We start from the raw sequence: 55,847 nt of genomic DNA on the forward strand, positions 1-55,847 counted from the left end.
GTCAACCCCATTTTGGGTGGCTATTGCGGTGGGGTCCCACCTCTTCCCATTCCGAACAGAGAAGTTAAGCCCACTTGCGCCGATGGTACTGCAATGCAATGCGGGAGAGTAGGAGGCCGCCCTCTTTTAATACAAGAGCCCTTGAAGACAGAAATGTTTTCAAGGGCTATTTTTTTGTACGTTTACATAAAGACAGCAATGTCTTCAAGGGCTCTTTTTGATATATAATATTTGGCAGTTCTCTTCGTTATCTTAATACTATGCAATGATTATTTCTTATGCTTACAATGTTTTCTTCACTACATAAGTTCGTGGTAAAACTTTTACGCATCCCTCGTACGAGGGGCTTTGGTGTGCAGTCGCCTTTTGCTTATAGATTTCTTCGTGATGTGATAACTGAGCGATGGCCCTATTATGCTTACGATGATCTCAAATCATTGTCTAAAGGTGAAGAAGATAGAAAGATAGGACATCTGATGTTTCGCTTATCCAATTATTTTGGATCGCATCAGTGGTACTTCGGTAGCGTAGATCTCTTACAAAGGTACAAAGCTTATGTTCTGGCCGGTTGTCATCATGCAAGTTGCGTGTCTACGTTGCCGTGTACTGTAGAGATTGCTTTGTTATCCTCTGATGCCGCTATTGAAGAGACATTGCAGCATATATCTGATGACTCAGTTGTTATTCTTCAAGATTTTCGTTCTGGTTCTCTTTCATATACAGATATCATGAGTATGTTTGATGTTGCAGGAGCTACAGTAATTTTTGATTTATACGATATGGGAATTTTCTTTTTTAATTCAAAGTTGCACCGTCATATTTATAAGGTTTACTATTAAAGAGTCGTTAATAAGCTCTCTCTTTGTATAAAAAACTATTATAATAAGGGCATGTGGCTAAAAAAGTTAGTGAATAATTTGGTTTTTCGAATAATTTGCTTATTTTTGCGCCACAAAATAAATAACTAACGCTTAAGACTATGTATTGGACACTAGATTTGGCTTCCAAGTTGGAGGATGCTCCATGGCCAGCCACAAAGGATGAGTTAATTGACTATGCTGTACGTTCTGGCGCTCCAGATGAAGTGATTCAGAATCTTCAAGAGATTGAGGATGAAGGAGATGTCTACGACAGTATAGAAGATTTATGGCCTGATTACCCAACAAAAGATGACTTTTTGTGGAATGAGGATGAATACTAACGGGCAAAAAGACTTATGCCTCGCTTTTTGAAGCCGTTCCTTTTTGGGACGGCTTTTTTATGATAGGTCAAAGAAAACAATAAAGAGTGTTTTGACGCGTTATTTTTTTGTGAGAAAGAAGTTATATATCCTATTTGTTATGCTGTGGGGATGCGTCTGTATCTCCAGGGCTCAGTATGACCCATCTTTCAGTCATTATTTTGATATGGAGGCTTCCTTCAATCCTGCAGCCATTGGTAAGCAGAGCAAGGTCAACGTCGTTGCAGCCTATGCACTGGATCTTGCAGGTTTTGAGCATAATCCCCAGACAGCCTATCTCTCAGCTGACATGCCTTTCTATGCGTTGAAGACCTATCATGGCGTTGGTGTCCAGTTTCAAAATGATAAGCTTGGACTTTTCACTCATCAGAAGTTGGGCTTACAGTATGCTTTACGTACTCAACTCTTTGGCGGGCAGTTAGGGATCGGTGCTCAATTATCTTTTTTAAATGAAAGTTTCGATGCCTCCAAATTGGATGTGGAGGATGCCAATGATCCGGCTTTTGCTACAGCATCGGGAAATGGCATAGACCTGTCTGCTGGATTGTATTATCAACATCACAACTGGTATACCGGCCTTTCTGTGCAGCACGCAACAGCCCCTTTAATCACGATGGGTGACCGTCAGGAATTGCAGATCGACCGTACCTATTATTTAACCGGCGGATACAATATTCAATTCCGATCTCCGTTTTTATCATTGCGGACTTCTATGCTCGCCCGTACGGACGGTACGGCATATCGTGCAGATGTCACTGGTCGGTTGTTTTATCAAAACAATGGCAGAGTGCTCTATGGCGGTGTTGGCTACAGTCCTACGAATTCTGTGACGGTGCTGCTTGGTGGCTCCTTCCACGGCATCGTAGTGGGTTACAGCTATGAGGTCTATACGTCATCGATCAGCATAGGCAATGGCAGCCATGAACTGTTTATAGGCTATCAGCATGATCTCAACCTGACGAAGAAGGGACGCAACCTCCATAAGAGCGTGAGGATCCTCTGATGTCGCAGTCATCCGAAAATATGAAATCAAGATGAATATGAGAAGATATATCTTTATATTAGCAAGTGTCCTGACCTGCTCCCTGTTCTTGACAGGATGCTTCAGTGCCAAGTCAGCTTCATCGTCCGGTCGCGGTGGTGAAGTTGTCGGTGTTGGCGGTAAGGTCATGAACGAGCCTACGCCTTATGGTATGGTGCGTGTCAACCGTGGCTTCCTGAAGATGGGACTGAGCAAGCAGGACAGTCTTTGGGGCAAGTCCACGCCTACCAAGGATATCTCTGTGGATGGTTTTTGGATGGATCAGACCGAAATCACCAATTCACAGTATAAGCAGTTCCTTTATTGGGTACGTGACAGTATTCTGCGTACCCGTCTGGCTGATCCCTCTTATGGCGGTGACGAGTCCTATATGATCACAGAGGACAAGAACGGTGATCCCGTGACACCGCATCTCAACTGGAACAAGCGTTTGCCGCGTAAGCCCAACGAAGACGAGCAGCGGGCTATAGAGAGCCTTTATGTCACCAATCCCGTGACGGGTGAGAAACTGCTCGACTGGAAGCAGATGAACTACAAGTATGAAGTCTACGACTACGTTACTGCCGCTTTGCGCCGCAACCGACTGAATCCGGCAGACCGTAATCTCAACACTGACGTCACTGTGGATCCGAACGAGGAGGTCATGATCAGTAAGGATACAGCCTATGTTGACGATGACGGAAATATCGTGCGGCAGACGATCAACCGTCCGCTGTCCGGACCTTGGGACTTCCTGAATACCTACATCGTGAATATCTATCCCGACACGACCTGTTGGGTGAATGATTTCCAGAACTCAGACAACGAGGTCTACCTTCGCAATTATTTCTCCAATCCGGCCTACAACGATTATCCAGTAGTCGGTGTGACCTGGGAGCAGGCCAATGCCTTCTGTGCCTGGCGTACCGATTACCTGCTCAAAGGCTTAGGCCCCGAGGCACGCTATGTTCAGCGTTACCGTCTGCCGACCGAGGCCGAATGGGAGTATGCGGCGCGTGGCAAGGACCAGAACGAATTCCCATGGGAAAACCAGGATGTGGTGAATGGCAACGGATGCTTCTATGCCAATTTCAAACCCGACCGTGGAAACTACACCAAGGACGGCAATCTGATCACAGCCAAGGTGGGCAGTTATTCCGCCAATTCCAATGGACTTTACGACATGGCAGGCAACGTTGCCGAATGGACCAGTACCGTCTACACCGAGGCTGGCGTGGACGCAATGAATGATCTCAATCCACAGTTGCGCTATAATGCCGCAAAGGAAGATCCATATAAGTTGAAGAAGAAGAGTGTACGTGGCGGTTCATGGAAAGATCCCGAGAGCTTCATCCGTTCGGCATGGCGCTCGTGGGAATATGAAAACCAGCCGCGCTCGTATATAGGTTTCCGTTGTGTCAGATCGTTGGCCAACTCCGTGACAGGTAAACAGAAAAGATAAGCATTATGACAAAACATAGCAAATACAATTTGGTGTACCGCCTTCAGAAATGGATGGACACCGTAGATGGTCAGACCTTCCTTAACTATACTTATAGTTGGGGAGCTTCCATTGTCATTTTAGGTGCCCTTTTCAAGCTTACGCATTTACCGGGAGCCAACATCATGTTGTTTGTCGGTATGGGTACAGAGGTCTTTGTGTTCTTTATCTCAGCTTTCGACCGTCCTTTCGACAAGACAGCCGACGGCCGCGACATCCCTACGCACATGACCGAGGAGTATCTTGCCAGTGGACAGTTCTCTTATACCAAAGAGGAACAGAAGTCAGCTGTTGCGGAGGCTGATGCCCCCGTCCAAACCCCAAAGGCTGCCCAAAGTCAATCTGCCGTCTCTGTCCCTCCACAGTCATCTCCTTTGTATACTGCCTCATCTCAGTCAATGATACAACCTCAGGCGACAGTCAGAGCGCAGGTGGAACCCCAGCCACAGACAGAGGCACAATCCCAGGCTCCCACAACGAAATCAAAGCCCCAGGAAGTGCCGGTCCAGCCTTTGTCTTCTCAGCCGCAGCCACACTTTGTGCCGCAGATGAGTGAGGAAGAAGCTAAGGCTTTGAATGAAGCTCAGGGCAACTATGTCGAGGAGCTTAAGGCACTGGTTGAGACGCTGAAGAAAGTCAATGAGCAAAGCGAGCGGCTGACGCGCGACAGTGAGGAGATGGAGAACCTCAACCGCACGCTGACAGGCATCAGCAAAGTCTATGAGATGCAGCTCAAAGGTGCCAGCCAGCAGATTGGCACTATCGACCAGATCAATGATCAGACACGCAAGATGGCACAGCAGATCGAGCAGCTCAATCAAATCTATGCTCGCATGATCCAGGCTATGACAGTGAATATGAAGGCCGCCGCTCCTTTGCAGCAAGAACAACAATAAACTATGGCAATCAAGAAAAGACCGGTTTCTCCCCGTCAGAAGATGATCAACTTGATGTATATCGTCTTGTTGGCCATGCTTGCCTTGAACATCTCTACCGAGGTGCTCAACGGCTTTTCCGTTGTCGAGGAGAGTCTCAACCGCACTACTGCCAACGCCTCTTCGGAGAACGAAGCCATCTATGGCGACTTCCGCCATCAGATGGAAGCCAATCCCGAAAAGGTTCGCGAATGGTTTGAGAAAGCCACTCATGTGAAAAACATGAGTGACTCGCTCTATAACTTCGCGCAGCAGCTCAAGGAAGAAATCGTGCGCAAAGCCGATGGAGCTGACGGCAACGTCCACAATATCAAGAACGACGACAATATCGATGCCGCAGGCGAGGTGATGTTGGCTCCTATCACCGGCAAGGGCAAAAAGCTCTTTCAAGCCATCAATGCCTATCGCGAGAACATTCTGCAATATGTCACCGATCCGCGTCAGCGCAAAATCATATCCAGCAACCTTTCCACCAAAGTGCCGCGCAAGCCCAACACCCTTGGCAAGAACTGGCAGGAATACATGTTTGAGAACATGCCGGTGGCAGCCGCTGTGACGCTACTCTCCAAATTACAGAACGATGTGCGCTATGCCGAAGGCGAGGTACTCCATACACTTGTGTCAAATATCGACATGAAGGATATCCGTGTCAACAAGCTCAGTGCTTTCGTAGTGCCGGAGAAGACCACGCTCTATCCCGGTGAGCGCTTCTCTGCCAACATAGTCATGGCGGCGGTCGACACGACCCAGCAGCCCGAGATCTATGTCAACGGTTCCCGGGTGAATACGCGCAACGGACAATACAGCTTCACAGCAGGAGGTGTCGGCGAGCATCAGTTCAGCGGTTACATTCTCATGCACAACACCAAGGGCGACGTGCTGCGGCGTAACTTCCTGCAAAAGTACACGGTCATTCCCGTGCCGGGAGGCGCTACGATTGCTGCCGACTTGATGAATGTGCTCTATGCAGGCTATAAAAATCCGATGAGCGTCAGTGTACCGGGCGTACCTCAAAATGCCGTTTCTTTGAGCATGACGGGTGGCAGCCTGTCAATGGTTGGGCCAGGCCGCTATGTCGCCGTGCCGTCAGCTGTGGGGCATGATGTCACCTTCCATGTCTCTGCGCGCGACGGCAAGCAGGTGCGTTCCTTCCCTCCCTTCACGTTTCATGTTCGCAAGTTGCCCGATCCAACGGCCTATCTCTCTGTTGGCACAGACCGTTTTAAAGGTGGTTGGCTGATGAAGGGCAGCCTGATGGGTGCCCATCAGCTCAATGCCGCCATTGATGATGGCATCCTGGACATACAGTTCCGGGTGGTAAGCTTCTCTACTGTGTTCTATGACAACATGGGCAATGCCGTGCAGATGACCACTTCCGGAGCCTCGTTCAGCGACCGCATGCGCGAGCAGTTCCGTCATCTGTCACATGGCCGCCGCTTTTATATCACGGAGATCAAGGCCGTCGGTCCTGACGGCATCACGCGCAGTCTGCCCGGTGCCATGGAGGTGAAGGTGAGATAAACATATTTCAGACAGTATACAAAGACAGATAGATCCAATGAAAGAGTTGATGAAAAAGATATTCTTCCTGATGCTCGTTGTCCTCTTTTCGCAGGGGATGGCAGCACAGCCTAAGGCGCGCCGCGCTGAGCAACAAGCAGCCACGGCACAGAAGTCCAATGCCAACAACATGACGGTGCGGGCGCAGATTTCCTTTCCCACCGAGCAGAAGATGAACGAGGACGTGGTATGGCGCCGTGATGTCTACCGCGAGATCAAGTTGGAGGACGAGGCCAACTCGGGTCTCTATTATCCCACGGAGCCTTTAGGCACGCAGATGAATCTCTTCACCTATATCTTTAAACTCGTCATGGCAGGTCCGCGTCATGGCGGTATTGCCGCCTACGCTTACGATGTCAATACGGGCAACGAGCGCTTCGACGAAAGTGTGCGTATCCAGCCGTTGAAGTTTCTCGACGACTACCACATCTTCTATGAGCGTACAGACCGTGGTGTGCATATCGACGACAGCGACATTCCCTCGGCTCAGGTCAAAAGCTATTATATTAAGGAGAGCTCCTATTACGACCAGAACACAGCCACTTTCCATACCAAGGTCCTGGCACTCTGTCCGGTGATGTACCGTGAGGACGACTTCGGCGATGGCGCTACCAAATACCCGCTGTTTTGGATACGTTATGACGACCTTGCCCCCTATTTGGCCAAGCAGACGATCATGACGAGCAACCTCAACAATGCGGCCACGATGAGCCTTGAGGATTATTTTGCCACCAACAGCTATCGTGGCAAGATCTATAAGACTACCAACATGCTTGGCAAGACCCTGGCGCAGATTGCCGGTGGCGACTCGGTGAAACTTACCAAGGAGCAGTTGCGCATCGACAAAGAGATAGAGGCTTTTGAAACGCATATCTGGGGTGATCCGGCCAAGCGCGATTCGCTGGACAGCATTGCCAAACTCTCAGGGAAAGGAAAGATCAAAGTTAAGAGCACAAAGCCTCGTAGCCGTCGCTCTTCCGTTCGTACAAAGCCGCTTCCCTCCAGTTCTGCCACACCTGGCGGTCAGGCTCGTGTGACAGTTCGTCGTCAGCGTCATTAAATCATTGGATAACATTATAGCACTATAAAGATGAAAAAAGTAATAACAATGTTCGTGCTTGCTGCCGGCATGTTGCTCACCGCTACATCGGCTCAGGCAAAAATCGATTTTGGTGTGAAGGGTGGCTTGAATGTCACCAACATGTCTTTGTCAAGCGACGTCTTGGATGCTTCCAACCGTGCAGGTTTCTTCTTTGGTCCTACCGTGAAGTTCACCCTGCCTATCGTTGGTTTGGGAGTAGATGCCAGCGCGCTTTATGACCAGCGCTCTGCCAAGGTGGAGAATGCGGGTGAAGAGGACAAGACGATCAAGCAGCAGCAGATCGCCATCCCCGTCAACCTCCGCTATGGTTTTGGTCTGGGCGACCTGGCCAGTCTCTACTTCTTTGGCGGTCCGCAGTGGGGCATCAATGTTGGCGACAAGAACTTCAGTTGGTCCAAAGCGTCTAACTATGAGTTCCGCAAGTCCAATTTCAGCGTCAACCTTGGTGCCGGTCTGATGCTTGCCTCCCATCTGCAGTTGTCAGCCAACTACAACATTGCTTGTGGCAAGACTGCCGATGTGTCGTGGTCCTCTGCTGTTTCGACAGTGTCGGACCAGGTTGTCAGCAAGTCCAAAAGCCGCAACAACAGCTGGCAGGTCAGTCTGGCTTATTATTTCTAAGAGAGGCCAGCCTGTTCCCAGATTATCGATCATACGATAAAACCATAAGAGGCGATAGCAAAACTGCTGTCGCCTTTTTTATAGCCTTGTAATTCCACTTTCTCTGATGTGGAATGATTGTGAACTCAAAACTGTCGTGTTGCTCTCTATACATGGCCCTGTGTTGAGTTCCTTTTTGTCTGTTGGGAGTAAATTGCTTGTCAAGACAGGAGCGGCAAAACTGCTCAGTCCATGTGGAACAGCTCTTCTATAGGAATGGTGACGGGAGAGTTGTCTGGGTTGACCTCCATGATGTCGGCCATCATGTCCCACCATTTCTGTGTGATGGGATCTACGTCGGTGGTGTCCTGACTGTTGGTGTCCTTGCTGCATTCCTGGTAAGCGAAGAGAAAGTTGGTCTCCTTGTCCCAGAAGATGCTGTAGTTGCTCACACCGGCTTCCTTGATCATCTGTTTCAGTTCCGGCCAGATGGCGGCATGACGTTTGGCGTACTCTTTTTCACAACCGGGTTTCAGGTACATCTTAAATGCGAATCTTTTCATAATGGTTTTGTTTTTGTTATCTTGCAACCGCCGGGTTGACATTATCATCGGCTGAGTTGATGTGCATACTGCTTTCCAAGTGCATTCCTCATTTGTCAATGATGAAGTCTGCCATTTCGTTGTTTTGTTGGCTTACTGCAAAAATAGCAATTCTATGATAATTGGCCACTGGGTAATCGTCCGCTTTTTCGGTAATCGCGTACAAAAGAATCTTTGTGGTCTTGTCTGAGCAAGAAAAATGAAGTGTAAACTAAGTTAGGAATAACAAACGAAACTGTCAACCAAAATCAGTACACAACACTTTTTTAATTTTCAAGCTTGGAAAAGCTCATTTCCTACGTAGGAAAAGAGCTTTCTCTGCGTAGGAAATGATCTTTTTCTATAGGATTACAACATTGAAACCACCATGACGGGGACATCATAACGCCATGAAGGGGACATCATAACAACGTGCTTGTACCATGAAAGCAGTATTGTCTCACCACGAAACAACACGAATGCTTCTGCCCCTTATTCCTTATTTCCTAACCTTATTTGTTTTTTGCCTATGGTTCCTTGCGGTTGTGTGCTTGTGTTTGGCATAATCTTTGTAACTTTGTAAGCGATAACACATATACGCAAACAACCCCTGAGATTTAGAAGTTTATGGATAGAATACACGATTTGAGTTTCGGTGGTGAGCGTCCGTTGTTCGGTGCTCACGACACTGTACTGGAGAATATAACCATCACCGACGGTGAGTCGGGCATCAAGTGCTGCCACGATCTGGAGTGTCACGACAGCAAGTTCTATGGCAAGTATCCCTGGTGGCATGTCGACCGCAGTCTCATCACCAGTTGCTACTTCGCGCCAGAGAGCCGCTCTGCCATCTGGTACAGCAACGACATGACGATGAAGGACTGCGTCATCGACGGCCCGAAGTTCTTCCGCGAGATGCACAACCTGGAACTGGAGAATGTCACCATCAACGATGCCGACGAGACATTCTGGCGCGTGGACGGGCTGAAGGTCAAGAACGTCACCCTGCATCAGGGCACCTATCCTTTCATGTTCTGCAAGAATGTCTATGTCGACGGTCTGACTTCCGACGCTAAGTACGTCTTCCAGTATTGCGAGAACGTGGAGGTGCACAATGCCAAGATCACCACGAAGGATAGCTTCTGGGAGTGCAACAATGTCACGGTCTACGACTCGGAGCTCGACGGCGAGTACCTGGCCTGGCACAGCAAGAACATCAAGTTGGTGCGGTGCCATATCAGTGGCGAGCAACCGCTGTGCTATATGGATCATGTCACCTTGGTGGACTGCACCTTCGACAAGGCCTGCGACCGTGCCTTTGAGGACTGCTCCAATATCGATGCCGACATCAAGGGCGCGATCACCAATGTGAAGAATCCCATCTCCGGACGCATCGTTGCTGACGATATCGGCAGCGTGACCTACAACGAGTTTGCGAAAGGACACGAGTGTGAAATCTGCAAAAGAGAGAACAAATAACACAGTATGAAATACGATTTCGACAAGGTAGTGCCGCGCCGTGGCACCAACAGCTATAAGTGGGACTTGGTGAAGCAGGACGATGTCATTCCGTTGTGGGTGGCTGACATGGACTTTGCCGTGGCACCGCCGATACAAGAAGCCCTGCGCAAACGCATGGAGCATCCTGTGTTTGGTTACACACTTGTGCCCGACAGCTATTACGAGGCAGTCATCAACTGGTTTGGCCGTCGCCACAACTGGCACATCGAGAAAGACTGGATTCTCTACACTTCCGGTGTGGTGCCGGCCGTGAGCTGTGCCATCAAGGCGTTTACGCTGCCGGGCGAGAAAGTGCTGTTGCAGACACCGGCCTACAACTGCTTCTTCTCTTCCATCCGCAACCAGGGCTGTGAGGTGCTTGAGAATGAGCTTGTGCGGGAAGGCGACACCTATCGTATCAATTTCGAAGACTTTGAGCGCAAATGTGCCGACGAGAAGACGACGGTGTTCCTGCTCTGCAATCCTCATAACCCTTGTGGCCGCGTATGGACCAAAGAAGAGCTGCAGCGCATGGCTGACATCTGCCGCAAGCATCACGTCAGGGTCATCAGTGACGAGATCCATTGCGAGATCATCATGCCGGGCTATCACTTCACACCCTTTGCTCTGGTGGACCAGGATAACAGCGTGACGCTCAACTCGCCTTCGAAGAACTTCAACATCGCGGGTTTGCAGATCGCCAATGTCATCTGCAAGAACGACGAGTGGCGGCGGCGCATCGACCGTGTCATTAATATATATGAGGTATGTGACGTCAATCCCTTTGGTGTCATTGCCCTTCAGGCTGCCTACAACGAGTGCGGCGACTGGATCGACGAGATGAACCAGTATGTGTGGGACAACTATCAGTATCTCAAGCGTTTTGTGCTGGATGAACTGCCTCAGGTACAGGTCATCCGCATGGAAGGCACTTATCTGGCATGGCTCGACATCATGTGCTATGAGCTCTCGTCCGACGAGGCTACCCAGCAGTTGTTGCACGATGGCCGTGTCTTTGTCAGCAGCGGCACGCTCTACGGCAAGAAAGCCGGTGAGGGCTATCTGCGGCTCAACTTGGCTTGTCCGCGCGAGACACTCAAGCAGGGGCTCGTGCGTCTGGGCCGTGTGTTAGGTCAGTATGCCAGCGATGACCATGAGTATGGATGTCCAATGTAAAAAGTAAACAGATACAGATATGAACGAAGTATTGCAAGCTATCAAGGAGAGAAGGAGCATCCGTCGGTTCAAGGCTGAGCAGGTCAAGGATGAGGAGCTGAACACTGTGTTGGAGGCCGGTACTTGGGCTCCAACGGGGCATGGCAGTCAGGATCCTTGGATTGTGGCCGTGCAGAATCCAGAGCAACGTGCCACACTGTCAAAGGCCAATGCCGAGATCATGGGCACGACGAGCGACCCCTTCTATGGTGCGCCCACGCAGGTCTATGTCTTTGCTTCCAGAGACAATGATAACAATGTCAAGGATGGCAGTCTGGTGTTGGGCACGATGATGCTCGCCGCCCATTCCATCGGATTGGGATCGTGCTGGATCAATCGTGTGGACAAAATGTCAGAGCGCGACGATGTGAAAGCATTGATGAAAGCGTGGGGACTGCCCGACGGACTCGTCGGTGTCGGTTCGCTGGCTCTTGGCTATCCCTCAGCGGCACCGCATCCCGGAAAGCCACGCAAGGAAGGATATAGCAGGGTGATCAAGTGATAGCTCTGTTATAAGGTCTTATCATAGAAGAAAGAAGGCAAAATGACCTTCGGAGATATAACAACAAAAAAGCCCGCTCAATCGAGTGGGCTTTTTTGTTGTATGGCGTCTCTTTTATTACTTACGAAAGAGGACAGGGGCTGGCTTCCTTTTGCGAATGCCTTTTCAACCTAAAGGACGACATGCCCTTTTTTGAGGGTCAGCATTCCTTTCTTACGGAATCCAGGATCTTGTCAGTCGCTCCGCATTGATTGTTGACATAGCTTGCCGAGCTGTTTCCGGCGCGTGCGATGTCCTCGGGATGCTCGGTAAACACTTGCATGATTCGGCAGAAGTCTCCATCGTTGTGGATCTCCAGTCCTCCTCCGCATTGCAGCAGTCCCTGCGCCTCGGCGAAATGCTTGTTGTTGGGACCGAAGATGACGGGCACTCCCCACACGCCGGCTTCCAGCGTGTTGTGGATGCCGACACCGAAGCCGCCGCCCACATAGGCCACGGAACCATAGCGGTAGATGCTGCTGAGCAATCCGAAGCAGTCGATGATCAGCACGTTGGCATTGGCGACATTCTCCAGTGTCGCCTCGGTGTATCGCACGACCTTGCCTTCTGTCTTGGAGATGATCTGCTTGAGATGATCCTCACCGATGACGTGTGGCGCGATGATCATCTTCCAGTCTTTGTGCTGATTGAAGTATGGGATAAAGATGTCCTCGTCGGGTGGCCATGACGAGCCGGCGACGAAGACCATCGGCAACTGCCCTGAAGTGTCATCCTCTTTCTGCCATTCCAGCGAAGGCACGCCATGAACAAACGCCTCCACGATGGGCAACTCCTTGGCAGCCTCCTTGATCTCCAGCACGCGGTCGAAGCGGGTGTCGCCCACCACCTCCACGTCGGTGATGCCGATGTTGGCGAGCAGACGCTTACTCTCCTCGTTTTGGACAAAGAAGCGGGTGAAGCATTTCAGCACGTTGGCATAGTTGCGGCCATACCAGCGGAAGAAGATCTGGTCGGGGCGGAAGATGCTCGACACACTGTAGGTCGGCACGCCGCGGTGGCGGAGTATGTGGAGATAGTTATACCAGAACTCATACTTGATGAAGAACGCCATCACCGGTCTCACCGTGCGCAGAAAGCGCCGTGCGTTGCGGATCGTGTCAAGCGGGAGATAGCAAATGATGTCGGCTCCTTGATAGTTTTTGCGCACCTCGTAGCCTGAAGGCGAGAAGAAGGTGAGCAGGATCTTGTACTCGGGATGCTCCTTGCGGATGCGCTCCATCAGCGGGCGTCCCTGCTCGAACTCTCCAAGAGAGGCGGCATGAACCCAAATGTATTTGGCATTGGGATCTACCTGCTTGCGGAGGATGTCGAGGGCTTGGTTCTCCCCCCGCCACATCTTTCTCACCTTTTTGTTGAAGAGACTGGCGATGACCACTCCCAAGAGGTAGACATAAATAGCAAACTGATACATAAATGGTGGTTTGACGCGTTCGTCTGGGACGCTAACTTATTTCTGGTATTCGGGTGAAAGCGTGGCAATGGCTTTCCGCAGCCGCTTGATGGTCTCCTCTTTGCCGAGGAATGCCGAGATGTCGAACATGCCGGGACCTTTGCCGATACCTACGAGAGCCAGACGGAAAGCGTTCATCACGTCGCCCATCTTGTAACCTTTGTCTGCAATCCATTTCTCTACGACGGGCTCCTGGCCTTCGACCGAGAAGTCGTCGATGCCCTCAAGAACGTCGATGAGCTCACTCATCTGCTGGGCAGAGAATTCTTTCCAGCGTTTGCGTACTGTCTTCTCGTCGTATTCCGTCGGAGCGATGAAGAAGAATGAGCACAGAGGCCACAGTTCCTTGACGAAGCTCACACGGTCCTTCATCATGTGCACGACGAGTCTGATCCGTTCAAAACTCTCATCCACGCCATTGTTGGCAACGATCGGCGCAAAGAGACGCGCGATCTCATCGTCGCTCTTGCGCAGGATATACTCATGGTTGAACCAAATACCTTTCTGATAGTCGAATTTGGCACCGCTCTTTGAGCATTTCGTGATGTCGAAAGCCTTTACAAGCTCGTCGAGAGAGAAGATCTCCTGGTCTGTTCCCGGGTTCCATCCCAGCAGAGCTAAGAAATTGACCACAGCTTCGGGGAAGTAACCGCTTTCACGATAGCCCGAGCTGACCTCTCCCGTCTTGGGATCGTGCCATTCCAGCGGGAAGACGGGGAAGCCGAGACGGTCGCCGTCGCGCTTGCTGAGCTTGCCTTTGCCCTCCGGCTTCAGCAACAGGGGCAGATGGGCGAAGCGGGGCATTGTGTCCTCCCAGCCAAAAGCCTTATAGAGCAGCACATGGAGCGGTGCGCTCGGCAACCATTCCTCACCACGGATGACGTGGGTGATCTCCATCAGGTGGTCATCGACGATGTTGGCCAAATGATAGGTAGGCAGCTCGTCGGCACTCTTGTAGAGCACCTTGTCGTCGAGGATGTCGCTCTTGACACACACGTCGCCGCGGATCATGTCGTTGACATGGATCTCCTGGCCCGGCTCCACCTTGAAGCGTACGGTATACTGCACACCGTCGTCGATGAGCTTTCGCCATTGCTCTTCGGGCAGAGTCAGCGAGTTGCGCATCTGCATGCGTGTGGTAGCGTCGTATTGGAAGTTCTTCACCTCGGCGCGCTTTGCCTCCAGCTCTTCGGGTGTGTCGAAGGCATAGTAAGCCTTGCCGGCCTCAAGCAGTTGGTCGACGTATTTCTTGTAGATGTCGCGGCGCTCGCTCTGACGGTAGGGACCGTGGCTTCCACCGAAGCTGACGCCTTCGTCAAACTTGATTCCGAGCCATCTGAACGCTTTCAGGATGTATTCCTCGGCACCGGGAACAAAACGGTGTGAATCCGTGTCCTCAATGCGGAATACCAGCTCGCCGCCATGCTGACGGGCAAAAAGATAGTTATAAAGAGCGGTGCGCACGCCGCCGATGTGTAAAGGTCCGGTTGGACTGGGTGCGAAACGCACCCTTACTTTTCTTTCAGACATGCCTATGAAATATTATTTTTTGCAAAAGTAATACTTTTTTTCGGGTTTGACGTATTTTTTTAGTATTTTCGCAGTGTGAATAGGAATATTACGTTTGCACATCAGATTATTACGAGCTTATGAGCATCATAGAACAGTTTCACCGCAACGAGGAGCATCGTTGGCGCAACGTCGGTCTGAGGTTGTTGCTGGTGTTGGCAACCACCGTGCTGATCGTGTGGTTCATGCCCCGCAATGAAGCCCAGCAGTTCCAATATGAGATTGGGGAGCCATGGCATTATGGCACGATCATCGCAAAATACGATTTCCCTATCTATAAGACGGATGAGGCTTTGCAACAGGAACGTGACTCCCTGCTGAGCATGTTCCAGCCTTATTTCGACTACGACGACCAGGTAGAGAGCCAGGCGGTTGGCAAGTTCCGTTCCGACTTTGCCAAGGGCATGCCAGATCTGCCCGCCAACTTTGAACGTATCATCGTCGACCGTCTCCACCGTCTCTATCAGGCGGGCATCATGAGCACGCCCGACTACAACGCCCTGCATGGCGACACGACGCGGCTCATCCGGGTCATTTTCGGCAAGAATGCCGAAAGCGTGCAGACGGGATGCATCTATTCCACCAAGTCAGCCTACGAGCAGCTGCTCAGCGATGAGGAACTGAGCAAGGAACGCCCGGCTTTGCAGCGGTTGAACCTCAACAACTATATTGAGCCTAACCTCATCTACGACCGTGCCCACTCACAGACAGCGCGCAACGATCTGCTGAGCAGCATCTCACCTGCCAGTGGCATGATGATGGCCGGACAGAAAGTCATCGGCGTGGGAGATATGGTCAATGAGTACAACTATCGGGTACTCAATTCGTTCCAGCGTGAGCTACAGCGTCGGAATGCCTCGAAGAGCCAGCTCACGCAGCACTTGGCCGGGGGCACGATCTATGTGTTCACCCTCGTGTTGCTCTTCACGATCTATTTGGCCATGTTCCGCAAGGACTATTTCGAGAAGCCCCGCAGCATAGCCATGCTCTATCTGCTGATCACCATCTTCCCCATATTTGTGTCGTTGATGATGGTACACAGCTATTTCAGTTTCAGTGTCTATGTGCTGCCGTTTGCCTTTGTGCCTATTTTTGCGCGTGTGTTTATGGACTCCCGCACGGCGTTCATTACCCATGTGACGATGGTGCTCATCTGTGCTGCCGTGCTGAGGATGCAATACGAGTTCATCGTCATCCAGACGGTGGCTGGATTGGTGGCCATCTATTCACTGCGCGAGATGACCTCGCGTGCTCAGGTGTTCAAGACCGCCGTGATGGTCTTTGTTGCTACCTGCCTCATCCACTTTGCCTTGCAGCTCATGCAGAGCGGGGCTGTCTTTGAGCCCGACACGCGCATGTATTACCACTTCTTCATCAATGGCGTACTGCTCTTGTTGGCATACCCGCTGATGTATCTCGTGGAAAAGCTCTTCGGCTTCACCTCTACCATCACGCTCATCGAGCTCAGCAACACCAACCGCGGACTGCTGCGTATGCTCAGTGAGGTGGCTCCCGGCACCTTCCAGCATTCCATCATCGTCGGTAATCTCGCTTCCGAGATAGCCAATAAGATCGGAGCCAACAGCACGCTCGTACGTACCGGTGCTCTCTATCACGATATTGGAAAGATGGCCAATCCCGCGTTCTTCACTGAAAATCAGCAAGGAGGTATCAACCCACACGACAACCTCACGGAGAAAGAGAGTGCCAAGATTATCATCGGACATGTCACAAACGGCGTGAAACTCGCCGAGGAAGCCAATCTGCCGGTGTTTATACGTGACTTCATCCTGACGCACCACGGCCGTGGACTGACGAAGTATTTCTATATCAAGTACCAAAACGAGCATCCCGACGAGATTGTCGACAAGGAGGCTTTCACCTATCCCGGACCGAATCCCTATACCCGCGAGCAGGCTATTCTGATGATGGCAGACGCCTGCGAGGCGGCCTCGCACTCGCTCAAGGAGTATACGGAAGAGAACATCAGTGAACTCGTCAACAAGATGGTGGATGGACAGGTGGCCGCCGGATTCTTCAAGGAGTGCCGTATCACGTTCTACGATATCGCCATTGCCAAGCAAGTGCTCATCGACCGTCTGAAGGCTATTTATCACACACGCATCCAATATCCCAAACTCAAGGAAGAGAAGTAAAATATTCGATTAACTTGCTCTTGTTAAAATCTTTTTCCAACGATCATTGATGACCGCTGGGGGGATCTTTATTGCCATTTGTTAGTCCTTTATATAATATGGTATTGTTGTCGTGATATGGTGCGTATTGTTAAAGAAACGCAATACAAGCTGAAATATCAACAACATTTGTAGAACTATCGAACAATATTACTACCTTTGCACCACAATTCAAAACAACTTTTAGGATAATGAAGTCTAAAATGATTCTTGCGGCCGCTTTTGCCGCAATCTCCCAGTTGGCTTTCGCCGGCGGCATCTTGACCAACACCAATCAAAACATTGCTTATAACCGAATGATGAGCCGTGAGGCTGCCATAGGTATTGATGGTGCGTATTACAACCCAGCCGGTGTGGCTTTTCTTTCACCGGGACATCATTTCTCGTTCAATTGGCAGACGGCTATTCAAAGCCGTACCATAGAGAACGATTATCCGTTGTTTGGCAACAACACTGCTGACAACAGCACACACCGCAAGTTTCGGGGCAAGGCCTTTGCGCCGGTTCTTCCTTCCGTACAATATGCTTACAACTGGCACGACTTCTCTTTCCAGTTCAATGGAGGATTGATCGGTGGTGGCGGCAAGTGCACCTTCGACGATGGTCTGGGCTCGTTTGAGAAGATTGTCAGCGAGACGGCTTTGGGTGCTGTCGGTCTGGCCGGTGCCGTGGATCAGGCTTTGGGACAGCAGATGTTCACATCTCCTCAGATGTTTGGCTCTGACGGCAAGTACAACTTCAACAGCTACATGCGTGGCAATTCCTATTATTATGGTTTCTCCGTAGGTGCCGCCTACAAGCTGCGCCCCAATATGAGTGTCTTTGCCGGTGTGCGTGCCGTCTACGCCACGGGCAGCTATTATGGCTATGTACGCAATATTCAGGTGGGCAACATGCCGCTCTATAAGGTTCTCGACCCGACGAAGACCAATTCCGGCGACATCGAGCTGAACTGTGATCAGAAGGGTCTCGGTTTCACCCCGATCATCAGTGTGGACTATCGTCTCGGCCGTTGGAACTTCGCAGCAAAGTATGAGTTCAAGACACGTATGCGACTGAAGAACCAGAGTGTCAATCAGGCACCGTCCATCGGTAACCTTCAGGACAATCTCGGTACGGCAGTGGCACAGGGTGTTGCCGCGCAGGCTATGAAGCAGGGCATGACTCAGACCGAGGCCATGGCCTATGGTCTGGAGTATGCCAAGACCAAGCTCAGCGATCCGAGAGTCGTTGGAGCCATGGGCATGATCAAACAGCAGTTCGACAGTAAGCTGACGGAGGCTACCGGTGAGTATGCCGACGGTGTGAAGGTGCCGGCAGATATTCCAGCCCTGCTCTCTGTGGGTGTGGGCTACAACCCTGTGGATCCCTTGCGTGTGAATGTTGGCTTCCACTATTTCTACGACAAGCAGGCCTCTGCCTACAACCATCGTGAGGAGAAACTGAAGCGTGGAACCATGGAGTGGACAGCCGGTGCCGAGTTCGACGCCAGCAAGCGCATCACTGTGTCGGCCGGTTGGCAGAACACCAACTACGGACTGAGCGAGGCATATATGAACGACAAGAGTTTCGTGGTCAGCTCCAACAGTGTGGCTTGTGGTGCCCGCTTCCATCTCACTAAGCGCATGGACTTGAACGTGGCTTATTTCCACTCGTTCTATCAGCATAAGAAGACTACTGAGGACGTGGCTCTGTCGTCGACACAGACGGTCACCTACAAGAGCGACTACACCCGCGACAACAACGTGTTCGGCGTAGGTGTGGACTATATCTTCTAAAAAAGAATGATAGTCTTTGTAAAAGAGGAAATACAGATTTTCTTTACGAAGATGCGATATCCTTTTCGGTAGGCTCCTACATGGGGTCTACATCGAAATAGATTTGCAAGGCCTTATAGCCTTTCTGGTTCAGCAACTGCTGCCGGAGGGCTATAAGGCTTTGCTGCGTTTGTGCTCTGGCAATGCCGTTCTCGAGTTTCAATACGATCTTGCGGATGCTGAGGCTTTGGACGCGTGCCACGCCCGGCTTGTCGGGACCGAGCACACGGTCACCGAAGCGTTGGCGCAGCTGAGCACCTAATTGCTGGGAAGCCGCCTCGACAATGCCCTCCTGTTTGTGCTTGAGGTATATATATATAAGGTGGTAGAACGGCGGGTAGTGGAACAAATGGCGCTCGGCGAGCAGGTCGTGGTAGAAGGTCTGGTAGTCGTTGCTCACCACCTGCTGCACCACGGGCAGCAGTGGGTTGCGGGTCTGCAGGACGACGAGTCCTCGTTTGCCCTTGCGTCCGGCGCGGCCGCTGACCTGACTCATCATCATGAATGCATACTCGTAGGCACGGAAGTCGGGATAGTTGAGCATGGAGTCGGCGTCGAGGATACCCACCACGGCCACACGGTCGAAGTCGAGTCCTTTGCTGATCATCTGTGTGCCGATGAGCAGATTGGTCTTGCCTGCGCCGAAGTCGTGGATGATACGCTCGTAGGCTCCCTTCGTGCGGGTGGTGTCGAGGTCCATGCGTGCTACGCGCGCTTCGGGAAACACTTCCTTTATCTGATCTTCTATCTTCTCTGTGCCATATCCTCGGCCGCTGAGATGAGGATTGCCGCAACAGGGGCAGACCATCGGCACGGGTTGGGTGTAGCCACAATAGTGACAGGTGAGCATGTTGAGACGTTTGTGGTAGGTGAGACTCACGTCGCAGTTCTTGCAGTGGGGTACCCAACCGCAGACCTTACACTCGATCATCGGCGCAAAGCCACGGCGGTTCTGGAAGAGGATGGCTTGCTTGCCTTGGCTCAGTGCCTCACGTATGGCACTGAGCAACTGGGGCGAGAAAGGACCGCTCATCATCTTGCGGTGGCGCAGGTCCTTGATGTCGACAACGTGGATGTCGGGCAGCTCGATGCCCTGGTAACGCTGCATGAGCGGCACATAACCGTATTTCCCCGTCTTGGCGTTGTAGTAGCTTTCCATGCACGGCGTGGCACTGCCTAAGAGTGTCTTTGCGCCGAGCATCTGTGCCATGACGATGGCCGCGCTGCGTGCATGGTAGCGTGGTGCGGGGTCTTGCTGTTTGTAGCTGGTCTCGTGCTCTTCGTCGATGATCACCAGTCCCAGTCGCTGAAATGGCAGAAACACGGCACTGCGTGCGCCGAGGATCACGCTGTACGGCTTGTCAGAGAGTTGCTTCTGCCAGATCTCCACGCGCTCGGCATCGCTGTATTTGCTGTGATAGATACCCAACTCACTGCCGAAGACACGCTGCAAACGTTCGGTCATCTGCACGGTAAGCGCAATCTCTGGCAAGAGATAGAGTACTTGCTTGCCCTCGGCGATGGCCTTCTCAATGAGATGGATGTAGATCTCGGTCTTGCCGCTGGAGGTTACGCCATGGAGCAGCACCACGTTTTTCTCCTTCCACTGTGCTTCTATGGCGTCCATGGCCTTGGCCTGAGCGTCGTTGAGTGTCTTCGTATTTTCGGGATGAGGCTGCCCCGCATGGTTGAGCCGTCCCACCTCACGGTCGTAGGCCTCGAGGAAGCCGTGGACAACCAACTGCCGCACAATAGCTGTGGAGCAACTGGTGGCGTTCATGAGTTCCTCGCGTGTCAGTTCCTTAATCTCGCAGGGATTCTCGAAGTAGACATCCCAGTGGGAGAGTTGCAGGAAGGCGAGAAACACTTTCTGCTGTTTGGGCATTCGTCGCAAAAGGTCGATGGCGATATGCAGTGCTTGTTCGTTGCGGTATTTGGCGGCCAGCCTCACGCAGGTCTCCGTCTTCGGGCGGTAGCCTGTCTCTGCTTTCAGTCCGGCAGGCAGGGCGGCGTTCATCACTTCGCCCATGGTGCACATATAGTATGAGGCGATCCACTGCCACAGCCGGTATTGGTGGGGCAGGATGACGGGTGCAGGATCGAGCACGTCGAGCACTTCTTTGATCTTGCTGTCGTCGAGGTCTGGCTTGTCGTCGTGGACGCGTATGCAGAGAGCCGCCACCGTCTTGCTCTTGCCCCAAGGCACGAGCAGGCGCATGCCCGCCACGATGCCGTTGGCTTTCTTGTCGTCAACGGCATAACTGAATGTGCCCTCCAAGGGCAGCGGCAATATCACGTCTACGTATCTCATGAGAATATATACGTGAGCAAAGGTAGTAAATTAATTAATAGATACCAAATTTGCCATACGTAAATTGCCATGCTCTCTATCGGCTACTCTTTTCTTTCTTCTATCTTCACATCTAACGTCTGCTCAATGACGGTGATGATGCTGTTGAGATTGGCAGTGTCAAAGTCAGCGGTGAGGCGCTTGGACATGTTGTCAGCAGTGAGGTGCACATGATAGTAGGTGCTGAGCGTGTGAAGCACATCGTCGAGGGGCGTGTCTATGAAATGGAACTCATGAGTAGCCCAAGCCGCCGAGTTGAGGTCGGCTTTTCTGTCCAGTCGTGGCGTGCTTTCTCCATCAGTGAGCATGGCCGACATGCCCGCCCTTAAGGCGACAGCCGTGCTGCCGGAACGTGTAGAACCGAAACTGGCAGCACCTTCAAGGACTGTCAGGCGTGTACCCGCTGCCGACTCCTCCACTTGCAGCTGCGTGCCGATGTCGCGGACGGCGTAGTTGTCGTCAACAATGGTGAAGGGATGATTGGCATCGTGATGGATGGCGAAGAAGGCTTTGCCCGTCATCTCCACTTTGCGGCAGTCGCCCTTGTAGGACAGTGTGGCGTGGGGAGCCAGCGTCACCATCGTGCCGTCGGGCAGACGATAGACTTGTTGTGTGGCCTCGGCGGTGAGCGTTGTCGTTGAGGGCTTCAGATACAGATAAGTGCCGAGGCTTGCGGCCACGAGTACAGAGGCGGCGATGGCTGTCCAGCGCAGGTACAGGTGCTTGGCGGTTTTGGGGCGGATGCCCGTGCGGGTCTGAATCTTATCGAGGGCTCTTTGTGTGTCAAGCTTGCCCTCTTTATAATAATGAAGAACGTAGCGCATACGTGAATGGTGAGTTATTTCCAGGTTTGTATGATCTCTTCGTATCTTGTCCACTTCGTTTTTGTCTTATGGTAGCCTGCTGCCATGCCGATGCCGCCCTTGACATTGCCGTAGGAAGGAGCGATGTTAGACAGTCCGGCTTTGGCCAGGTCGTTGTTGTCGAGGCTGCCGATGGAGTGGATGAAATGATAGAATTCCGGCGTGATGTGGTAGAGGATGACACGATAGTAAGGGCTGACCAGCTGTGAGCTCATACTACCATCCGGCAGCTTGACCGTTTCTTGGCCAGGTTCATACCACACGTTCAAGTGCAACGTATAGGTCTTGCCGTTGATGTCGTCGTCGGTGAAGACGTAGAAATGTTCGTAGTCGTTGTCGTCGTAGCCGAAGTCATAGTCGATTTGTCCGAGTCCACTGAGCAGTGGCTCACTGTCGAGGTAGATATGCCGTACTGATTCCGTAGTGTCCGTCTTGCCGGTGTCGTCAGAGGGGGCTTCGCCCTCCGCGTCGGTTCCCGTTAAGATGCCTCCTTTGTGAGTGATGATAGCACTCACCAGCTGCACGGCGTAGTAGTCTTTCGTGTCGCCGGGATCGGTGAAAGTGGCGGAGATCTGATAGAAGTCCTCAGCCTGCTCTTCGTAGTTGGAGTAGAGGTGTACCCGTTTGACCGTCGGGTTGTCGATGGTGATGGCGTCGAGGATGGTCGTTGATGCCGAGGCGACGGGCAGACTGTCGGCATAGGCGGCGATATGTATGTGGTCGCCGACCTGCTGGTGTGCCACGGCCTTGTACGTACCGTCGCCCATGTTGATGATTTCCGCTTCCTTGCCATTGACGGTGTAGTCGACATGTGCTGTGGTGACGGGCGTGATACTGCCTTTTGTATTGACCGGCAGGCTGCGTGTGAGCCGTATGACTGTGGTGTCGCCGGCTGTGGGCATACAGTAAAGGATGAGCTTGGGATTGCTCTGTATCTTATTGATGTCGAAGTCGTCCTTGCAGGAGGTCAGCGAGAGTGCGGCGAGTATATATATAAATAAGGTGTAGTGGTGTCGCATGGCATTAAAACTTATAAGTGTAACTAAATGATGGGATGATGGGGATGTAGCCTTTCGCCTTAGCCTTGAACGTGCCGGAGTAGTTGTCGTAGTTGACATCGACCCACATGGTGTTGAGATGGCAGTAGGCATTGTAGATGCTCCAGTTCCAGATGCGCTCATGTCCGTGCTTGGTGCGGTGGTGGATGTCCACGCCGATGTCGAGACGGTGGTAGGCAGGCGCACTGACGTTGTTGGGCCGTTCGAAGAGGAAGTCCTCCTCGCCGCCGTCGCCCAGGTCGGGGTAGTTGACATATTGTGTGGGCACGGTGAGGCGGTTGCCGCTGTGATAGAGCCACTCGGCGTAGAGGCTGGTGCCCTTGCCGAAGGTGTAGCGCACCGATGCGTTGATTTTATGGCGGTTGTCAAACTTGTCGTAGTACCAGTCTGGGAAATACTCCTCGAACTTGCGCTTGTTCCACGATAGTGTATAGGAAGCGTCGAGCTGCAGGCGGTGTGTGGCATAGTGTGCGTCGAACTCCAATCCGTAGAAGCGCCCGTGCCCTTCCATCACCTTCGTGTCCCAGTTGTTGGCGGGTGGCTCCAGTCCCTGCCAGTTGGTATATTGCAGCAGATGTGACGACCACTTGTAGTAGCCTTCCATCGACAGCAGCCAATGGTGGTTGGGCTGTAGATACACGCCCGCAGCCCACTGATGGCTGTGCATAGGATGCAGGCGGGCTGTCGTGGGCACCCAGTAGTCGCTCGGCAAGTCGATGTAGGCATTGGAGATCTTGTGCACAAACTGCGTCATCGTGGTGTAGCTGGCTTTGAACGAGAGGTATCGGTTGGGCTGGTATTTCACGGCGGCGCGCGGGTCGAGGTTCATAAACGTCTTACCCTGAACATGGAAGAGCGCCATGTTCATGCCGGCGTTGAGACTCCAGTGGTTGCTGAGTGTCATCTCGTCCTCGGCATAGACGTTCAGCTCCGTGGCAGCGAGATGGCTTTTTGAACTGACCTTCGTGGTGTCACCTTCCCCGTCATTGCTGAAGATGTTGATTTGATCGTTGCTCTGTGGCCGGAAGTGGTGTAGCGTGAAGTCATGACCGAAACGGATGTGGTGGCGCGGGGTGGGGCGGTAGTCGAAGGCCATGCGGTAGCCCACGTCGTTGATGGTGGAGTGGTAGCCGTGCTCGGTGAACTGCCGCGAAGACTCGTTGCCGTTAGTGTCCGTGACACGGTCATCCTCTAAAGACCGCAGCTTAGACAGACTGTAGGTGTACACGCCCGTGATGTTGGCGAAGAACTTTGGTGAGAGGATATAGGTCCAGTCCAAGGCAGCATTGAAGTTGCCCCAATTGAAATGGTTTTTTGTCAAATCCTTTTCGGTGTCATGATTGCCCGTGTCTACGCGTCTGCCGTCATTGGTGTAGTAGCTCATGGCGCCGTAACTGTAGTCATACTCGTCGCGTGTCGACAGTCTGTCCTGCCCCCAATAGGTGCTCAACGACAGTCGCGAGCGGTCGCTGAAGAGATGCGTCACCTTGGCGTTGAAATCGTGGAAGAAATATTCGAGGTTGATCTTGTCGTCGTCCTCGCCGGCGTGGTGGTTGATATATGAGAACACGGGACGTGTGATCAGGTCGAGCCATGAGCGTCGCAGGGCAATGTTGAAACTGGTCTTGCCCTTCTGTATCGGTCCCTCGAACTGCAGGCCACCGTCGAGCAGGCCGAGGCGCACCGAGCCATGGTACTGCTGCATGTCGCCGTCGGTGGTGCGCACGTCGATGACACTGGATAGTCGTCCACCGTAGCGGGCGGGGAAGCCGCTCTTGTAGAAGTCGACATTTTTCACGATGTCGGCGTTGAACGATGAGAAGAGTCCGAGCGTGTGGTTGATCTGGTAGAGCGGTGTACCGTCGAGCAGGAAGAGATTCTCGTCGTTGTTGCCGCCGTGGACATACAGTCCGCTGACGAGTTCCACGCCCTCAGCAACACCGCTGGTGCGCTGGAGCGTCTTCACCACGTCGGGCGAGGACAGCAGGGCATAGCCCGTCTTGATGTCAGCCTGCGAGATCGAGCGCTTGCCGGTCTGTGTGTTGAGCAGCGGTGAGTTGAGATCTCCCTCCACGACGACCTCCGGCAGTCGGTTGTCTTCCTTGAGAGCGACGTCTTGCCGGAGGTTGCTTTCGAGTTTGGTGCTGATCTTTTGATCAGCAAAGCCGAGGTAACTGAACTTGATATGGTGTTCGCCTCCGGGTAGGGTGAGCGAATAGAAGCCATAGGCGTTGGTGGTGGTTCCCGTGCCGGTGGTCTCGTCCCATACAGTGGCGTTGATGAGTGTCTCGCCACTGGTGTCGCGCACATAGCCGCTGAGCGTGTGTCGCCGTGGTGGCGCCAGTGAGGCTTTGTGCGGTTGTGGTTGGCTGTGTGGTGCGGCCTTTTCCTGTTTGGCTGCTTTCAGTATGATATACTTTCCATTGACCGAGTAGTTGATGCCACTGTCCTTGAAGAGTGCGCTCAGAGCTTGGGCCAGTGTCATGCCCTTGAGCGACGGTCCTCGATAGGTGTTGCCTACGGGCAGCGTGGCGTCGTAGGTGAAGTTGACTTTCTGAGTACGGTGCAACCATTCCATCTGTTGCCGGATGGTCGTCGTGTGGTCTTTGCCCCGGACGGCCAGCGGCAACAAGATGAAGAGAATGGTCGCCGCAATGATCATTCTTGCGGTTTTCACGTTACAATATATATATGTGGTTTACTGTTTTCTTAGTGGGGTCTTGTCTCCCACCCTCTTAGGGGGCGGGAATGTCTTCTTAGAATGCTTTTCCGAAGCTCACGTATGGTATGAGAAACACGTCGCCCTTGCTGTAGGCATTGTCGGATGTTGTCCAGCCGTTGGTGGTGTTGATCATTGGTGTGACACCACAGCGGAATTGGAAACCATGCGTACTGGTGTAGCGGTAGCCAACATTCATATAGAGGAAGTCTCGCACCTGCGTCTTGTTTTCGCTTTTGATGCTGATATAGCTCTCCTTGCCCATATAAGCGACGAGAAGCTTACTGCTGATGAGGCGCAGTTGGTTGCCGAGTCCTAATTCCAGTCTTGACTTGCGCTTGCCGATCAGGTAGTTCATGCCGGTGGTCAGTCCGTAGTACATTGTATGGGTATGGATGCCCATCATGTTGTCCCATTGTCCAGCCCATCCCAGACCGACTTGATAGCCCCACGGGGAGTCCTTCTTCAATCGTGCGTCCCAGTTGGCACTGATGCCCCAGCACGGGCCACCCTCCTCACCATAGATACTGTGCAGTGGCATGACAAAGGTGGAGTCTGCTGTTCTTGCCGTCATCGTCAGGCTGCATCCCATCAAAAGCAGTGCAAGAGCCAGCCCCTTGCTTTTCTTTTCATTCATATTTTCTCAATTGTTGTTTTCTTTTTTGCTATGACGCAAAGAAAGCGCAATCCCCCTATGGAAAATATAAAAAATGCGTTTTTTAGGCCAAAGGACAAAGTATGGCTTGATTCCACCTGTTAGATTTATCTCCCCTCACGAGACGTTGTTGACAGCATGTGTAATGGTGAGGCAACATGAAAATGTATTGACAAAAGTATGTTCGTCTGAACTTTCATTTTAGAGTGGACGGTAAGTGCCTTTTTTTATGAAAAGCACTCTGTCAACCTAAGAATACCGTCCTTTGACTCACAAAACGGTGGTTTCTTTCTGCGATAACGGTGGTTTTACTGGGTCAGAAAGGAAGTTTGACCGAGTCAAAGTACGTTTCTGATCGCAAATTCTCTAGAGAATTTTTGGTCAGAAAGGGTTTCTGACAATAGCGCAAAAGTGTCGATATTTGTAAGTTCTTGGAAATTAAAGGCTTGTAAAAGCGCGTAAAATTCGCTTCTTTTCGGGCAAAAGGCCTTCCGTTGGCAAAGAAGCGCAAAATAAGGGCTGTTTTTTGTCAGTATACTTAACAAAGATGGGCTAACAAGCAATGAGCACCATGCGGTAGATGTCGGCGCGGTGGCCTCTGAGTGCCTTCATGGCGTTGGAGAGAAGATGCTCAATGGTTTTCTCGCTGATGCCCATCTTTTTGGCAGCCTCGCGGTAGGACAGTCCGTCGCGTTTACAGAGCAACAGAGCCATACGCTGGCGGTGGGGTAGGGAATCAATCGCTTTCCATAGACGGGCTTCAAGAACAGAGCGGTCCTGCGCCTCTTCGTCGGTGATGGTGCCATCCAGGTCCTGAGGCTCGATCTCGTAGCAGAGCGGGACGTTGCGGCGCAGCCGGTCGATGCAGGCATTGCGCACAGTGGTATAGAGAAACGCCTTGTCATTGTTGGCCTCGTGTTGCCACAGCCGCACAAAGCAGTCCTGCACCACATCCTCGGCGGCGTCGACATCACCACAGAGATAGTGCATGGCATAGAGGCAGAGCGGACGGTAGTATTTCTGAAAAGCGGTTTCGATGGAAAGCATATATATATAAAACAAGAAGAGCCCTCCTCTAACTCCCCCCGAGGGGGGAGGACCGCAAAACCCATACCTTGGATTTGCAGTTTCCGATCTCGGAACGGGGTTGGAGGAGGACTCGCTATTCCCCTCCCTTGGGAGGGGCTAAGGGAGGGCCGTACTTGCTATTCCCCTCCCTTGGGAGGGGCTAGGGGTGGGCCGTTAGGTGGGCCGTTAGGTGGGCCCGGTCTTACCTTACTTCAAATTCGGGTTCATCTTGTTCCACTCATTGATAGGAGGAATGATGCCGAGGTCGATAACCTCCTGACGCATGTTGCAGAGGTGCTCGTAGCTCTTCTGCAGGTCAGCCATCTCTTCCTTCGTACCTGTAGGAACAGTGTAGTGGACGCCGCTCTTGTCGATGGTAGTAGGCAGAGCCATCATCACGTCCTTGAAGCCCAGCTCGGGGATGTCGGCATAGCAACCGGCAGGCAGAGTGAACTTCTCGCCGCCCATGGCAGCCTCGATCATCTTCACAGCGTTGTAGGCAGGGCTCTGGAAAGAGCTGCGGCCACGCAGCTTGATGATGTTGGAACCACCCTGTACGGTGATGTGTTTGATCTCCTGCCAACGCTCGTCGCTGAGACCCATCTCAGCCAGCGGCTTGCCGTCGACCTTCACCTGAGAAGCGAAGACTGCCATCTGCTCGCCGTGGCCACCGTAGGTGTGAGCACCGGTCACCTTGTCCTGCTGAACACCGAACTCCAGTGCCAGAGCCTGCTGCAGACGAGTAGAGTCGAGGGCAGCTAAAGAGGTGAGCTGGTTGGGCTTCAGACCAGAGTGGATCAGAGTAGTCAGAGCGGTCACGTCAGCGGGGTTGAAGATGACAACCACGTGCTCAACGTCCGGGCAGTACTTCTTGATGTTGTCACCGAAGTCAGCAGCGATCTTGCAGTTGCCCTTCAGCAGATCCTCACGTGTCATGCCAGCCTTGCGGGGAGCACCACCAGAGGAGATGATGTATTTAGCGCCAGTGAAAGCCTTCTTGGCAGCCTCGGCAACCTTCTCGGGATTGCCCATGTCCTCAACGGCAGGAGCATAGTAGGTGACGTTGGCACCAGGGAATGCGCACTGCTGGATCTCATCGAAGACACCATGAACACCCGGCTCATAGATATCATAGAGACATACGTTAGGAGTAAGGCCGAGCATCAGAACGCTCTGCACCATGTTGGAACCGATCATACCGCCTGCACCGACGATGACCAGTTTGTCATTTGTTAAATAGTTCATAACACTAATTATTTAGTTCAGAAATACTTTTCTGTGTTTTCCGACTGCAAAAAGTGTGCCCGAGGGCTTTCTTCCTTGCAGCCATGCAAAGTTACTAAAAAATCTATTCATTGCGTGATTTCTTTTCGCTTTTATTTGTTGTTTATTCTTAAAAGTATTATCTTTGTTACGTCTTTTGTTATGTCTGTTTGGCATTTCAGGGATTAGACCAAACCATTAATCGTTATATGCTATGAAAGAAGTAATCAGTCAACGGCTGCACGATCTGCGCGAGGTGATGCGCCGTGAGCATCTCGATGCGTTTATCTTTCCCAGTACCGATCCCCACAACAGCGAGTATGTGCCCGACCGGTGGAAGGGCCGCGAGTGGGTGAGTGGCTTCAACGGTTCGGCGGGCACCGCCGTGGTCACGATGCACAGTGCTGCACTGTGGACCGACAGCCGCTATTTCCTTGCGGCTGCCGATCAACTCAGCGGTACCGAGTTTCAGTTGATGAAACTCAAGGTGAAGGGCACGCCGACCATCGCGCAATGGCTCGGACAGGAACTTAAGGATGTCGACGGTGCTGTCGTCGGCATGGACGGCATGGTCAACAACTGCAGTAGCGTAGAAGCGATGATTGCAGACCTGCGAAATGAAGGTGGGATCACCGTGCGCCACAACTTCGATCCGCTGGCCACGGTATGGCGTGATCGTCCGGCGATACCTGACCATCGTGTGGAGATACAACCCTTGGAGTATGCCGGTGAGCGCGCTGCCGACAAGATTGCACGCGTCCGTAAGGCCTTGCGTGCGCTCCATGCCGACGGAATGCTCGTCTCAGCACTCGACGATGTGGCGTGGACGCTCAACCTCCGTGGTACCGACGTGCACTGCAACCCCGTCTTCGTGGCTTATCTGCTCATTGATACCACACATGCCACATTATATATAAATAAGGAGAAAGTCTCCGATGAGGTGCGTGACTATCTCACCGGTGAGGGTGTCGGCGTGGCGCCGTATGCCGATGTGGCAAAAGGCTTGAAGCAATATCCCGAGTACAACATCCTCCTCGACCCCAACGAGACCTGCTATTCGCTCTATCGTGTGGCCAGCTGCCGCCCTGTGGTCAGCCACGTGTCGCCTGTGCCTGCCATGAAAGCGATCAAAAACGAGGCTGAGATAGCGGGTTATCATCACGCCATGCTGCGTGACGGCATCGCACTGGTGAAGTTCCTCAGATGGCTGAAGCCTGCTGTGGAAGCTGGTGGCCAGACCGAGATGAGCATCGACCGCAAACTCACTGCGCTGCGTGCCGAGCAACCGCTCTTCCGTGACATCAGTTTCGATACCATTGCCGGATACGCTGCCCATGGTGCCATTGTCCACTACGAGGCCACGCCGGATACCGATATTCCGCTTGAGCCCCGTGGCTTCCTGCTTCTCGACAGTGGCGCGCAGTATCAGGACGGAACCACCGACATCACGCGTACCATTCCTCTCGGACCGCTTACCGACGAGGAACGGCATATCTATACGCTTGTGCTCAAAGGACATATCCAACTCGAACTCTGTAAGTTTTCCGAGGGTGCCAGCGGCACGCAGCTCGACATCCTTGCCCGCGAGGCCATGTGGCGTGAGGGACTGAACTATCTCCACGGTACCGGTCATGGCGTAGGCTCATACCTCAACGTGCATGAAGGTCCCCACCAGATACGTATGGAGTATATGCCCTCACCGCTTGTCGACGGTATGACAGTCACCGACGAACCCGGCCTCTACCTCGCGGGGAAGTTCGGTGTGCGCATCGAGAACACGCTGCTCATCCGTCCTTACAAGACCACGGACTTCGGCACCTTCCTCCAGTTTGAGCCGCTCACCCTGTGTCCCATCGACACCGAGCCCATCATCCTCGACGAGCTTGCGCCAGAAGAAATCGTCTGGCTCAACAGCTACCACAAATATGTCTACGAGCAGCTCGCTCCCCATCTCGATGAGGAGGAGAAAGAATGGCTGAAGGAAAAGACGAAGGAGATATAAAAGACTCTCTCTAACTCTCCCTAAAAGGGAGAGAATGAGCCCACCCTAAGCACAAGGTCATGTGATGATAAGACGATGTGCTTAGGGCGGGCTTTTTTGTTCTTAAGAATTAGAGAATTAGAGAATGTGTGGTGCTTGAAAGGAAAAAAGTTTTTGTTTCGCTATGATCAACTAACGCACACCTATTATATATATGGGGCTGTTGTGGGAGAGCAAATATGTCCTTTATGTCTTTCTGTCTTAATATAAAGGGTCTTTTGTCTTGTCTGTCCCTTCTGTCAAACAACACAACTTGCAGAAAATTAGTTAATTATTTGCGTATTTGGAAAAATAGATGTAATTTTGCAACCGCAAATTGTGGTACCATGTATTGATGGCGCCCGCTTGCGTATGTTTCACATTTAAAAATATAAACCAAAACAAAATGATTATTGTACCAGTAAAGGATGGCGAGAACATCGAAAGAGCTCTCAAGAAGTTCAAGAGAAAGTTTGAAAAGACAGGTGTGGTGAAGGAGCTTCGTGCTCGTCAGCAATTTGACAAGCCCTCTGTTAAGAAACGTCTCAAGATGGAGCACGCTATCTACGTACAGAAGCTTCGTCAGGAAGAGGAGTAAAAAAACTACTCCAAGAGTAAAAAATACTCAAAAAGTTTGGTAGTTTGAATTTTTCTTCGTACATTCGTTGCTGAAAACGCAAGTGTAGCGTTTGGAGGCTATCATGATGGAGATAAAAGACCAATTCCTGGACTATCTCAAGTACGAGCTCAACCGCTCGCCATTGACGGTAGTCAGTTATTCCGAGGACTTCAAGAAGTTCGAGGAGTATTTTCAGGCATTGGAAGGCCAGCCGACATGGGAAACCATAGACGGTGACATCATTCGTAACTGGATGGAGCAGATGGTCGATGAAGGCAATACCACCACAACGGTTGCCCGGCGGCTGTCCGCACTTAAGTCATTGTATAGGTTTGCCTTGTCGCATCATCTGATCGGGAAAGACCCGACAGTCGGCATTCGTGCACCGAAGCTGAAAAAGCCTCTGCCCTGCTTCCTACAGGAAGAACAGATGGACAGACTCTTGGACAGCGATCTTTGGGGAGACGATTATAAGAGTACGTGCGCGCGTACTGTTATTATGACTTTCTATGAGACAGGGATACGACGTGCAGAGCTGATTGGACTGCGTGATGCGGATGTGGACTTTGTCAACCGGCAACTCAAAGTGACGGGTAAAGGCAACAAGCAGCGTATCATACCTTTCGGTGAGGAACTGACTGACGCTCTGAGGCATTATCTGTCAGCAAGAGATGAGGCTGTTTCCAAGCAGGAGGATGCTTTCTTCCTGTCAGAGAAAGGTTGCAGGTTGAGCGGCGGTCAGGTGGAAGAGATGGTGAAGAGCCATCTGCGATTGGTCAGCTCCATGAAAAAGCTTTCGCCGCACGTCTTGCGCCACACCTTTGCCACAGCCATGCTCAACCATGGTGCCGGCATTGAAAGTGTGAGACGGTTGTTGGGACATGCGTCAGCCTCCACCACGGAGATCTATACGCATACGACGTTCGAGCAACTCAAGCGAGTGTATCAAGATGCCCATCCAAGGGCATGAGTTTAACCTTTAACAAAAAACGGAGGTAACTATGGAAGTAAAGATTCAGTCGATTCACTTCGACGCTACCGAGAAGCTGCAGGCGTTCATCGAGAAGAAGACCGCCAAGTTGGAAAAATCATTCGAAGACATTCAGAAAGTAGAGGTGCAATTAAAAGTTGTCAAGCCCGCTACCGCTCTCAATAAAGAAACCAGTATCACGGTGACCGTGCCCGGTGGAAGCCCGCTTTATGTGGCCAAGACCTGCGACACTTTTGAGGAGGGAGTCGACCAGTGCGTAGACTCATTGCGGGTGCAACTGGAGAAATTCAAAGAAAAAATACGCAAACATTGAAAAATTTCCCCGAAAAGTTTTGGAGATTGAAAAATAAGTAGTATCTTTGCAGCCGTTTTACAACGAGTCCTTTGAAAGTCGTGCAAGGCGGCTGCAGGATATGCCTCTTTAGCTCAGTTGGCCAGAGCACGTGATTTGTAATCTCGGGGTCGTTGGTTCGAATCCGACAAGAGGCTCCTCTTTATGAGGACAGAGATCTTTTAAACATTGATTGGGTGGTTACCAGAGTGGCCAAATGGGGCAGACTGTAAATCTGCTGGCTCTTGCCTTCGGTGGTTCGAATCCATCACCACCCACAATGCGTAAGCATGTAGCGACTCCTCTTTGGAGTGTAATGCGGAAATAGCTCAGTTGATAGAGCACTAGCCTTCCAAGCTGGGGGTCGCGGGTTTGAGCCCCGTTTTCCGCTCTCTTTTTTGCTGTAATAGCTCAGTGGTAGAGCACTTCCTTGGTAAGGAAGAGGTCCTGAGTTCAACTCTCAGTTACAGCTCCACTTTGATGCCTAAACGAAGTCTAACTAAATATCAGTTGATAAGTCAAGGTTGTCAAGAGAATCATCTATTTGATTATTTAATTAATACAATAAAAAAGTAAAGCTATGGCTAAAGAGGTTTATGTGCGTACCAAACCGCATGTTAACATTGGTACAATTGGTCACGTCGACCACGGTAAGACTACTCTGACCGCAGCTATCTCTAAGGTGCTGCACGAGCGTCTGGGTACAGGTGAGGATGTTAAGTCCTTCGATCAGATCGACAACGCTCCTGAGGAGAAAGAGCGTGGTATCACCATCAACACCGCCCACATCGAGTATGAGACTGCTAAGCGTCACTACGCTCACGTGGACTGCCCGGGACACGCCGACTATGTGAAGAACATGGTAACTGGTGCTGCTCAGATGGATGGTGCTATCCTCGTGGTTGCTGCTACCGATGGTCCTATGCCTCAGACTCGTGAGCACGTGCTGCTCGCTCGTCAGGTAAACGTGCCTCGTTTGGTTGTTTTCCTCAACAAGTGCGACGATCCTGAAGTTGACGAGGAGATGATTGACCTCGTGAAGATGGATGTCCAGGATCTTCTGACTTCTTACGGTTATGAAGAGGATACTCCTATCGTTTGTGGTTCTGCTCTGGGTGCACTGAACGGTGTTGCCAAGTGGGAAGACAAGATCATGGAGTTGATGGACACTGTTGACAACTGGATCCAGGAGCCTGTTCGTGAGGTTGATAAGCCTTTCTTGATGCCTGTTGAGGATGTCTTCTCTATCACTGGTCGTGGTACTGTTGCTACTGGTCGTATCGAGACTGGTAAGTGCAAGGTTGGTGATGAGGTTCAGCTGCTCGGTCTTGGTGAGGACAAGAAGTCTGTCATCACTGGTGTCGAGATGTTCCGTAAGACCCTGGATGAGGGTGAGGCTGGTGACAACGTCGGTCTGCTCCTCCGTGGTATCGACAAGGACGAGGTGAAGCGTGGTATGGTTGTCGTGCACCCGGGTGCTATCACTCCGCACGATCACTTCAAGGCTTCTATCTATGTGCTGAAGAAGGAAGAGGGTGGCCGTCACACTCCGTTCGGCAACCGCTATCGTCCTCAGTTCTACCTCCGCACAATGGACTGCACCGGTGAGATCACTCTCCCTGAAGGTGTAGACATGGTGATGCCTGGTGACAACGTTGAGATCGAGGTTCGCCTGATCTACAAGGTTGCTCTGAATGAGGGTCTCCGTTTCGCTATCCGCGAGGGTGGTCGTACGGTAGGTTCTGGCCAGATCACACAGATTCTGCCTGACGTAGCAGAGGAGGGATAATCAAGATTATCTGATTCCAAGATACGTAAGTCTCCGCATCTGCGGATGTGGAGACTTTCTTACGGGTTTAGCTCAGTTGGTAGAGCACTGGTCTCCAAAACCAGGTGTCGAGAGTTCGAGTCTTTCAACCCGTGCTAAATAGAAGATAATATGTTTAATAAGATAGTGAATTATTGCAAGGCTTGTTATGACGAGCTTGCACATAAAACCACTTGGCCAACACAGAAGGAGTTGACTCACAGTGCAGTGATTGTATTATCTGCTTCCCTTATCATTGCACTGATCGTCTTCGCTATGGACTTGGTGTTCAAGAACCTGATGGGTATTGTATACCCAGGCTAATCATTAAGGCAATGGCAAATACTAAGAATTGGTATGTTTTGCGTGCGTCCAGCGGCAAAGAGGCAAAACTGAAAGAGTACATCGAAGCTGAGCTGCGTCACAATCAGCGGCTGGCTGACCATGTTTATCAGGTCCTCATCCCAATGGAGAAACATGCAAGCATTAAAGATGGTAAGCGCGTGGAGAAAGAGAAAATCGCTCTCCCCGGTTACGTGTTTGTGCAGGCTGACATGATCGGTGATGTTCCTGTTGACTTAAGAAACATGCCTAACTGTTTGGGCATTCTCGGCGGTCTGGATCATCCGGCTCCCGTTCCAGAGTCTCAGATCAATCGTATGATTGGACAGGCTGAGGAAACGCATATCGACAACGATGTGGAGGTTCCTTATCTGCTTGATGAGACTGTGAAAGTCACCGATGGTCCTTTTGCTGGTTTTGAGGGTGTGATCGAAGAGATCAACACTGAGAAACGTAAGCTGAAGGTGATGGTCAAGATCTTTGGGCGCAAGACACCCTTGGAACTTGGTTTTATGCAAGTTGAAAAGGCCGCTGAGTAGTTGTTACGGGCTACTTGCGCCTTATACGTTACATTTATTTTAATTTCAATTAGAAATGGCTAAAGAAGTTGCTGGATTAATCAAATTACAGATTAAAGGTGGCGCTGCAAACCCCTCCCCTCCAGTAGGACCGGCTTTGGGTTCCAAGGGTATTAACATCATGGGCTTCTGCAAAGAGTTCAATGCTCGTACCCAGGATAAGGCTGGTAAGGTTCTGCCTGTCGTCATCACTTATTACACAGATAAGTCGTTCAGCTTCGTCATCAAGACTCCTCCTGCTGCTGTCCAGCTCAAGGAAGCTGCCAAGGTGAAGTCTGGTTCCGGCCAGCCTAACCGTAAGAAAGTGGCTAGCGTGACTTGGGATCAGGTAAAAGCGATCGCTGAGGACAAGATGGCTGACTTGAACTGCTTCACTGTTGAGAGTGCCATGAGACTGATCGCAGGTACTGCACGCAGCATGGGCATCACTGTTAAAGGTGACTTCCCTGGTAAATAATTAAACTTCAATTAAGCAAGTAAAATGAGTAAACTGACAAAAAATCAGAAATCAGTAGCTGAGAAGGTTGAAGCAGGGAAGGCATACACATTGAAAGAGGCTGCAGATCTCGTAAAAGAGATCACAACAACTAAGTTTGATGCTTCTGTAGATGTGGATGTGCGCTTGGGCGTAGATCCTCGCAAGGCTAACCAGATGGTTCGCGGCGTGGTGTCTCTGCCTAACGGAACTGGTAAGACAGTTCGCGTGCTTGCTCTGTGTACACCTGATCAGGAAGAGGCTGCTAAGGCAGCTGGTGCTGACTACGCTGGTCTCGATGAGTATATTGAGAAGATCAAAGGTGGCTGGACAGATGTCGATGTCATCATCACTATGCCTTCTTGCATGGGTAAGGTTGGTCCTTTGGGCCGTTTCCTCGGTCCCCGTGGCTTGATGCCTAACCCGAAGAGCGGTACGGTGACGATGGATGTCGCTAAGGCTGTCAAGGAAGTTAAGCAAGGTAAGATCGACTTCAAGGTTGATAAGGCTGGTATTATCCATACTTCTATCGGTAAGATCTCTATGACTGCTGATCAGATCTATGGCAATGCCAAAGAGTTTATCAACACTGTTATTCGTTTGAAACCTGCTGCTGCCAAAGGTACATACCTCAAGAGTATCTTTATTTCAAGTACAATGAGTAAGGGTATCAAGATTGATCCTAAATCAGTTGAATAACTCTAAAAGTTTGGAAAAATGAAGAAAGAAGTAAAAGATACTATCATTGTTGACCTTGGCGAGAAGCTGAAGGAATATCCTCATTTCTATCTGGTGGATGTCACCGGAATGAATGCAGAGGCTACATCTTCTCTTCGTCGCAAGTGTTTCAAGCAGGAGATCAAGATGGTCGTGGTGAAGAACAAACTTCTTCACAAGGCTTTCGAGGCTGCAGACATCGACTATTCTGAGCTTTATGGTACACTGAAGGGTAACACGGCTGTGCTGTTCACCAACACTGCTAATGTACCTGCCAAACTGCTCAAGGATAAAGACATCGCCAAGGCTGGCGTTCCTTCTTTGAAGGCTGCCTACGCTGAGGAAGGTTTCTATGTTGGTGCAGACAAGCTCGATGAGCTGGCTTCCATCAAGAGCAAGAACGAAGTTATTGCCGACATCGTTGCTCTGTTGCAGAGCCCCGCAAAGAACGTGGTTTCTGCTCTTCAGTCAGGCGCAAACACTATCCATGGTGTGCTGAAGACTTTAGGCGAGCGTCCTGAGTAATCAATTAAGTCACTACATTTTCAAGAATAAAATTTAAATAAATACAAAAATGGCAGACGTTAAAGCTATTGCAGAAGAATTAGTAAATCTTACTGTTAAAGAGGTAAATGAATTGGCAACAGTCCTGAAGGACGAGTATGGTATCGAGCCCGCTGCTGCAGCTGTTGCAGTTGCTGGTCCTGCTGCTGGCGCAGCTCCTGCAGCTGAGGAGAAGAGCTCTTTCGATGTTGTGCTGACTGATGTCGGTGCTACTAAGCTCCAGGTCGTTAAGGCTGTTAAGGAGGCTTGTGGCCTCGGTCTGAAGGACGCTAAGACTCTTGTTGAGTCTGTTCCTGCTACTCTGAAGGAAGGCCTGTCTAAGGACGAGGCTGAGAACCTGAAGAAGGCTATCGAGGAAGCTGGTGCTAAGGTTGAGCTGAAGTAATTTAGTCTCTTTTAGCCGTCAGTTCGCTTTAAAAGCGACATGACGACAGTTACATACTTTAGGGTTAGGATTTGCCCAGTCGGTGAGTCCTAACCTTTTTGTGTCTTCACCCCTTCAGATCTTTGTTTTAGATCATCTCTTTGTTTTCCTCTTTTCAGCTTCGGCTAAGACTGGTATTAGACTACAATTGATTTCTTATGTCAAACGTTATTGATAACAGAGTAAATTTTGCCAGCGTCCAGAATCCTTATCCTTTTCCGGATTTCCTCGACGTGCAACTGAAATCCTTCCGTGATTTCCTCCAACTTGACACTCCGCCAGAGGAGCGCAAGAACGATGGCTTATATAAGGTGTTCGCTGAAAACTTTCCGATCACCGATACTCGTAACAACTTCGTGCTTGAGTTCCTTGATTATTATATAGACCCGCCACGGTATACCATTGACGAATGCTTGGAGCGCGGTCTGACTTATAGTGTGCCTTTGAAGGCTAAGATGAAACTATATTGTACCGATCCTGATCACGAGGACTTTGGTACGTTCATCCAGGATGTCTTCTTGGGTACTATTCCTTACATGACAGATAACGGCACATTCGTGATCAACGGTGCCGAGCGTGTAGTCGTTGCTCAGCTCCATCGCTCTCCGGGTGTGTTCTTCGGTCAGGGCGTTCATGCTAATGGAACGGTGCTCTATAGCGCACGTGTCATTCCTTTCAAAGGCTCATGGATCGAGTTTGCTACTGACATCAACAATGTCATGTATGCATATATCGATCGTAAGAAGAAGTTGCCTGTGACAACGCTTCTGCGTGCCATCGGTTATGAGAGCGATAAAGACATACTGCAGATCTTTGACCTGGCAGAGGAGGTGAAAGTTTCCGCAAAAAACAAGTCGCAGCTTATTGGACGTAAGCTTGCTGCCCGTGTGCTGAGAACATGGACTGAAGACTTCGTTGATGAGGATACCGGTGAGGTTGTTACCGCCGAGCGTAACGAGATGGTGCTCGAGCGTGAGACAGAGATCACCGAAGACAACTTTGATACGATCATTGACAGTGGCGTCTCTACCGTTCTTGTGCATAAGGACAACGATGCTGCCTCTAAGTACGATATCATCTTCAAGACTTTGGAGAAAGATCAGAGTAACTCTGAGATTGAGGCAGTGCGCTACATTTACAAACAGTTGCGTAATGCTGAACCTGCAGATGATGCAAGTGCACGTGAAGTGTTCCAAAACCTGTTCTTCTCTGACAAGCGTTACGACTTGGGGGATGTCGGCCGTTATCGTATCAACAAGAAACTGAATCTCGATATCGAGCCTGATGTGCGTGTGCTCACGAAGGAAGATATCATCGAGATCATTAAATATCTGATCAAGCTCGTCAACTCCAATGCTACTGTTGACGATATCGACCACTTGAGCAACCGTCGTGTACGTACGGTCGGTGAGCAGCTTGCCAACCAGTTCTCTATCGGCTTGGCACGTATGAGCCGTACCATCCGTGAGCGCATGAATGTACGTGACAACGAGGTGTTCACGCCGACAGACTTGATCAACGCAAAGACTATTTCCAGCGTCATCAACTCTTTCTTCGGTACCAACCCATTGAGCCAGTTCATGGACCAGACCAACCCGTTGGCAGAGGTCACCCATAAGCGTCGTCTTTCTGCATTGGGTCCTGGCGGTCTGTCACGTGAGCGTGCCGGATTTGAGGTGCGTGACGTACACTATACCCACTACGGCCGTCTCTGTCCTATCGAGTCGCCTGAAGGTCCTAACATCGGCTTGATCTCCTCTCTCTGCGTTTATGCAACGATCAATGAGCTTGGCTTCATTGAGACACCGTACCGTGTGGTGAAAGACGGCAAAGTGGACTTGGAGAACAAGGATGTTGAGTATCTTACGGCTGAGGAAGAGGACGGACAGCTCATTGCTCAGGGTAATGCACCTCTGAATGATGATGGTTCTTTCAAGCGAGACTTCGTTCACTGTCGTTTGGCAGCCGACTTCCCTGTTGTGGAGCCGGGTGAGGTGAGTCTGATGGATGTGTCACCGCAGCAGATCGCCTCTGTGAGTGCCTGCTTGATTCCTTTCTTGGAGCATGATGACGGTCACCGTGCTCTGATGGGATGTAACATGATGCGTCAGGCAGTACCTTTGCTCCATAATGACGCACCTATTGTAGGTACGGGTTTGGAGAAGCAGGTCTGTGAGGATAGCCGTACGATGATCACTGCCGAAGGCGAGGGTGTCATCGAGTATGTCGACGCTACTACCATCCGTATCCTCTATGACCGTACGGAAGACGAGGAGTTTGTCAGTTTTGAGCCGGCACTCAAGGAGTATCGCATTCCTAAGTTCCGCCGTACCAACCAGAACATGACTATCGACCTGCGTCCTATCTGCAACAAGGGCCAGAGAGTGAAGAAGGGCGACATTCTGACTGAGGGCTATGCTACTGAGAATGGCGAGCTTGCTCTGGGTCGTAACCTCTTGGTTGCTTATATGCCTTGGAAGGGTTACAACTATGAGGATGCAGTCGTCATCTCTGAGCGTATGGTGCGCGATGACGTGCTGACATCTGTACATGTCGATGAGTATTCTCTCGACGTACGTGAGACCAAGCGCGGCATGGAGGTGTTCACCAGTGACATTCCTAATGTCAGTGAGGAAGCTACCAAGGACCTCGACGACAACGGTATCATTCGCGTTGGTGCCCGCGTAGAGCCGGGTGACATTATGATAGGTAAGATTTCACCTAAGGGTGAGAGCGATCCTTCACCTGAGGAGAAGCTGCTCCGCGCCATCTTCGGTGACAAGGCTGGTGACGTGAAGGATTCTTCACTCAAGGCCAATCCTTCTCTGAGTGGTGTTGTCATCGACAAAAAACTCTTCCAACGTGCAGAGAAGACGCGTGAGTCGAAGAAACAAGATAAGGTCAAGCTTCAGAAGATCGATGAGGAGTATGAGGCAAAGAGCGACGAGCTGAAGAACATGCTCGTTGACAAGCTGATGACGCTCACCGACGGCAAGGCTTGCCAGGGCGTGAAGGACTATACCGAGGCGGAGGTTCTCACCAAGGGCAGCAAGTTCACAGTGCCAGCACTTAAGAACCTCGAGTATGATGGCATCCAGAGCAACGGTTGGACCGATGATGAGCACATCAACGGACTCATCCAGAAGTTGATCATGAATTACATCCGCAAGGACAAGCAGCTTGCTGCAGAGCAGAACCGCCGCAAGTTTGCTATAACGATCGGCGATGAACTGCCTTCCGGTATCTTGAAGATGGCCAAAGTCTATATCGCAAAGAAGCGTAAGATCCAGGTTGGTGATAAGCTTGCCGGTCGTCACGGTAACAAGGGTATTGTCTCTAAGATTGTGCGTCAGGAGGATATGCCGTTCTTGGCTGACGGTCGCCCTGTCGACTTGGTGTTGAACCCGATGGGTGTGCCTTCTCGTATGAATCTGGGACAGATCTTCGAGGCTATTCTTGGTGCTGCAGGTAAGAAACTTGGTGTGAAGTTCGCTACTCCAATCTTCGACGGTGCTAAGCTTGAAGACCTGCGTGAGTGGACAGAGAAGGCCGGTCTGCCTAACCTCTGCTCTACGACTGTTTATGATGGTGAGACGGGTGAGCCTTTCGACCAGAAGGCTACCGTTGGTATCACCTACTTCTTGAAGCTCGGTCACATGGTTGAGGATAAGATGCATGCCCGTTCTATCGGTCCGTACTCTCTCATCACTCAGCAGCCACTTGGTGGTAAGGCTCAGTTCGGTGGACAGCGTTTTGGAGAGATGGAGGTTTGGGCTCTTGAGGGCTTCGGTGCCAGCCATGTCCTGCAAGAGATGCTCACCATCAAGAGTGACGATGTCACCGGTCGTTCCAAGGCTTACGAGGCTATCGTCAAGGGTGACCCAATGCCGACACCGGGAATCCCCGAGTCGCTCAATGTGTTGCTGCATGAGCTTCGCGGTCTGGGACTGAACATTAAGTTGGATTAAGTTTGGAATATTGAAAAGTTAGAAGTATGGCTTTCAAAAAAGATACAAAGGTAAAGAATAATTTTACCAAGATTACCATTAGCCTGGCCTCTCCTGAGACAATCAAGGAGAACTCCTATGGTGAGGTGACCAAGCCCGAGACCATCAACTACCGCACCTACAAGCCAGAGCGCGACGGCTTGTTCTGTGAGAGAATTTTCGGTCCGACGAAAGACTATGAGTGCGCCTGCGGTAAGTACAAGCGCATCCGTTACAAAGGTATCGTCTGTGACCGTTGTGGTGTTGAGGTTACGGAGAAAAAGGTACGTCGTGAGCGTGCTGGACATATCGAGCTCGTTGTTCCTGTTGCTCATATCTGGTACTTCCGCTCTCTGCCAAACAAGATCGGTTACTTGCTCGGACTGCCTACCAAAAAGCTCGATCAGGTGATCTACTACGAGAAGTATATCGTCATCCAGCCCGGTATCCTCGAAGGACAGAAGGACGCAGAGGGCGTAGAGGATCTCAATGGTTCTCATAAACTCGATCTGTTGTCAGAGGAAGAGTATCTCGACATCGTTGACAACAAGATTCCGGAGAACAACGACATGCTTGACGATGCTGATCCTTCGAAGTTCATTGCAAAGATGGGTGCCGAGGCTATCCTCGACTTGCTCAAGCAGATCGACCTTGACAAACTTAGCTATGAACTTCGCGACCGTGCCAACAGTGACTCCAGCCAGATGCGTAAGACCGAGGCCTTGAAGCGCCTGCAGGTCGTAGAGGCTTTCCGTAGTTCCAAGGATGTCAACAAACCCGAGTGGATGATCATGAAGATCATTCCGGTCATCCCGCCAGAGCTGCGTCCATTGGTGCCTTTGGATGGTGGTCGTTTTGCCACATCGGATCTCAACGACCTCTATCGTCGTGTCATTATCCGTAACAACCGTCTGAAACGACTCATCGAGATCAAGGCTCCTGAGGTGATTCTCCGTAACGAGAAGCGTATGCTCCAGGAAGCTGTCGACTCTCTCTTCGACAACAGTCGTAAGGCCAGTGCCGTGAAGAGCGAGAGCAACCGTCCGTTGAAGTCTCTCTCTGACTCTCTGAAAGGTAAGCAGGGCCGCTTCCGTCAGAACCTGCTCGGTAAACGTGTCGACTATTCAGCCCGTTCAGTGATCGTCGTCGGTCCAGAGTTGAAGATGGGTGAGTGCGGTCTGCCGAAGTTGATGGCAGCCGAGCTCTACAAGCCGTTTATCATCCGCAAGCTCATCGAGCGTGGCATCGTGAAGACGGTCAAGAGTGCCAAGAAGATCGTGGACCGCCGTGAGCCGGTGATTTGGGATATTCTTGAAAACGTGATGAAAGGTCACCCTGTGCTTCTGAACCGTGCTCCTACGCTTCACCGTCTGTCTGTGATGGCATTCCAGCCAAAGATGATCGAGGGAAAGGAAATCCAGCTCCACCCGTTGGCTTGTACACCGTTCAACGCCGACTTCGATGGTGACCAGATGGCTGTTCACTTGCCGCTGAGCAATGAGGCCGTATTGGAAGCTCAGATTCTGATGCTCCAGAGTCACAATATCCTCAACCCAGCCAATGGTGCTCCTGTCACCGTGCCGTCGCAGGATATGGTGCTTGGTCTTTACTATATCACCAAGATCCGTCCGGGTGCCAAGGGTGAGGGTCAGACCTTCTATGGTCCTGAAGAGGCTATCATTGCACTCAACGAGAAGCGTGTCGACGAGCATGCACAGGTGAAGTGCCTCGTTGACGACATCGATGAGAAGGGCAATCCTATCCGTCATATCGTGGAGACCACTGTGGGACGTATCATCGTCAACGAGATCATCCCGAAGGAGATTGGATTCTTCAACGGTATCATCTCAAAGAAGACACTGCGTAAACTTATCGCCGACGTAATCAAACACGTAGGTATGGACCGTGCTTGCACGTTCCTCGATGGTGTGAAGAACCTCGGTTATCGTATGTCTTACCTTGCCGGTCTTTCCTTCAATCTCGACGACATCATCGTGCCGGAGGAGAAAGCAGAGATCGTCAAGCGTGGTCAGGACGAGGTCGATGAGGTCAAGGCCAACTTCGATATGGGTCTGATCACAGATAAGGAGCGCTATAATGAGGTCATCAATGCCTGGACACACGTCAACAACGACCTGAAGAAGGCTGTGATGAAGCATATGACCGAGGCAGACCAGGGCTTCAACGCTGTGTTTATGATGCTGGATTCCGGAGCCCGTGGTTCTGCAGACCAGATTGCTCAGCTCGCTGGTATGCGTGGTCTGATGGCCAAGCCGCAGAAAGCCGGTGCTGAGGGTAACTCCATCATTGAGAACCCTATTCTGAACAACTTGAAGGAAGGAATGTCCGTGCAGGAATACTTCATTGCCTCACACGGTGCCCGTAAGGGTCTTGCCGACACGGCTATGAAGACGGCCGATGCCGGATACCTGACGCGTCGACTTGTCGACGTGTCGCACGATGTTATCATCACCGAGGACGACTGCGGTACGCTGCGTGGTCTGGAGTGCCGTGCCCTGAAAGAGGGCGACGAGGTCGTCTCCACGCTTGCTGAGCGTATTTTGGGACGTGTCTCCGTTCACGATGTCATCAATCCTCATACCAGTGAGATCATTGTCAAGGCCGGTGAGGAGATCACAGAGGCCAAGGCACAGGCTGTTGAGGATGCCGGTATCGAGATGGTAGAGATCCGTTCGGTGCTGACCTGTGAGAGCAAGAAGGGCGTCTGCCGCAAGTGCTACGGCCGCAACTTGGCTACTTCCAAGATGGTTCAGCTTGGTGAGGCTGTCGGCGTCATCGCCGCACAGGCTATCGGTGAGCCGGGTACACAGCTGACGCTTCGTACCTTCCACTCCGGTGGTATCGCTGAGAACGCTGCCGCCAACGCATCCATCACCTCTAAGTATGATGCTAAGCTCAAGTTTGAGGGCTTGCGTACCGTACCATTCGTTGACAAGAGCGACGAAAGCAATCCTGTCGAGTGTCAGATGGTGGTAAGCCGTTTGGCTGAGGTGCAGTTCGTTGACCCGAATACTGATATCAACATGGCAACGCTGACCGTTCCTTATGGTAGCTCGCTGTTCTTCAAGGATGGTGACTTAGTGAAGAAGGGTGACGTGGTCTGCAAGTGGGATCCGTTCAATGCCGTGATCGTCAGTGAGTATGCCGGTAAGTTGCAGTTCGACAATGTCATTGAGGGAGCTACCTTCAAGACTGAGACCGATGAGACCTCCGGTATGACCGAGCGTATCATCACTGAGTCCAAGGACCACAACGTCATTCCTACGGTACATGTCGTGGACGAGAATGGACAGGTACTCGGAACCTACAACTTCCCTGTGGGCGGACATATCGCCAACATCGAGGATGGTCAGGTTATTGAGACCGGTACCACACTGGTGCGCATCCCTCGTGCCGTGTTCAACGCCGGTGGTATCACTGGTGGTCTGCCCCGTGTCACAGAGCTCTTCGAGGCTCGTAACCCGACGAACCCTGCTGTGGTCTCTGAGATCGACGGTGAGGTGACTATGGGTAAGCTGAAGCGTGGTAACCAGGAGATCATCATCACCTCCAAGACAGGCGACCAGCGCAAATACCTCGTACCACTGTCTCGTCAGATCCTGGTACAGGAGCACGATGCTGTGCGTGCCGGTACGGCACTTTCCGACGGTGAGATCACCCCGGGCGACATTCTTGCCATCAAGGGTCCCACCGCTGTGCAGGAGTACATCGTCAATGAGGTGCAGAACGTCTACCGTCTCCAGGGTGTGAAGATCAACGACAAGCACTTCGAGATCATCGTCCGTCAGATGATGCGCAAGGTACGTATCGATGATCCGGGCGACACCACATTCCTCGAGCAGGATCTTGTCGACAAGCTTGACTTCGCTGACGAGAACGACCGCATCTGGGGTAAGAAGGTAGTCATCGACGAGGGCGACTCAGAGAATCTGCATAAGGGTCAGATCGTCACCGTACGCAAGTTGCGTGATGAGAACTCCAGCCTGAAGCGTCGTGACCTGAAGACCGTCACTGTCCGTGACGCTGTGCCTGCTACGTCTACTCAGGTGCTGCAGGGTATCACCCGCGCCGCTTTGGGTACGAAGAGCTTCATGAGTGCCGCCTCTTTCCAGGAGACCACCAAGGTGCTCAACGAGGCTGCTATCCGCGGCAAGGTCGATTACCTCGAGGGCATGAAGGAGAACGTGATCTGCGGTCACCTGATTCCTGCCGGTACCGGTATGCGTCAGTGGGATAAGATCATCGTAGGCTCAAAGGAAGAATATGAGCGCATGGAAGCTAATCGCAAGAATGTGCTCGATTATGCCGACAAGGTGACTCCAGAGAATTAATCATTCACACAGTCTATCAATAAAAAAGGCCGTGAACCCGTTGTGGGTTCACGGCCTTTTTGTTGTTTTTTTCTTGCTTGCTACTATTGTATCAGAGGCAACTGATGGTTAACCATTAGTAAACGTACACCTTGCACTCCTTGATGCTGCCGGGAGCACCTTGTTCGGCGCGCGGCAGATATTCCATCGCGGAGACGGTCTGTGCGGAGCCGAGGTCAATGACGAGCAGATGAGGAAGGTCCGTGTCTGGAATTGTTTGCCAATAAGTAGACTCTTGCAGGTCGAAAGCCTTGTCACCTGTATGGTTGCCGTTGGCGGCATCTTCTGAGTCAGCGTATTTCGTCGTCCAAGACTCTCGGCTGATACGATGACCTTGGGTATCCTGGAGATAGAGTTCAGCGATAGCCGAGAGGTCTTTGCCGCTCTGATTGCTGCTGATGAGGATGGCCATGTAGCGGCCCTGTTGCGGTTTCTCGAAGCGGATGGTCTGCCAGCCGTTGCCAGGCTGTAGTGCACCGCTGAAGGCCGGTGTGCGGCTATTCAGGTCAGGCTTGTCACCGATGTTGTTGTGCAGGTTGGTCTTCTCCAGTTGCAGTTTGTCGAGTTCCGGCTTGGCTTGTCCCCAAAGGACGGGGTTTGCGGTACCTGCCACGTCGAGCACCATGATGCTGTTCTTGCCTTTCCTCAGCCAGCAACCTGGGCAGTAGAGTGTCTGCTGAGGGCCGATGCGCCAGAAACGGCCCAAGGCATGTCCGTTGACATAAACCTGTCCTTTGCCGAAGTTCTCCATATTGATAAAGGTATCGCCCACCTTACTCAGATTGAACGAGCCAAGGAAAACGCTTGGCTCCTTGTCACCGTTGCGTACATTGAGGTGGGAGCGCAGTTCTGCATACGGCTTGCGGGATTGTGTGGCCAGTGTGTCCACATCGTCGGGAACGAGGCCGATGGTCCAGTCCTTGAGGTTGTAGGTGATGTCGTGCTGTCCGTCAGTTGTGGCGATGGTCACGTCGCCCGTGATGCCCTTGTAGTCCTTGATGGCGCGTCCGAAGTTGATACGTCCCATCGCCTCTACGAGGATGTCGAGTTTGGAACCTTTCTTCACCGGAGGCAACACGATGCTCTTCTCGTTTTTCACGCGGTCGATCTTCCCTACAAACTCCCCGTTGATGAACACCTGCGCGTAGTCGTGGGCATCGCTGATGGTGAGGCGGCTTGGTTGATTGATTTCGGGCAGGGTAGTGGAGTAGAAGGCAGATCCCCATCCCATGTCCATTTCCTCGAAGGTTTGCGTGTCGTGGCTCTTCACCGAGCGTGTGATGAACTGGCAGAGAGGGATGCGGGCAGAGAGCTTCACCTTGGGGAAGCTTACCAGCGGAGCCGCAGGCTTGGGAACAGAGGGCAGTGCTTTGCCACCGTTGTATTTCTCCATAGTGCGGCGCAGTTCGTAGAACTTCGGTGTGGCTTGCCCGTATTCGTTGATCGGTGCGTCGTAGTCGTAGGATGTCACGTCGGGTGCGAAGCCCGGGCTGTTGGCTCCAGCCCAGTGTCCGAAGCTTGTTCCTCCGTGCGTCATATATAGAGAGAAGGAGATGCCTTTGGAGAGCATCTCGTCAATACCGTCCACCATGTCTTTGGCAGGACGTGTCTCGTGTCGGGCTCCCCACTTGTCAAACCATCCGCTCCAGAACTCCGAGCACATCTTCGGCGCGTCGGGGCGCAGTTCGCCGAGTCGTTTGAACTGCTGGTCGATGTTGGCACCTGTGCCGAAGTTCATCGTCCACACCAAGTCATCGAGTCCATTCTTGGTGAAGTTGCTTGACCAGTCGCACTGGAAGAGTACAGGACCAACGCTATTGCCTTGCTTGTCCTTGGTATACCAATTGTCTTTAAGCAGATCTCGGATGGCTCGGATGTAGGGTTTGTCTTCGCCGTAGCTGCCATACTCGTTTTCAACCTGCACCATGATAATCGGCCCTCCGTGCTGTATGGTCAGTGGGGCGAGTTGTTCAGCCACCTTCTTCTCGAAGATCTTTACACGCTGCATGAAGAACGGGTCCTGCTCGCGTAGCCGTATGTCTTTCTTCTTCAACAGCCACCAGGGCAGTCCGCCCATCTCCCATTCAGCGCACACATAGGGTCCCGGGCGCACGATGACGTACATGCCGTGTTTCTGTGCCAAACGGCAGAAGGCGGCCACGTCGTTGTTGCCAGAAAAGTTGAAATGATCCTGCTGTGGCTCATGGATGTTCCAAAACACATAGAGGCAGAGCGTGTTCATGCCTAAAGCCTTGCACATCTTGATGCGTTGCTCCCAGTAGGGGCGGGGAATGCGTGGATAATGCACTTCGGCAGCTTTGACCACAAACGGCTTGTTGTTGAGGAGAAAGGTGCCTTTTCCCACTGTGAAATCACCACTGCGGTTCGCCGCCTGGCTGGATCCGGGAATCAGCATCATAGCCAGTGCGAGCATGAAAAAAAGAATCTTTTGTTGTAACTTCATAGAAGAATTGTTATTAGGATTGTCTTCCACAAAATTACAAAAAAGATCCTTTTCTGCTGTTCACTTATCATGCAATCAATCGTGCATCAGAGAGAAATATCAAAAAATGCCTTCTGATTCACGATTTGTTCCCTTCTGAATCTTAGCTATTTATTTGTTCTGACCAGTCTCAGACCATACCAGCCAGGGTTTGGTGTGGTGCCGTCGGCAGACAGTCTGACGACGAACTTGGCGGTAGCCTTTCCTTGTTTGTTACGAAGGAGGCTGGCGGGCAGAGGATATTCGACATCGAAGAAGCCATTGGTCTCGCCTTCAGTTTTTTCCGGAATGACGATGTTGGCAATCGTCACACCGTTGACGGTCAGCGTGGTCTGACGACCCTTGTCGGCTGTAGTGAAGCGACAGCGGATGGCAAGGCTGTCAGTGTTTTCAGGTGCGTTGAAGAGCGTGTACTGCACGTGTCCGCCTCTCTGGGCATCGCGATAGGTCTCGTCACGGAACGATCCGGCATGCGAGTCGGTGGAATAGTTGTATTCGTGTCCCGCCTCGTTTTGCTGTTCACCCGGAGAGACAAAGTCGATGGTGCGCTTGGCGAGAGCTTCTGCTTTGCGCTCTGTCTCTGCCATGTCGCTATGGGCATAGCCCTCGGGAGTCTGCTGATACCAGTAGCACATATAGCGGGCGTGGTGGATCGTAGCAAACGGCTGCAACATGAGACGGGTCCAGTGATAGCCCGTCACGCCCGGACGGCTCACATCCAGTGGAAAGCAAAGAGTGGACGGCTTTCCTTTGCCTACACGAGAGAGCACCTCACTGCGGTTGCCGATGAGCAGAGGCGCCGTGGTGAGCGGCAGACTCTTGCCCACAGCACCGGGTGCGTGGTCCATACGTCCTTCCCCGGCATATTCGTTTTTCAATTTTTCGTAGCTCAATCCTGTTGCGTCAGCGTCAGCCTTGTCGCAGGCTGTAGTCTTGGCGGCAAGCAAGACGGGACCATACTCAAAGGCGACATAGTCCGGGAGGTTGGGACAGGTTACCACACGCATCTGCATGGGCAGATCTACTTCCACCTTGTCGCCGGCTTTCCACTGTCGGTGTAGCTTGACGTAGGAAGCCTGCCCGACGGTTGTCTTGAGCGTTTGCGGCTCGCCATTGACGGTGATACGGAAGTCAGTAGTGGTCCACCAAGGATGTCGGATGGCCAGAGTGAATTTGCCGTCGCGGTTGATCGTCAGCGTGGTCTGCTGGCTATAAGGATAAGAAGTCGTCTGTGTCAAGTCGAAGCGGCGGTCGGAGAGATGACTTGGCGTGAAGAGATTGACGTAGAGCACAGAGTCGGCATCGTGGGTGTAGACAAACTGCCCGTACTTACTATGGTTTTCCATGCCCGTACCGACGCAGCACCACATGCCTTTGTTTACTTGGGAATAGATGCGGTATCCTTGTGGGCGCAGCGTGGTGAAATAGACATATCCGCCCGTCTTCGGGTCTTGCGTGGAGAGGATATGGTTGAGAGTGGTATATTCGTAGAAGTCGGCGTAGCGGGCGTCGTGGGTGCGGTCGGCGAGTATTTCCGAGAGTTTCAGCATGTTGTTGGAGTTGCAGCTCTCAGGCCCGTCGGCTCTGTCAATATAGCGGTTGCTGTTGGCTTTTGAGAGGAAGTGCTCTTCGACGCTGTTGCCGCCGATACATGTCGTGCGGTAATTTGCTACGTCGTCCCAGAAGTTTTGGGCTGCCTTGGCATAGCGCTTGTCGGCGGGACTCATCTCTGCAATGCGCTCGAAACCGATGTATTTCGGTACCTGCGTGTTGGCGTGCCGGTTGTCGAGAAACGTAGTGTTGAGCGTCTGCATACCGTCGACCATCTTTTGGTGTGAGAACGCCTTGGCAGCTTCGAGGTATTTTTTGTTGCCGAAGATCGTGTAGGCATCGGCGAGGACTTCATTCATACCTCCCTGCTCGGTGTTGAGTATGCTCTGCATCTGTTCGGTGCTGAGATGTCTGATGAGTGCTACGGTCCAGTCGGCCATCTTGCGGTACATCTCTTTGGCGGTCTTGTTGCCAGTGTAGAGATAGGCATCGCGCAGCCCTGCCATCACCTTATGCTCGCAGTAGAACGGCACCCATCCGCGAACGGGGTCGAAAGCTTTGGCGTTGCCCTGATAGAGTTCTCGCCACACCTCGTTGATCGGTTGCCCGCCGAGAAAGCCTTTCATACCCGTCTTGTCGTGTTGGTAGACGTCCTGACAGTCTTTTAGGACACTGAGCATATAGTCGAGTCGGGACTTGAGCAAGGCGCGTGTCTGCTTGTCCTGACAAGCAGCGTAGGCCATGGCGAGGGCAGAGAGATAGTGCCCGCCTACGTGTCCTGAGAGGTCAAAGCCGTTGCCGCCCCAGTTTTTGAAGTTGGGATGAAGTTGCAACCAATTGGTATAGCGTCCGGTGGTGAGCCCGGCTTGTCGGACGAACGGCGTGAGCAGCCGGTCGGCATCGTAGTCGAGGAGTACCCGGATGTTGAGATCCATGGCCTGTTTCATGGGACTGTCGAGCAACGTGACCTGGCTAAGATTGAAATGATGGGGATAGATTAGCTCCTGCGCCAAGCCTTTTGTAGATGTCGTCATCAGCATGGAGGCAGTAAGAGCGAACAGCAAATTGTGTTTCATGATTTGTCTTTAGTATTTTGTTTTTAGTCATGTGCAAAGATAAGTGTTTGGCTCCATATATGCAAGAATCTCTTGTTTTTTATGTTTCTGTAACATTGACAATCTCGGTTGCTGGGCTCATACAGTTAGAAAATGACGGTACTCTTATGTGTTGCAGCTTGTATAAGTATTATTAAAAACTTTACAAAATCATGTCACGATTGTTGGATGAAATAGAGCGAAACCCGAAGCTAAAATCGGCGAAAACCACAGTGAAAACCTCAAAAAACGGCTCTGTCTGTGAGAAAACAGTGCGTTGATCGGGTTAAAACGGTGGAATGACACGCACAAAACGGTGAGATGATGCGGTCATCTCGGTTGTTTGATCGAAAATTCTCTAGAGAATTTTTCGTCAAAGTACCTTTTTGACATAAAGGTAAAAATCACTAAAATCGTATGTTGTTGATTTTTAGGCGTTTGTGGAAAACGCTGAAAATCGCGAAAATCAGACGAGAGACCAGTTTGCTGGCGAGAATCGTCTTCTCGTGGCCGGTTTTTTGTCAGAATATCGAACAATAAACACCAACCGAGGGAATGACGCTCTATGAGTATGTAGAAGAAGTACCTTCATGGAGATTATTATTCACACGAATATCCACGAATTATCCACGATTTTCTCATAAATATAATAATTGATGAATAATTCGTGGTCAATTCTTGATCATTCAATGTCTTAATAGTCTTAATAGGGCAGAGTTAATGTTCATGAATAATGCAGGTTAACCAATTACAGATCTGTAACCAGAGAAAATTGCGAATATCCGGGCCGCGGGAAATAGCCAGTGCGCTTTAATTGCCCTTTGTATTTTGTTATTGGGTATTTAAAAAGTAAAGCTTAAAAGCCAAATATGATAATATCTGTAAATGATTAACCTAAAAAGATTAAAAAAGGATTGTTTATACAGCATTAATATTGCAATTTATAAATATTAATCCTATATTTGCAAAAAAATAAGTCGAATTTTATGAAATGTCTAAAAAGTTTTTTGAGGCCATTACACCTACCGGTTGAGGGTAAACGTGTGTCAATCATGTTTATTATGCTAAGTATGATGTCTGCTATTGTTGTGTTTGTAGCTTATTCTACAAAATCTTTCTTAATGGCGTTTTTGGTATGTGTTTTATTATCAATTATTGAAGTCATTATATATTGTTTACTTAATAATTAAAAAGAAGTTAGAAATGAAACGTTTAAAGAATCTTTCCCTGGTAATGCTGTTTTGCTTATCTACTGTTGTCGTCCAAAATTAGCCTATCTCAAATGATCCTGCTTTCTTTGGATGGGTTGGAACTTATGCTAAAAATAAGAAAAGGCAATATATGTTAGTGGCAGCTAATATTGCTTGTGATGGTTGTTGGACATTGGCAATTGCTGGTTCTGGAGTGTCAGCTGGAGCTTCATTTCTTGTAGGTGCGGGTTTGACAGCTTGAAGTTATCCGAAAGGACGTTGTGTAATACCTTCTTAATATGTTCTCGGTTTTTGTTCAAAATACAAAGATAAACACTATCTTTGTGGATGGCAAGGCCACATACTGATTTCATAAGCCTAAATTTTAGAGGTTTGAGCATTAATAATTTCTATTAATCAGCATACAGAAGGGTGGGCTATTAATTTTCTCGTTTTAACCGGCTTATAATTCTATAATTTTATCTATCTTTGCAACAACGTTCAGCCTAAAGGAGATTTCTCCAAGTGATGTAGACCTTCATATTACTATGTTTATGAGAAAAACCATTCTCTTCTTAATGACTCTATTTGCTATGACAAGTTGCAAGCATCAATTGACCGTAGACCAACAGGTGGATGCTCTCTATGAGAAGATGTCTCAGAAGGAGCGCATCGCACAGCTGCGCAGTACCTATATGGATGAGCTCTTCGATGCGGAGGGACATCTTGACACCAACAAGTGCCGCAAGCTGATTCCCGACGGCATTGGCCATTTCTCGCAATATGCCAGCCAGGCTCCGTTGGATCCCAATGTACTGCGTGACCGCGTTGCCGCCGTCCAGGACTGGTTGATGCACCACACGCCACATGGCATTCCCGCACTTTTTCATGAGGAAGTGCTTTCGGGAATCAATACCAAGGGCGCCACGATCTATCCCCAACAGATTGGGCAAGCCTGTTCGTTCAATCCTGAGCTTGCAGAAAAGAAAACTCTGCAGACCGGTATCGCGCTGCGCAAGATGGGCGGTGTGCTCTCCCTTTCCCCTATGGTCGACGTATGCCGTACACCGAGTTTCAACCGATTGGAAGAGTCCTATGGTGAGGACGGCTACCTTTCGGCCGTTATGGGTACAGCCTTTGTGCGTGGACTACAGCATGGCGGACTGGACAAAGGTGTCGGTGCCTGCTCGAAACACTACCTTGGTTACGGTGGTGGAGGCGACGCCGAGGAGAAAGAGCTGATGGAAGAGATACTCCTGCCTCATGAGACGATGATACGCCTGGCAGGCAGCAAAGCCCTCATGCCCGGCTATCATGCTGTCCATGGTACCAACTGCGTGGCCAATCACGAGATACTCACCGACATACTGCGGGGCTATCTCGGCTTCGACGGCATGGTGGTGAGCGACTATACAGCCATCGACCAGATACCTGGACTCGATACCCCTACAGAGAAAGCAGCGGCGGCCATCAATGCCGGCAATGATGTAGACTTCCCTTATGGTGCCAACTACCAACATCTGCAGGAAGGACTCGATCGGGGACTTGTCAAACCACAGGCTTTCGAACGAGCCGTGAAAGACGTGCTGAGGTATAAAGCGCGGGCAGGACTGCTCTCAAGTACACCTTATTTATATAGTAACGAGAAAATAGTGCTCGACAGTCCCGAAGAGCGACAGACGGCATACGACATTGCCGCACAATCTGTGGTGTTGCTGAAAAACGACGGCGTGCTTCCGCTAATCGGCAAGCAGCGGGTCTTTGTCACCGGACCTAACGCCAACAGCATGTGGGCAATGTGTGGCGATTACTCTTTCCCCTCGATGACCTATTTCTGGAAGATGAATGATAAAGATCTCGACCATCCCCACGTGATAGGTCTGTGGGAAGGTATGCAGCAACGGCATCCAGAAGGCATCGTGCTGTCGTATTCCCGCGGCTGTGACTGGACGGAGGAGATAGAAACCAAGCTCAGCCATGGCGGCGACGAGCGGGCTTGGGACTATAAAATGTTGCATCGCAAGGTAGATGCCGGTGAGAAAGCCGACAGTGCCGAGGCTCTGCGCATGGCTCGCTCGGCCGACGTCATCATCGCGGCTATGGGCGAGAATGTGATGCTCAGTGGCGAGAACCGCGACCGTCGAGGATTGAGCCTGCCGGGAAAGCAGGAACAGTATGTGGAGCAGTTGCTGGCGACGGGGAAGCCAGTGATACTCGTGCTCTTTGGAGGCCGCGCGCAGGTCATCTCGCGGCTGGCTGACCGTTGCGCCGCCATCTTGCAGGCATGGTATCCCGGAGAGGAAGGCGGACATGCTGTGGCTGACATCCTCTATGGCAAGATTTCTCCGTCGGCGAAACTCTCGGTCAGCTATCCTAAGGAGGAGCTCAGCGTGCCGATCTGTTACAACCGTTCCACAGTGCAGGACAGTAGAGTGGAGTGGCCTTTCGGCTACGGGCAGAGCTATACCAGCTTCGCTTACAGCAGTTTGGAAATGGATGACCATGTGAAGACCGACGACGAGAGCTTCACGCTACGTTTCCGTGTGACCAACACAGGGAAGCGTGACGGTGACGAGATCGCCCAACTCTATCTGTCTCCGGTAGACAGCAACCTGCCTGTTCGCCCGATACAGCTACAGGGCTTTGCAAGAGTGTCACTGAAAGCGGGTGAGACCAAAACCGTGACGATAAAGGTATATACCGAGCAACTCGGCTACTACAGTCATCAGAAACAGAGACAATGGAATATAGCCCCCGGCAACTTCATGCTCAAAGTGGGTGCGTCGTCGCAGGACATCCGTTTGCAGCATCCTCTGAAACTCATCGGCAACCCGGTTGTCAAACCGTTGAGGAATCACTATTTCTCTGAAACACATGTTCAGGGAGAGAAAGCGTAGAGACAGGCAAAGTTACATGTGATCAATAATAACAAATAGGTAAAATGAAGATTGAGACAGGTTACATGCCCTTCAAGGGCTTTAAGACTTTCTATCGTGTCGTAGGAGAGAAGACAGATCGCGCGCCTCTGGTGCTTTTGCATGGCGGACCGGGTTCCACACATAACTATTTCGAGGTGTTGGATCCTTTGGCTGAGCTGACCCATCGACAGATTGTCTTCTATGATCAGATCGGTTGTGGCGAAAGCTATGTCGAGGGACATCCCGAACTGTGGACACTCGGCACATGGATGGAGGAGCTCTCGTGCTTGCTGGATACTCTCCACATCACCGACTTTCATCTCCTTGGTCAGTCGTGGGGCGGTATGTTGGCGATTGCCTATGCCATTGAGAAGAAACCGCAAGGGCTGCGTTCGTCCTGTTTTCCACGTTAATAGCCGTTAACGGCCGTAAATCATTAAAAATCAATAAAGTGACACTTTGTATTTGGATTTTTGGGTGGCGCAAGCTATCTTTGCATCATGTTCGTACACAAGAAACGCC

General features: G+C 51.2%; 40 protein-coding genes, 5 tRNA genes and 1 rRNA gene. 34 read left to right on the top strand and 12 right to left on the bottom strand.

Annotation, left to right across the window (positions count from 1 at the left end; genetic code table 11):
- Positions 1-12 precede the first annotated feature (12 nt).
- The 9 genes from rrf to FYJ73_RS10095 all read left to right on the top strand — a co-directional run bounded on the left by rrf (position 13) and on the right by FYJ73_RS10095 (position 7,980).
- Positions 13-125: ribosomal RNA gene (gene rrf, locus FYJ73_RS10055) — 5S ribosomal RNA — on the top strand.
- A 153-nt stretch (positions 126-278) separates the two neighbouring features.
- Positions 279-839: a hypothetical protein gene (locus FYJ73_RS10060; protein WP_154534590.1), complete on the top strand. Its 561-nt coding sequence runs from the start codon at positions 279-281 to the stop codon at positions 837-839.
- 140 nt (positions 840-979) lie between these two features.
- Positions 980-1,201: a DUF2795 domain-containing protein gene (locus tag FYJ73_RS10065; protein ID WP_154534591.1), complete on the top strand. Its 222-nt coding sequence runs from the start codon at positions 980-982 to the stop codon at positions 1,199-1,201.
- A gap of 109 nt (positions 1,202-1,310) precedes the next feature.
- Positions 1,311-2,243, top strand: a complete 933-nt coding sequence (locus tag FYJ73_RS10070) for a PorP/SprF family type IX secretion system membrane protein (protein WP_336509598.1) — start codon at positions 1,311-1,313, stop codon at positions 2,241-2,243.
- Positions 2,244-2,280: 37 nt separating this feature from the next.
- Positions 2,281-3,723 carry a T9SS ring complex lipoprotein PorK/GldK gene (gene porK / locus FYJ73_RS10075; protein ID WP_154534593.1) on the top strand — a complete coding sequence of 481 codons (1,443 nt, stop codon included), beginning with the start codon at positions 2,281-2,283 and terminating at the stop codon, positions 3,721-3,723.
- A 5-nt stretch (positions 3,724-3,728) separates the two neighbouring features.
- The gene (porL, locus tag FYJ73_RS10080; protein ID WP_154534594.1) at positions 3,729-4,658 is read left to right on the top strand and encodes a type IX secretion system motor protein PorL/GldL; all 930 of its coding nucleotides are present in this window, start codon (positions 3,729-3,731) and stop codon (positions 4,656-4,658) included.
- A 3-nt stretch (positions 4,659-4,661) separates the two neighbouring features.
- Positions 4,662-6,218: a type IX secretion system motor protein PorM/GldM gene (gene porM / locus FYJ73_RS10085; protein WP_154534595.1), complete on the top strand. Its 1,557-nt coding sequence runs from the start codon at positions 4,662-4,664 to the stop codon at positions 6,216-6,218.
- A 49-nt stretch (positions 6,219-6,267) separates the two neighbouring features.
- Positions 6,268-7,317, top strand: coding sequence for a type IX secretion system ring subunit PorN/GldN (gene porN, locus FYJ73_RS10090; protein WP_154534596.1), 1,050 nt, complete (start codon positions 6,268-6,270; stop codon positions 7,315-7,317).
- Positions 7,318-7,347: 30 nt separating this feature from the next.
- On the top strand, positions 7,348-7,980 hold the full coding sequence (locus tag FYJ73_RS10095) for a porin family protein (RefSeq protein WP_154534597.1): 633 nt from the start codon (positions 7,348-7,350) through the stop codon (positions 7,978-7,980).
- A 224-nt stretch (positions 7,981-8,204) separates the two neighbouring features.
- Here the strand turns inward: FYJ73_RS10095 and rhaM are convergent, their stop codons facing one another.
- Positions 8,205-8,522 carry an L-rhamnose mutarotase gene (rhaM, locus tag FYJ73_RS10100; RefSeq protein ID WP_154534598.1) on the bottom strand — a complete coding sequence of 106 codons (318 nt, stop codon included), beginning with the start codon at positions 8,520-8,522 and terminating at the stop codon, positions 8,205-8,207.
- A gap of 645 nt (positions 8,523-9,167) precedes the next feature.
- Here rhaM and FYJ73_RS10105 point away from each other — a divergent pair.
- Genes FYJ73_RS10105 through FYJ73_RS10115 form a run of 3 tightly spaced genes read left to right on the top strand, consistent with a single transcriptional unit; the run spans position 9,168 to position 11,757 of the window.
- Entirely contained in the window at positions 9,168-10,019 is an 852-nt protein-coding gene (locus FYJ73_RS10105) for a DUF3737 family protein (RefSeq protein ID WP_154534599.1), read from the top strand.
- Between the two features lie 6 nt (positions 10,020-10,025).
- Entirely contained in the window at positions 10,026-11,216 is a 1,191-nt protein-coding gene (locus tag FYJ73_RS10110) for a MalY/PatB family protein (RefSeq protein WP_154534600.1), read from the top strand.
- Positions 11,217-11,235: 19 nt separating this feature from the next.
- Complete coding sequence (locus FYJ73_RS10115; RefSeq protein ID WP_154534601.1) at positions 11,236-11,757, top strand: nitroreductase family protein; 522 nt, start codon at positions 11,236-11,238, stop codon at positions 11,755-11,757.
- A 199-nt stretch (positions 11,758-11,956) separates the two neighbouring features.
- Here the strand turns inward: FYJ73_RS10115 and FYJ73_RS10120 are convergent, their stop codons facing one another.
- Together FYJ73_RS10120 and gltX are read right to left on the bottom strand one after the other, a co-directional pair.
- Entirely contained in the window at positions 11,957-13,228 is a 1,272-nt protein-coding gene (locus tag FYJ73_RS10120; RefSeq protein WP_154534602.1) for a 3-deoxy-D-manno-octulosonic acid transferase, read from the bottom strand.
- 36 nt (positions 13,229-13,264) lie between these two features.
- Complete coding sequence (gltX, locus tag FYJ73_RS10125) at positions 13,265-14,797, bottom strand: glutamate--tRNA ligase (protein WP_154534603.1); 1,533 nt, start codon at positions 14,795-14,797, stop codon at positions 13,265-13,267.
- 119 nt (positions 14,798-14,916) lie between these two features.
- On the opposite strand from gltX, the gene FYJ73_RS10130 reads away from it, so the two are divergent.
- Together FYJ73_RS10130 and FYJ73_RS10135 are read left to right on the top strand one after the other, a co-directional pair.
- Entirely contained in the window at positions 14,917-16,992 is a 2,076-nt protein-coding gene (locus FYJ73_RS10130) for an HD family phosphohydrolase (RefSeq protein WP_154534604.1), read from the top strand.
- Between the two features lie 230 nt (positions 16,993-17,222).
- Complete coding sequence (locus tag FYJ73_RS10135) at positions 17,223-18,809, top strand: OmpP1/FadL family transporter (RefSeq protein WP_154534605.1); 1,587 nt, start codon at positions 17,223-17,225, stop codon at positions 18,807-18,809.
- Positions 18,810-18,885: 76 nt separating this feature from the next.
- Here FYJ73_RS10135 and priA read toward each other — a convergent pair whose 3' ends face one another.
- The 7 genes from priA to FYJ73_RS10170 form a co-directional block, all read right to left on the bottom strand.
- Entirely contained in the window at positions 18,886-21,159 is a 2,274-nt protein-coding gene (gene priA, locus FYJ73_RS10140) for a replication restart helicase PriA (RefSeq protein ID WP_154534606.1), read from the bottom strand.
- An 83-nt stretch (positions 21,160-21,242) separates the two neighbouring features.
- A complete protein-coding gene (locus FYJ73_RS10145) occupies positions 21,243-22,022 on the bottom strand; it encodes a FecR family protein (protein WP_154534607.1) in 780 nt (259 codons plus the stop codon).
- A gap of 14 nt (positions 22,023-22,036) precedes the next feature.
- Positions 22,037-23,080, bottom strand: coding sequence for a DUF4249 domain-containing protein (locus tag FYJ73_RS10150; RefSeq protein WP_206081760.1), 1,044 nt, complete (start codon positions 23,078-23,080; stop codon positions 22,037-22,039).
- Between the two features lie 4 nt (positions 23,081-23,084).
- Positions 23,085-25,781 (bottom strand): carboxypeptidase-like regulatory domain-containing protein, encoded by a 2,697-nt coding sequence (locus FYJ73_RS10155; RefSeq protein ID WP_419471149.1) that lies wholly within the window; start codon positions 25,779-25,781, stop codon positions 23,085-23,087.
- A 94-nt stretch (positions 25,782-25,875) separates the two neighbouring features.
- Positions 25,876-26,475 (bottom strand): hypothetical protein, encoded by a 600-nt coding sequence (locus FYJ73_RS10160; protein ID WP_154534609.1) that lies wholly within the window; start codon positions 26,473-26,475, stop codon positions 25,876-25,878.
- Positions 26,476-27,045: 570 nt separating this feature from the next.
- Positions 27,046-27,540, bottom strand: a complete 495-nt coding sequence (locus FYJ73_RS10165) for a sigma-70 family RNA polymerase sigma factor (RefSeq protein ID WP_154534610.1) — start codon at positions 27,538-27,540, stop codon at positions 27,046-27,048.
- 228 nt (positions 27,541-27,768) lie between these two features.
- A complete protein-coding gene (locus tag FYJ73_RS10170) occupies positions 27,769-28,806 on the bottom strand; it encodes a malate dehydrogenase (RefSeq protein ID WP_154534611.1) in 1,038 nt (345 codons plus the stop codon).
- Between the two features lie 232 nt (positions 28,807-29,038).
- Between FYJ73_RS10170 and FYJ73_RS10175 the strand changes: the two genes are divergently transcribed.
- From FYJ73_RS10175 to rpoC, 18 genes are all read left to right on the top strand, one after another.
- Positions 29,039-30,826, top strand: a complete 1,788-nt coding sequence (locus tag FYJ73_RS10175) for an aminopeptidase P family protein (protein ID WP_154534612.1) — start codon at positions 29,039-29,041, stop codon at positions 30,824-30,826.
- A gap of 424 nt (positions 30,827-31,250) precedes the next feature.
- On the top strand, positions 31,251-31,442 hold the full coding sequence (gene rpsU, locus FYJ73_RS10180) for a 30S ribosomal protein S21 (protein WP_154534613.1): 192 nt from the start codon (positions 31,251-31,253) through the stop codon (positions 31,440-31,442).
- 106 nt (positions 31,443-31,548) lie between these two features.
- Positions 31,549-32,433, top strand: coding sequence for a tyrosine-type recombinase/integrase (locus FYJ73_RS10185; protein WP_154534629.1), 885 nt, complete (start codon positions 31,549-31,551; stop codon positions 32,431-32,433).
- Positions 32,434-32,464: 31 nt separating this feature from the next.
- Positions 32,465-32,767: a ribosome hibernation-promoting factor, HPF/YfiA family gene (hpf, locus tag FYJ73_RS10190; protein ID WP_154534614.1), complete on the top strand. Its 303-nt coding sequence runs from the start codon at positions 32,465-32,467 to the stop codon at positions 32,765-32,767.
- 102 nt (positions 32,768-32,869) lie between these two features.
- Positions 32,870-32,943: transfer RNA gene (locus FYJ73_RS10195), tRNA-Thr, on the top strand.
- 37 nt (positions 32,944-32,980) lie between these two features.
- Positions 32,981-33,063, top strand: a tRNA-Tyr gene (locus tag FYJ73_RS10200).
- Between the two features lie 40 nt (positions 33,064-33,103).
- Positions 33,104-33,176: transfer RNA gene (locus tag FYJ73_RS10205), tRNA-Gly, on the top strand.
- Between the two features lie 9 nt (positions 33,177-33,185).
- Positions 33,186-33,260, top strand: a tRNA-Thr gene (locus FYJ73_RS10210).
- Positions 33,261-33,365: 105 nt separating this feature from the next.
- Positions 33,366-34,574 (top strand): elongation factor Tu, encoded by a 1,209-nt coding sequence (gene tuf, locus FYJ73_RS10215; RefSeq protein ID WP_154534615.1) that lies wholly within the window; start codon positions 33,366-33,368, stop codon positions 34,572-34,574.
- A 61-nt stretch (positions 34,575-34,635) separates the two neighbouring features.
- A tRNA-Trp gene (locus FYJ73_RS10220) sits at positions 34,636-34,708 on the top strand.
- A gap of 16 nt (positions 34,709-34,724) precedes the next feature.
- Positions 34,725-34,916: a preprotein translocase subunit SecE gene (gene secE, locus FYJ73_RS10225; RefSeq protein ID WP_154534616.1), complete on the top strand. Its 192-nt coding sequence runs from the start codon at positions 34,725-34,727 to the stop codon at positions 34,914-34,916.
- Between the two features lie 11 nt (positions 34,917-34,927).
- Positions 34,928-35,473 (top strand): transcription termination/antitermination protein NusG, encoded by a 546-nt coding sequence (nusG, locus tag FYJ73_RS10230; RefSeq protein ID WP_154534617.1) that lies wholly within the window; start codon positions 34,928-34,930, stop codon positions 35,471-35,473.
- Positions 35,474-35,528: 55 nt separating this feature from the next.
- Positions 35,529-35,969, top strand: a complete 441-nt coding sequence (rplK, locus tag FYJ73_RS10235; RefSeq protein WP_154534618.1) for a 50S ribosomal protein L11 — start codon at positions 35,529-35,531, stop codon at positions 35,967-35,969.
- Between the two features lie 24 nt (positions 35,970-35,993).
- A complete protein-coding gene (gene rplA, locus FYJ73_RS10240; protein WP_154534619.1) occupies positions 35,994-36,686 on the top strand; it encodes a 50S ribosomal protein L1 in 693 nt (230 codons plus the stop codon).
- Between the two features lie 18 nt (positions 36,687-36,704).
- The gene (gene rplJ, locus FYJ73_RS10245) at positions 36,705-37,229 is read left to right on the top strand and encodes a 50S ribosomal protein L10 (RefSeq protein ID WP_154534620.1); all 525 of its coding nucleotides are present in this window, start codon (positions 36,705-36,707) and stop codon (positions 37,227-37,229) included.
- A 49-nt stretch (positions 37,230-37,278) separates the two neighbouring features.
- Positions 37,279-37,653, top strand: a complete 375-nt coding sequence (rplL, locus tag FYJ73_RS10250; protein ID WP_154534621.1) for a 50S ribosomal protein L7/L12 — start codon at positions 37,279-37,281, stop codon at positions 37,651-37,653.
- A gap of 197 nt (positions 37,654-37,850) precedes the next feature.
- On the top strand, positions 37,851-41,660 hold the full coding sequence (gene rpoB, locus FYJ73_RS10255; protein WP_154534622.1) for a DNA-directed RNA polymerase subunit beta: 3,810 nt from the start codon (positions 37,851-37,853) through the stop codon (positions 41,658-41,660).
- Between the two features lie 26 nt (positions 41,661-41,686).
- Complete coding sequence (gene rpoC, locus FYJ73_RS10260) at positions 41,687-46,030, top strand: DNA-directed RNA polymerase subunit beta' (protein ID WP_154534623.1); 4,344 nt, start codon at positions 41,687-41,689, stop codon at positions 46,028-46,030.
- 115 nt (positions 46,031-46,145) lie between these two features.
- Here rpoC and FYJ73_RS10265 read toward each other — a convergent pair whose 3' ends face one another.
- On the bottom strand, positions 46,146-48,533 hold the full coding sequence (locus FYJ73_RS10265) for a beta-galactosidase (protein WP_154534624.1): 2,388 nt from the start codon (positions 48,531-48,533) through the stop codon (positions 46,146-46,148).
- 146 nt (positions 48,534-48,679) lie between these two features.
- Entirely contained in the window at positions 48,680-51,199 is a 2,520-nt protein-coding gene (locus FYJ73_RS10270) for a beta-L-arabinofuranosidase domain-containing protein (protein WP_154534625.1), read from the bottom strand.
- Positions 51,200-53,000: 1,801 nt separating this feature from the next.
- Here FYJ73_RS10270 and FYJ73_RS10275 point away from each other — a divergent pair.
- Together FYJ73_RS10275 and FYJ73_RS10280 are read left to right on the top strand one after the other, a co-directional pair.
- Positions 53,001-55,304: a glycoside hydrolase family 3 C-terminal domain-containing protein gene (locus FYJ73_RS10275; RefSeq protein ID WP_235899318.1), complete on the top strand. Its 2,304-nt coding sequence runs from the start codon at positions 53,001-53,003 to the stop codon at positions 55,302-55,304.
- A gap of 44 nt (positions 55,305-55,348) precedes the next feature.
- On the top strand, positions 55,349-55,738 hold the full coding sequence (locus FYJ73_RS10280) for an alpha/beta fold hydrolase (protein ID WP_154534627.1): 390 nt from the start codon (positions 55,349-55,351) through the stop codon (positions 55,736-55,738).
- Positions 55,739-55,847: the final 109 nt, after the last annotated feature.

This window comes from Hallella mizrahii, from assembly GCF_009695775.1.
In the GTDB taxonomy this organism is placed as follows: domain Bacteria; phylum Bacteroidota; class Bacteroidia; order Bacteroidales; family Bacteroidaceae; genus Prevotella; species Prevotella mizrahii.

Coding starts and splice junctions, on each gene's coding strand:
- FYJ73_RS10150 (WP_206081760.1), bottom strand. CDS start 23,080: ATGCGACACCACTACACCTTATTTATATATATACTCGCCGCACTCTCG.
- porN (WP_154534596.1), top strand. CDS start 6,268: ATGAAAAAGATATTCTTCCTGATGCTCGTTGTCCTCTTTTCGCAGGGG.
- FYJ73_RS10270 (WP_154534625.1), bottom strand. CDS start 51,199: ATGAAACACAATTTGCTGTTCGCTCTTACTGCCTCCATGCTGATGACG.
- FYJ73_RS10280 (WP_154534627.1), top strand. CDS start 55,349: ATGAAGATTGAGACAGGTTACATGCCCTTCAAGGGCTTTAAGACTTTC.
- FYJ73_RS10065 (WP_154534591.1), top strand. CDS start 980: ATGTATTGGACACTAGATTTGGCTTCCAAGTTGGAGGATGCTCCATGG.
- FYJ73_RS10155 (WP_419471149.1), bottom strand. CDS start 25,781: ATGATCATTGCGGCGACCATTCTCTTCATCTTGTTGCCGCTGGCCGTC.
- FYJ73_RS10105 (WP_154534599.1), top strand. CDS start 9,168: ATGGATAGAATACACGATTTGAGTTTCGGTGGTGAGCGTCCGTTGTTC.
- FYJ73_RS10185 (WP_154534629.1), top strand. CDS start 31,549: ATGGAGATAAAAGACCAATTCCTGGACTATCTCAAGTACGAGCTCAAC.
- FYJ73_RS10095 (WP_154534597.1), top strand. CDS start 7,348: ATGAAAAAAGTAATAACAATGTTCGTGCTTGCTGCCGGCATGTTGCTC.
- FYJ73_RS10110 (WP_154534600.1), top strand. CDS start 10,026: ATGAAATACGATTTCGACAAGGTAGTGCCGCGCCGTGGCACCAACAGC.
- FYJ73_RS10060 (WP_154534590.1), top strand. CDS start 279: ATGCTTACAATGTTTTCTTCACTACATAAGTTCGTGGTAAAACTTTTA.
- FYJ73_RS10165 (WP_154534610.1), bottom strand. CDS start 27,540: ATGCTTTCCATCGAAACCGCTTTTCAGAAATACTACCGTCCGCTCTGC.
- rplJ (WP_154534620.1), top strand. CDS start 36,705: ATGAAGAAAGAAGTAAAAGATACTATCATTGTTGACCTTGGCGAGAAG.
- porL (WP_154534594.1), top strand. CDS start 3,729: ATGACAAAACATAGCAAATACAATTTGGTGTACCGCCTTCAGAAATGG.
- FYJ73_RS10175 (WP_154534612.1), top strand. CDS start 29,039: ATGAAAGAAGTAATCAGTCAACGGCTGCACGATCTGCGCGAGGTGATG.
- tuf (WP_154534615.1), top strand. CDS start 33,366: ATGGCTAAAGAGGTTTATGTGCGTACCAAACCGCATGTTAACATTGGT.
- secE (WP_154534616.1), top strand. CDS start 34,725: ATGTTTAATAAGATAGTGAATTATTGCAAGGCTTGTTATGACGAGCTT.
- porM (WP_154534595.1), top strand. CDS start 4,662: ATGGCAATCAAGAAAAGACCGGTTTCTCCCCGTCAGAAGATGATCAAC.
- priA (WP_154534606.1), bottom strand. CDS start 21,159: ATGAGATACGTAGACGTGATATTGCCGCTGCCCTTGGAGGGCACATTC.
- FYJ73_RS10160 (WP_154534609.1), bottom strand. CDS start 26,475: ATGAATGAAAAGAAAAGCAAGGGGCTGGCTCTTGCACTGCTTTTGATG.
- rpoB (WP_154534622.1), top strand. CDS start 37,851: ATGTCAAACGTTATTGATAACAGAGTAAATTTTGCCAGCGTCCAGAAT.
- FYJ73_RS10120 (WP_154534602.1), bottom strand. CDS start 13,228: ATGTATCAGTTTGCTATTTATGTCTACCTCTTGGGAGTGGTCATCGCC.
- rplA (WP_154534619.1), top strand. CDS start 35,994: ATGAGTAAACTGACAAAAAATCAGAAATCAGTAGCTGAGAAGGTTGAA.
- rpsU (WP_154534613.1), top strand. CDS start 31,251: ATGATTATTGTACCAGTAAAGGATGGCGAGAACATCGAAAGAGCTCTC.
- hpf (WP_154534614.1), top strand. CDS start 32,465: ATGGAAGTAAAGATTCAGTCGATTCACTTCGACGCTACCGAGAAGCTG.
- rplL (WP_154534621.1), top strand. CDS start 37,279: ATGGCAGACGTTAAAGCTATTGCAGAAGAATTAGTAAATCTTACTGTT.
- FYJ73_RS10265 (WP_154534624.1), bottom strand. CDS start 48,533: ATGAAGTTACAACAAAAGATTCTTTTTTTCATGCTCGCACTGGCTATG.
- FYJ73_RS10275 (WP_235899318.1), top strand. CDS start 53,001: ATGACAAGTTGCAAGCATCAATTGACCGTAGACCAACAGGTGGATGCT.
- FYJ73_RS10135 (WP_154534605.1), top strand. CDS start 17,223: ATGAAGTCTAAAATGATTCTTGCGGCCGCTTTTGCCGCAATCTCCCAG.
- rpoC (WP_154534623.1), top strand. CDS start 41,687: ATGGCTTTCAAAAAAGATACAAAGGTAAAGAATAATTTTACCAAGATT.
- porK (WP_154534593.1), top strand. CDS start 2,281: ATGAGAAGATATATCTTTATATTAGCAAGTGTCCTGACCTGCTCCCTG.
- FYJ73_RS10145 (WP_154534607.1), bottom strand. CDS start 22,022: ATGCGCTACGTTCTTCATTATTATAAAGAGGGCAAGCTTGACACACAA.
- FYJ73_RS10115 (WP_154534601.1), top strand. CDS start 11,236: ATGAACGAAGTATTGCAAGCTATCAAGGAGAGAAGGAGCATCCGTCGG.
- FYJ73_RS10170 (WP_154534611.1), bottom strand. CDS start 28,806: ATGAACTATTTAACAAATGACAAACTGGTCATCGTCGGTGCAGGCGGT.
- nusG (WP_154534617.1), top strand. CDS start 34,928: ATGGCAAATACTAAGAATTGGTATGTTTTGCGTGCGTCCAGCGGCAAA.
- rhaM (WP_154534598.1), bottom strand. CDS start 8,522: ATGAAAAGATTCGCATTTAAGATGTACCTGAAACCCGGTTGTGAAAAA.
- rplK (WP_154534618.1), top strand. CDS start 35,529: ATGGCTAAAGAAGTTGCTGGATTAATCAAATTACAGATTAAAGGTGGC.
- FYJ73_RS10130 (WP_154534604.1), top strand. CDS start 14,917: ATGAGCATCATAGAACAGTTTCACCGCAACGAGGAGCATCGTTGGCGC.
- gltX (WP_154534603.1), bottom strand. CDS start 14,797: ATGTCTGAAAGAAAAGTAAGGGTGCGTTTCGCACCCAGTCCAACCGGA.